The 57,671-nt window shown below is 63.4% G+C and carries 47 protein-coding genes and 3 tRNA genes (2 of these 50 only partly in view); 27 read left to right on the top strand and 23 right to left on the bottom strand.

The genetic code is table 11. The annotated features are described in order from the left end of the window. Positions 1-885 carry the 3' portion of an N-acetylmuramoyl-L-alanine amidase gene (locus tag G513_RS22760; RefSeq protein WP_084711500.1) on the top strand. 480 nt of this gene lie to the left of the window's left edge, so 885 of the gene's 1,365 nt are visible here — the last part of the coding sequence; its start codon lies off the left edge, out of view; the stop codon is at positions 883-885. An 88-nt stretch (positions 886-973) separates the two neighbouring features. Then, entirely contained in the window at positions 974-2,782 is a 1,809-nt protein-coding gene (mutL, locus tag G513_RS0112150) for a DNA mismatch repair endonuclease MutL (RefSeq protein ID WP_022977117.1), read from the top strand. 40 nt (positions 2,783-2,822) lie between these two features. Here mutL and G513_RS0112145 read toward each other — a convergent pair whose 3' ends face one another. Continuing rightward, the gene (locus tag G513_RS0112145; protein ID WP_022977116.1) at positions 2,823-5,222 is read right to left on the bottom strand and encodes a tetratricopeptide repeat-containing protein; all 2,400 of its coding nucleotides are present in this window, start codon (positions 5,220-5,222) and stop codon (positions 2,823-2,825) included. 5 nt (positions 5,223-5,227) lie between these two features. Beyond that, positions 5,228-5,809, bottom strand: a complete 582-nt coding sequence (locus tag G513_RS22755) for a Smr/MutS family protein (RefSeq protein WP_022977115.1) — start codon at positions 5,807-5,809, stop codon at positions 5,228-5,230. Between the two features lie 60 nt (positions 5,810-5,869). On the opposite strand from G513_RS22755, the gene surE reads away from it, so the two are divergent. The 4 genes from surE to G513_RS0112120 are packed head-to-tail and all read left to right on the top strand — an operon-like array spanning position 5,870 to position 8,637. Then, the gene (gene surE / locus G513_RS0112135; RefSeq protein WP_022977114.1) at positions 5,870-6,616 is read left to right on the top strand and encodes a 5'/3'-nucleotidase SurE; all 747 of its coding nucleotides are present in this window, start codon (positions 5,870-5,872) and stop codon (positions 6,614-6,616) included. Beyond that, positions 6,616-7,302, top strand: a complete 687-nt coding sequence (locus G513_RS0112130; protein ID WP_022977113.1) for a protein-L-isoaspartate(D-aspartate) O-methyltransferase — start codon at positions 6,616-6,618, stop codon at positions 7,300-7,302. Before surE ends, G513_RS0112130 begins: the two co-directional genes overlap by 1 nt. A gap of 7 nt (positions 7,303-7,309) precedes the next feature. Beyond that, complete coding sequence (locus tag G513_RS0112125) at positions 7,310-7,906, top strand: DedA family protein (protein ID WP_022977112.1); 597 nt, start codon at positions 7,310-7,312, stop codon at positions 7,904-7,906. After that, complete coding sequence (locus G513_RS0112120; RefSeq protein ID WP_156891627.1) at positions 7,903-8,637, top strand: peptidoglycan DD-metalloendopeptidase family protein; 735 nt, start codon at positions 7,903-7,905, stop codon at positions 8,635-8,637. Before G513_RS0112125 ends, G513_RS0112120 begins: the two co-directional genes overlap by 4 nt. Before the next feature lie 21 nt (positions 8,638-8,658). Here the strand turns inward: G513_RS0112120 and G513_RS0112115 are convergent, their stop codons facing one another. Continuing rightward, a complete protein-coding gene (locus G513_RS0112115; RefSeq protein WP_022977110.1) occupies positions 8,659-9,222 on the bottom strand; it encodes a peroxiredoxin in 564 nt (187 codons plus the stop codon). A gap of 135 nt (positions 9,223-9,357) precedes the next feature. On the opposite strand from G513_RS0112115, the gene G513_RS0112110 reads away from it, so the two are divergent. Next, positions 9,358-12,231 (top strand): serine/threonine-protein kinase, encoded by a 2,874-nt coding sequence (locus tag G513_RS0112110; RefSeq protein ID WP_022977109.1) that lies wholly within the window; start codon positions 9,358-9,360, stop codon positions 12,229-12,231. A gap of 101 nt (positions 12,232-12,332) precedes the next feature. On the opposite strand, the gene G513_RS25815 is transcribed toward G513_RS0112110, so the two are convergent. Both G513_RS25815 and G513_RS0112105 read right to left on the bottom strand, forming a co-directional pair. Then, positions 12,333-12,839 carry a hypothetical protein gene (locus G513_RS25815; protein ID WP_156891624.1) on the bottom strand — a complete coding sequence of 169 codons (507 nt, stop codon included), beginning with the start codon at positions 12,837-12,839 and terminating at the stop codon, positions 12,333-12,335. 116 nt (positions 12,840-12,955) lie between these two features. Beyond that, positions 12,956-13,954 carry an FHA domain-containing protein gene (locus G513_RS0112105; protein WP_156891621.1) on the bottom strand — a complete coding sequence of 333 codons (999 nt, stop codon included), beginning with the start codon at positions 13,952-13,954 and terminating at the stop codon, positions 12,956-12,958. A 161-nt stretch (positions 13,955-14,115) separates the two neighbouring features. Between G513_RS0112105 and alaC the strand changes: the two genes are divergently transcribed. The 5 genes from alaC (at position 14,116) to zwf (ending at position 21,207) form a co-directional block, all read left to right on the top strand. Then, positions 14,116-15,372 (top strand): alanine transaminase, encoded by a 1,257-nt coding sequence (alaC, locus tag G513_RS0112100; protein WP_028475463.1) that lies wholly within the window; start codon positions 14,116-14,118, stop codon positions 15,370-15,372. Then, the gene (locus G513_RS0112095) at positions 15,369-16,670 is read left to right on the top strand and encodes a homoserine dehydrogenase (RefSeq protein ID WP_022977106.1); all 1,302 of its coding nucleotides are present in this window, start codon (positions 15,369-15,371) and stop codon (positions 16,668-16,670) included. Before alaC ends, G513_RS0112095 begins: the two co-directional genes overlap by 4 nt. A 143-nt stretch (positions 16,671-16,813) precedes the next feature. Next, a complete protein-coding gene (thrC, locus tag G513_RS0112090; protein ID WP_022977105.1) occupies positions 16,814-17,932 on the top strand; it encodes a threonine synthase in 1,119 nt (372 codons plus the stop codon). Between the two features lie 36 nt (positions 17,933-17,968). Further along, positions 17,969-19,657, top strand: coding sequence for a single-stranded-DNA-specific exonuclease RecJ (recJ, locus tag G513_RS0112085; protein WP_028475461.1), 1,689 nt, complete (start codon positions 17,969-17,971; stop codon positions 19,655-19,657). An 86-nt stretch (positions 19,658-19,743) separates the two neighbouring features. Then, a complete protein-coding gene (zwf, locus tag G513_RS0112080; protein WP_022977103.1) occupies positions 19,744-21,207 on the top strand; it encodes a glucose-6-phosphate dehydrogenase in 1,464 nt (487 codons plus the stop codon). 24 nt (positions 21,208-21,231) lie between these two features. Here the strand turns inward: zwf and G513_RS0112075 are convergent, their stop codons facing one another. The 3 genes from G513_RS0112075 to G513_RS0112065 form a co-directional block, all read right to left on the bottom strand. Further along, the gene (locus G513_RS0112075; RefSeq protein WP_022977102.1) at positions 21,232-24,375 is read right to left on the bottom strand and encodes an EAL domain-containing protein; all 3,144 of its coding nucleotides are present in this window, start codon (positions 24,373-24,375) and stop codon (positions 21,232-21,234) included. A gap of 100 nt (positions 24,376-24,475) precedes the next feature. Next, a complete protein-coding gene (locus G513_RS0112070) occupies positions 24,476-25,279 on the bottom strand; it encodes a heme ABC transporter ATP-binding protein (protein ID WP_022977101.1) in 804 nt (267 codons plus the stop codon). Beyond that, entirely contained in the window at positions 25,276-26,244 is a 969-nt protein-coding gene (locus G513_RS0112065) for a FecCD family ABC transporter permease (RefSeq protein WP_245563117.1), read from the bottom strand. Before G513_RS0112065 ends, G513_RS0112070 begins: the two co-directional genes overlap by 4 nt. A 310-nt stretch (positions 26,245-26,554) precedes the next feature. Between G513_RS0112065 and G513_RS0112060 the strand changes: the two genes are divergently transcribed. From G513_RS0112060 to G513_RS0112015, 10 genes are all read left to right on the top strand, one after another. Continuing rightward, positions 26,555-26,639, top strand: a tRNA-Leu gene (locus G513_RS0112060). 160 nt (positions 26,640-26,799) lie between these two features. Further along, on the top strand, positions 26,800-28,143 hold the full coding sequence (gene tig, locus G513_RS0112055) for a trigger factor (protein WP_022977099.1): 1,344 nt from the start codon (positions 26,800-26,802) through the stop codon (positions 28,141-28,143). Between the two features lie 83 nt (positions 28,144-28,226). After that, entirely contained in the window at positions 28,227-28,850 is a 624-nt protein-coding gene (clpP, locus tag G513_RS0112050) for an ATP-dependent Clp endopeptidase proteolytic subunit ClpP (RefSeq protein WP_022977098.1), read from the top strand. 137 nt (positions 28,851-28,987) lie between these two features. Further along, a complete protein-coding gene (gene clpX, locus G513_RS0112045) occupies positions 28,988-30,265 on the top strand; it encodes an ATP-dependent Clp protease ATP-binding subunit ClpX (RefSeq protein WP_022977097.1) in 1,278 nt (425 codons plus the stop codon). A 243-nt stretch (positions 30,266-30,508) separates the two neighbouring features. Then, positions 30,509-32,839: an endopeptidase La gene (lon, locus tag G513_RS0112040; protein ID WP_084711499.1), complete on the top strand. Its 2,331-nt coding sequence runs from the start codon at positions 30,509-30,511 to the stop codon at positions 32,837-32,839. 229 nt (positions 32,840-33,068) lie between these two features. Continuing rightward, entirely contained in the window at positions 33,069-33,341 is a 273-nt protein-coding gene (locus tag G513_RS0112035; protein ID WP_022977095.1) for an HU family DNA-binding protein, read from the top strand. 44 nt (positions 33,342-33,385) lie between these two features. Beyond that, positions 33,386-33,461, top strand: a tRNA-Val gene (locus tag G513_RS0112030). A gap of 37 nt (positions 33,462-33,498) precedes the next feature. Beyond that, a tRNA-Asp gene (locus G513_RS0112025) sits at positions 33,499-33,575 on the top strand. A 57-nt stretch (positions 33,576-33,632) separates the two neighbouring features. Beyond that, on the top strand, positions 33,633-35,561 hold the full coding sequence (locus G513_RS0112020; RefSeq protein ID WP_022977094.1) for a SurA N-terminal domain-containing protein: 1,929 nt from the start codon (positions 33,633-33,635) through the stop codon (positions 35,559-35,561). 29 nt (positions 35,562-35,590) lie between these two features. Further along, positions 35,591-36,841 (top strand): dicarboxylate/amino acid:cation symporter, encoded by a 1,251-nt coding sequence (locus G513_RS0112015; RefSeq protein WP_022977093.1) that lies wholly within the window; start codon positions 35,591-35,593, stop codon positions 36,839-36,841. A gap of 72 nt (positions 36,842-36,913) precedes the next feature. Here G513_RS0112015 and G513_RS0112010 read toward each other — a convergent pair whose 3' ends face one another. The 11 genes from G513_RS0112010 to gloB are packed head-to-tail and all read right to left on the bottom strand — an operon-like array spanning position 36,914 to position 47,789. Then, positions 36,914-37,711, bottom strand: coding sequence for an enoyl-ACP reductase FabI (locus G513_RS0112010; RefSeq protein ID WP_022977092.1), 798 nt, complete (start codon positions 37,709-37,711; stop codon positions 36,914-36,916). 21 nt (positions 37,712-37,732) lie between these two features. Continuing rightward, positions 37,733-38,695, bottom strand: coding sequence for a TonB family protein (locus G513_RS0112005; RefSeq protein WP_022977091.1), 963 nt, complete (start codon positions 38,693-38,695; stop codon positions 37,733-37,735). Then, positions 38,692-39,243 (bottom strand): ExbD/TolR family protein, encoded by a 552-nt coding sequence (locus G513_RS22750; RefSeq protein ID WP_022977090.1) that lies wholly within the window; start codon positions 39,241-39,243, stop codon positions 38,692-38,694. The genes G513_RS0112005 and G513_RS22750 overlap by 4 nt, the downstream gene beginning before the upstream one ends. Beyond that, on the bottom strand, positions 39,240-39,755 hold the full coding sequence (locus tag G513_RS0111995; RefSeq protein WP_022977089.1) for an ExbD/TolR family protein: 516 nt from the start codon (positions 39,753-39,755) through the stop codon (positions 39,240-39,242). The genes G513_RS22750 and G513_RS0111995 overlap by 4 nt, the downstream gene beginning before the upstream one ends. Positions 39,756-39,786: 31 nt before the next feature. After that, positions 39,787-40,419 (bottom strand): MotA/TolQ/ExbB proton channel family protein, encoded by a 633-nt coding sequence (locus G513_RS0111990; protein WP_022977088.1) that lies wholly within the window; start codon positions 40,417-40,419, stop codon positions 39,787-39,789. 42 nt (positions 40,420-40,461) lie between these two features. Continuing rightward, a complete protein-coding gene (locus G513_RS25810) occupies positions 40,462-40,959 on the bottom strand; it encodes a hypothetical protein (protein WP_156891618.1) in 498 nt (165 codons plus the stop codon). Then, positions 40,956-41,627: a tetratricopeptide repeat protein gene (locus G513_RS0111980; protein WP_022977086.1), complete on the bottom strand. Its 672-nt coding sequence runs from the start codon at positions 41,625-41,627 to the stop codon at positions 40,956-40,958. Before G513_RS0111980 ends, G513_RS25810 begins: the two co-directional genes overlap by 4 nt. Before the next feature lie 4 nt (positions 41,628-41,631). Further along, entirely contained in the window at positions 41,632-44,469 is a 2,838-nt protein-coding gene (locus G513_RS0111975) for a tetratricopeptide repeat protein (RefSeq protein WP_022977085.1), read from the bottom strand. A 47-nt stretch (positions 44,470-44,516) separates the two neighbouring features. Further along, positions 44,517-46,340, bottom strand: a complete 1,824-nt coding sequence (locus G513_RS0111970; RefSeq protein ID WP_022977084.1) for a tetratricopeptide repeat protein — start codon at positions 46,338-46,340, stop codon at positions 44,517-44,519. Continuing rightward, complete coding sequence (locus tag G513_RS0111965; protein ID WP_156891616.1) at positions 46,337-46,924, bottom strand: hypothetical protein; 588 nt, start codon at positions 46,922-46,924, stop codon at positions 46,337-46,339. The genes G513_RS0111970 and G513_RS0111965 overlap by 4 nt, the downstream gene beginning before the upstream one ends. Before the next feature lie 55 nt (positions 46,925-46,979). Then, positions 46,980-47,789 (bottom strand): hydroxyacylglutathione hydrolase, encoded by an 810-nt coding sequence (gene gloB / locus G513_RS0111960; RefSeq protein WP_022977082.1) that lies wholly within the window; start codon positions 47,787-47,789, stop codon positions 46,980-46,982. Positions 47,790-47,809: 20 nt separating this feature from the next. On the opposite strand from gloB, the gene G513_RS0111955 reads away from it, so the two are divergent. Then, positions 47,810-48,595, top strand: a complete 786-nt coding sequence (locus tag G513_RS0111955) for a class I SAM-dependent methyltransferase (RefSeq protein WP_022977081.1) — start codon at positions 47,810-47,812, stop codon at positions 48,593-48,595. Continuing rightward, positions 48,592-49,038: a ribonuclease HI gene (gene rnhA / locus G513_RS0111950; protein ID WP_022977080.1), complete on the top strand. Its 447-nt coding sequence runs from the start codon at positions 48,592-48,594 to the stop codon at positions 49,036-49,038. Before G513_RS0111955 ends, rnhA begins: the two co-directional genes overlap by 4 nt. A 60-nt stretch (positions 49,039-49,098) precedes the next feature. Here the strand turns inward: rnhA and G513_RS22740 are convergent, their stop codons facing one another. Together G513_RS22740 and G513_RS24945 are read right to left on the bottom strand one after the other, a co-directional pair. Next, a complete protein-coding gene (locus G513_RS22740; protein ID WP_022977079.1) occupies positions 49,099-49,914 on the bottom strand; it encodes an OmpA family protein in 816 nt (271 codons plus the stop codon). Positions 49,915-49,982: 68 nt separating this feature from the next. Continuing rightward, the gene (locus tag G513_RS24945; RefSeq protein WP_084711496.1) at positions 49,983-52,157 is read right to left on the bottom strand and encodes an Ig-like domain-containing protein; all 2,175 of its coding nucleotides are present in this window, start codon (positions 52,155-52,157) and stop codon (positions 49,983-49,985) included. Positions 52,158-52,286: 129 nt separating this feature from the next. Between G513_RS24945 and dnaQ the strand changes: the two genes are divergently transcribed. Continuing rightward, entirely contained in the window at positions 52,287-53,024 is a 738-nt protein-coding gene (gene dnaQ, locus G513_RS0111935) for a DNA polymerase III subunit epsilon (RefSeq protein ID WP_022977077.1), read from the top strand. 22 nt (positions 53,025-53,046) lie between these two features. Here the strand turns inward: dnaQ and G513_RS0111930 are convergent, their stop codons facing one another. Together G513_RS0111930 and G513_RS22730 are read right to left on the bottom strand one after the other, a co-directional pair. After that, on the bottom strand, positions 53,047-53,982 hold the full coding sequence (locus tag G513_RS0111930; protein WP_051144413.1) for a metalloregulator ArsR/SmtB family transcription factor: 936 nt from the start codon (positions 53,980-53,982) through the stop codon (positions 53,047-53,049). A gap of 106 nt (positions 53,983-54,088) precedes the next feature. Further along, positions 54,089-54,985 (bottom strand): phasin family protein, encoded by an 897-nt coding sequence (locus G513_RS22730; protein WP_022977076.1) that lies wholly within the window; start codon positions 54,983-54,985, stop codon positions 54,089-54,091. Between the two features lie 240 nt (positions 54,986-55,225). Here G513_RS22730 and fadB point away from each other — a divergent pair, with 240 nt between their 5' ends. Both fadB and fadA read left to right on the top strand, forming a co-directional pair. Continuing rightward, positions 55,226-57,388, top strand: coding sequence for a fatty acid oxidation complex subunit alpha FadB (fadB, locus tag G513_RS0111920; protein WP_022977075.1), 2,163 nt, complete (start codon positions 55,226-55,228; stop codon positions 57,386-57,388). Positions 57,389-57,423: 35 nt separating this feature from the next. Continuing rightward, positions 57,424-57,671 carry the 5' portion of an acetyl-CoA C-acyltransferase FadA gene (gene fadA, locus G513_RS0111915; RefSeq protein ID WP_022977074.1) on the top strand. 913 nt of this gene lie beyond the right edge of the window, so the window shows 248 of its 1,161 coding nt (coding positions 1-248); the start codon lies at positions 57,424-57,426; its stop codon lies off the right edge, out of view.

Below are 57,671 nucleotides of genomic sequence, written 5' to 3'. Positions count from 1 at the left end.
CAGCCACCAGCACCGGCCGTTGCACCGATCCAGGTGCAGACCGTCGCTGCGTCGACGGCCGAATCCGCGCCGCTCGTTGCGCCCCGCGCCAATGGCCGCTTCCGGGTGTCGGAGAAGGAAATCGTCATCGCCGTCGATGCCGGGCACGGCGGTACCGATCCGGGAGCGATCGGCCTCGGCGGCCTGCGCGAAAAGGACGTGACCCTGGCGATCGCCCGCAAGCTGAAGAAGAAGATCGACGATCAGCCTGGCATGCGCGCGGTGCTGACCCGCGACAGCGATACCTTCATCGAACTGCGGACTCGCACGGTGAGAGCGCGTCAGGTCGATGCCGATCTGTTCGTGTCGATCCATGCCAATGCCACCGAAGATCGCGGCATGCAGGGTTCGGCGGTCTACGTGCTGTCCGAGCGCGGCGCGTCGAGCGAGCAGGCGCGCTGGATCGCCAATCACGAGAACGCGGCGGATCTGGTTGGCGGCGTCGCCTTGCAGAAGCAGGACGACAATGTCGCCGCGGTGCTGATCGACATCTCGCAGGGCGCGACGATGGAAGCCAGCTTCGATCTCGGCGGCCGCATGCTGAGTTCGATGGGCCGCATCAATCGCCTGCAGAAGGCGGAAGTGCAGCAGGCCGGCTTCATGGTGCTGAAGTCGCCGGATATCCCTTCGGTGTTGGTCGAAACCGCGTTCATCAGCAATCCGCGCGAGGAGAAACTGCTCGGCGACGCGGACTACCAGGACAAGATGGCGCAGTCGATCTTCGAAGGCGTGCGCAGCTATTTCGCTCGCTACCGGCCGCAGCAGATCGCGGTCAACGAACCGCCACAGGCCGCTGCTCCGGCGCAGGGCAAGGCGAAAGCGGTGCAGGTGCGTCTGAAGCGCTAGCCGCTTCCGTCCCTCTACGCTGCAAATCAACGGCCTCCTCGCGAGGCCGTTTTCATTAAGCTTGCCGCCTTCCCTCAAGGCCGTAGCCGTGACGATCCAGGTCCTCCCCGAGCAGCTCATCAATCAGATCGCCGCCGGCGAAGTGGTCGAGCGGCCGGCGACCGTGGTCAAGGAACTGGTCGAGAACAGTCTTGATGCCGGTGCTTGCGCAATCGAGGTCGAACTCGAAGCCGGTGGCTTGAACCTGATCCGGGTCCGTGACGATGGTGGCGGCATCGCTCGCGACCAGCTGGCGCTGGCACTGACGCGGCACGCGACCAGCAAGATCAGCCTGCTCGACGATCTCGAACGGGTCGCCAGCTTCGGCTTCCGCGGCGAAGCGCTGCCGAGCATCCTGTCGGTATCGCGACTGGCGCTGACCTCGCGCCGCGAGATCGATCAGCACGGCTGGAAAGTGGCCGGCAGTGGTCTGCTCGATGACGGCAGTCCGCAGCCGGCGGCACATCCGCCGGGCACCACCATCGAAGTGCGCGACCTGTTCTTCAACACGCCAGCGCGGCGCAAGTTCATGAAGGCGGAAGGCACCGAGTTCCGCCATGTCGATCAGGCGCTGCGACGGCTGGCGCTGACACGCTTCGATCTGCGTCTGCGCCTGAGCCACAACGGCCGGCGCAGCTTCGAACTGGCCCAGGCCGAAGGCGATACGGCACGCGCGGCGCGTATCGCTGCTGTCTGCGGCGACGAGTTTCTGGCCAATGCGGTGACCATCGATGAGCAGCGGCTGGGCCTGCGGCTCTGGGGCTGGGTGGCGTTGCCGAGCTTCGGCCGCGCCCAGGCCGATCTGCAGTTCCTCTACGTCAACGGCCGCAACGTGCGCGACAAGCTGCTCGCCCACGCGCTGCGCCGCGCCTATCACGACGTGATGCACTCGCAGCGTCATCCAGCCTTCGTGCTGTTCCTGGAACTCGATCCGGCGCGGGTCGATGTCAACGTTCATCCGCAGAAGACCGAAGTGCGCTTCCGCGATGCCTCGGTGGTCCACGATTTCCTGTTCGGCGCCGTGCACCAGCTACTGCGCCGCATCCGGCCAGAGCCGGGCCAGCATCATCGCGTCGAGTTCGAGGCGCCCGCGTTCAGCACGCCTGATCCCGTACAGAGCAGCGTGCCGCTGAGCTATGGGCGCAATGTATCGACGCCGTCATGGCCGGTGCGCGAAGCCTCCGGCGCGTCCGGCTCGGCCTGGCCGCTGTATCGCGCTGGGTTTGCCGAACCGGAAATGCCTGCCGCGCTGAACGCGACAGAAGACGCGCCGCTGGGCCGGGCGATCGCGCAGATCCGTGGCGTCTTCGTGCTGGCCGAGAACCGTCACGGCCTGGTGCTGGTCGACGCTCATGCCGCGCACGAGCGAGTGCTGTACGAACGCCTCAAGCTGCAGCTGGCAGCGGACGGCATCGCTTCGCAGCGGCTGTTGCTGCCGGAAGTCATCCGGGTCGGTGGCGCGGAGGCTGATCAGCTCGAAGCGCAGTTCGAATCGCTGCGCCGCTTTGGCCTGATCCTCGATCGCGCCGGCCCTGAATCGATCACAGTGCGCGCAGTGCCGGCGCTGCTGATCAAGGCCGATCTTGCCGCACTGCTACGCACGCTTTGCGGCGGTGCCGATGATGCCGAAAGTGCCGAGCACTTCAACGAGGCGCTCGATGCGCAGCACCGCATCCTCGCCGACATCGCCTGCCGCGCCGCGATCAAGGCCAATCGGCGGCTGACAGTGCCGGAAATGGACGCGCTGCTGCGCGACATGGAGCAGACGCCAAATGCCGGCCAGTGCAATCACGGCCGGCCGACCTGGGTGCAGATCGATGCCGATGCGCTGGATCGCTTGTTCCTGCGCGGCCGCTAGGCTGAACGCTCGGAATTAATCTGTATCTCACCCCAATTTTTTAGATCAGCAGGTCGCCGCGGCGCAGCGAATACAGGCGGTACTTGCCGTAGCGCTTGGCCAGTTCGATTTCGCCGGCGTATTCGGTGGCGAAGCGTTCCGGGGCTTCGAGTGCCAGGCGGGCGGCGAAGGCTTCGGTGACGAAGATCATGCCGGGCGGGGTGACCGGCTCGACTCTCGCCGCGAACGACAGCTGGGAGCCGAAGTAGGTGGTCGTGCCTTCGACGGCGTCCAGCCCCTCGTGCACCGGCGCGTAGTGAGCCGACAGCCGCAGTTCGAGCTTGCCGAGCATGCCGCCGAGGGTCGGGCGAACGCGGTCGACGATCGCATGGATATCGGCGGCCACGGTAGCGACGGTCGCGGCATCGTCGGTGACAATGTGTACGGCGTCGCCCCAGGTGTGCTGCAGCAGGATGTGTTCGGCATGCGGCCTCAGCACGTCGGCAATGCCCTTGATCATCAGCGACTGGAACGCCGTCAGCTCATGTTCGGCCAGGCGGCTGTAGCCAGCGAAATCGGCGAACAGGGTGCCGACGAAACGGCGTAGCACTGGGGTGCCGTCGGGCGCCGTCGAGGCCTGGCCGGGTTGATCGAGTTGCCGAACCCAGGCGGCTCCGACGGCATCGCCGCGATCTTCGTTTGCGTCATCGCCGAGCACTCGCCAGCGGCACCCGAGCCGCTGCGCCGCGAGCCGGGACAGGCCGCAGGCGGTGGCCGAGACGTAGGCCGCGCACCAGTCGGTCTCGTCGTCGAGAAAGCCCTGCGCCACGGAACACTCGGCGACGTCTTCCAGGCAGCGGATCAGGCGGGTGCTGATCGTGCTGCCGTGGTTGCGCTGCCAGCGTTCGATCAGCTGGGAGCGCGTGGTCGGCAAGACCAGATGAATGCGGATGCCGCGCTGCAGGAACTGCTCGGCGATGGCGAGATCGTCGGGATTCGACAGGCCGCCGTAGACCACCGAGGCCGCCGATGGAAAGGCATCCGCCGACAGGTTCGGCGGCAGCGGTCGAGGCACGTAGTAGACCGGTGCCAGGCTGAGCAGATGGGTCAGGCTGTCACTGCAACCGAGATGGCGGCAGAGCAGTTGGAGCTGGGTCACGGTGCGGCTGCGGACGTTGACGTTGCCGCGCAGCAAGGCGTCGGCGCTGGTCAGTGCCATTTGGGCGCGCACCATGTCGCCGAGCAGCAGTGAGGCTTCCGCTTCGGTCACCTGCTGGTAGTACGCCGAGGTTTCGGAATCCGGTGGTTTGCGCAGGCAGTCGAGCACCTTGGCCGCTAGCGCCACAGCTTCCTCGCGACAGCCACCGAGCATCAGCATCGAGGCGGCGTTGATGCCGGGAAAGAAGCCGCCGGTGCGATCGAAGGCCACCTGGTAGACGCGGCCGGCGCGTTCGAACAGTTCGCGCGCACGATCGCCGCGGGAAGCGAGCGCCAGGTCCTTGTACAGCCGGCCGCCGAGCGCCAGCCATTCCTCCAGGTCCGGCTCGTCGACGATCGCCAGCTCGCGATAGCGGCGCATCGCCAGCTGGGTGCTGCCGGCGTTGGCCAGCGATAGCAGGGCGATGTAGTCGAGCTGGCGATCGTGCAGGCCTTCGCCTTGCGCCTGCCGGGCCAGGTCGTGGCAGAGCAGATAGTTGCCGGCCTTGAAGGCGCGATGGCAGAGCGCCAGCGCGGCAGTCAGCGGGTCTTCCGGCAGGCCTTCGCCTGGCGTCGGATCGATGACCAGCAGCGCCCGCCCGCTGTCAGCGGGGCGGCGGTAGCGCAGCGTCGACCAGGGCAGCGGAATCCGCGACGGATGCTGGCGCCATTCGATGACTTCGGTGGTGCCGCCGGGCAGCGGCGCGTGCCCCGGCCGCTGGATCGCGACCAGCACATCGGACTGCTCGGCCAGGCAGGCGGCGAGACGACGGTACTGCTGCTGGCGAAAGGTCGGATCGGGCAGCCGCCGCGCGGCATCGGGATCAGGCAGCAGATCGACGATTACCGAGCAGCGTTCCAGCTGCTCCTGCAGCGCCTCGCGGACGTTGATGATGCTGTCGCGGGCCAGCACTTCGGGTTCGTCGTCGAGGCGGCGCATCCAGTCTTCGACCAGCACATCGAGCGGTACCGGCAGTGCGGCGACGGTCTCGAACGGCACGCCGGCCTTGCTCAGCCAGTCGGACGCGGCCCGCTTGAACAGCAGGTCGGCACCCGGAGCGAGGCCGGTCAGCAGGGTGACGCGGGTCGGCTGGCAGCGCGCCATCAAGCCGGGCAGCGCGTCCTCAGTCAGACGCTGTCTTGCAGCGGCGTGTTCGTCCACCGACAGCGACAGATGGCCGGTGGCGCCGATCAGCAGATGGCCTTGCTCGCGGCTCGGCAGTTCGGCCAGCCACTGGGCCAGGCTCAGGGTGCGCGGGCTCATGCGCTTCAGCCGCGCGAGCCGTTCGCTGGTGCGCTCGATGGCGCCGCGCGCATCAACACGTAGACCGCGCCGGTGCCGCCGTCATGTGGCCGCGCCGAGCAGAATGCGATCACGTCATTGCGCCGGCGCAGCCAGCCGTCGAGCAGGGTCTTGATCACCGGACCGGTGTTCGGCGAGCGATTGCCCTTGCCGTGGATGATCCGCACGCAGCGCACGTCCTTGCTCTGGCATTCGGCGAGGAACAGCGATACTTCTTCGCGGGCGACACTGCGATTCAGGCCGTGCAGATCGAGTTCGGCGCGGATCCGGTAACCGCCGCGCCGCAACCGCCGCCAGACGGTGTCCTGCAGGCCGTCGCCGCGATAGCTCAAGGTGTCGCCACTCTCCATCAGCTCCGGCTCGAACATGCCGTAGTCGAGCAGTTCGTCCATCACCGCGCGCTCGTCGGCCTCGGCTTGGATCGGCTTGGTCGGGGGCAGTTTTCGGGGCGGCGGCACGCGGTCCGAGGCTGGCCGCGGCTGCACGCCGGACATCGCGGAGCGGAAGGCGTCGTCGTCGTCCACAGCATCGAAATCCGGATTCTTCATGGCGTCGGCATCATAGCTTGCCGATCGGTAAACTAAGGCTCTACCGATCCACCCAAGACCATGCGGATTCTTCTGTCCAACGATGACGGCTGCACGGCCCCCGGATTGCTGGTTCTGGCCGAGCAGCTGAGGTCCGCGCACCACGTCGATATCGTCGCGCCGGACCGCAACCGCAGCGCTGCGTCTAATTCGCTGACCATCCTCCATCCGCTGCGCGTGCAGCGGCATGCCGATGGCACCGTCTGCGTCGATGGCACGCCGACCGATTGCGTCCACATCGCGCTGGCGAGCCTGCTGGATCAGACGCCGGACATGGTCGTGTCGGGCATCAACAACGGTCCGAATCTGGGTGACGACACCTTGTATTCCGGCACTGTCGCCGCGGCGATGGAAGGCCGACATCTGGGCATTGCGGCGGTGGCGGTGTCCTGCGCGGCCTACAACCCGAAGCACTACGACACTGCAGCAAAAGCGACCTTGCGCATCGTCGAGCGGCTGCGCGAGGAGCCGTTTCCGGGCAACACCATCCTCAACGTCAATGTGCCGGACCTGCCTTGGGACAAGCTCAAGGGCTTCGAGGTGACGCGGCTGGGTCATCGCCACAAGGCCGAACGCTTCCAGCAGACGCTTGATCCGCGCGGCCGGCCGATCTACTGGGTCGCTCCCGCTGGTGCCGGTGCCGACTGCGGGCCGGGTACCGATTTCCACGCGGTCGAGAACGGCTACGTGTCGATCACGCCGCTGGTCGTCGATCTGACGCGCCACAACGCGCTCGAAGGCCTGACCCGCTGGGCTCAGAAACTGTGATGACAGGCAGTCATCCGCATAGCCGCGGCCTCGGGCTGACCTCGCCGACCAGCCGCGCCCGGATGGTGGCTGAGCTGCGCAAGAACGGCGTCAGCGACGAGCGCGTGCTGGCGGCGATGCAGAAGATTCCCCGCCACGAGTTCGTCGAAGAAGCCTGGCGTGGCGAGGCTTACCGCAACAAGCCGTTGCCGATCGGGCTCGCCCAGACCTTGTCGCAGCCGGTGGTCGTCGGTTTGATGTCCCAGGCGCTGATCGCTGCCGTCGCGGGCGCACCAGCCGGGCCGCGCAAGCGGGTGCTGGAGATCGGCACCGGCAGCGGCTATCAGACCGCCGTGCTCGCCGAACTGATCGAGCGGGTCTACTCGGTGGAGCGGCTGAAGCTGTTGTCCGAGCTGGCCCGCAAGCGGCTTGGTGGCCTCGGCTATCGCAACATCCATTTCGGCTACGCCGATGGCACGCTGGGCTGGGATGCGCACGGGCCGTATGACGCGATCATCGTCACCGCGGCGGCGACCGAAGTGCCGAAGGCGCTGCTCGATCAGCTGGCGGCGGGCGGGCGGCTGGTGATTCCGGTCGGGCCGCCGAACAACCAGATGCTGCGCGCGGTCGATCGCATCGGCAGCCGCTACATCGCCACCGATCTGGCCACGGTCAGCTTTGTGCCGCTGCTCGAAGGCCGCGCCTGAGCCCGCGATGATCGATCTGTTCAAGCAGTGGATCACGAGCGTGATGGCCGAACTGGGCTATCTGGAAATCTTCTGCCTGATGGCGCTGGAATCGAGCCTGTTTCCGGTGCCGTCCGAGCTGGTGATGATCCCGGCCGGCTATCTCGCGAAGGGCGGCGCGCTCAATCCGTTCCTGGCGGCCCTGGCCGGCGGCAGCGGCTCGGTGTTCGGCGCTACTGCCAACTATCTGCTCGGCCGTCACGTCGGCCGCGCCTTCCTGCTGCGCTACGGCCGCTATCTGCTGATCAATGAAGCGAAGTATCACGAAGCCGAGGCGATGTTCCTCGGTAACGCGCGGTTGGCAACCTTCATCGGCCGCTTCATCCCGGTGGTACGGCATCTGATCTCGCTGCCGCCGGGCGTGTTTGGCATGAACTATCCGTCGTTCGCGGCGATCACCTTTGCCGGTGCCACGCTGTGGTGCGGTGTGCTGGTGGCGGCCGGCTACTTCTTCGGCGAAGCGGCCGTGCAGGTGATCACCCATTACACCCACGAACTGGCCTATGCCGCGCTGGCGCTGCTAGTGGGCGGTCTGCTGTGGTTCCTGTTCCACAAGCGCGCGTGAAACGGGCCGCCGCATTGGCGCTGGCTGCGCTGATGCTGCTGATGGCTGGCTGCGCCATCGAGTCGCCGCGCGCCAAGGTATCGCGCTCTTCGGTCAAGCCGTCGCAGCGCTCGGCGCCGACCGTCGGCGAGGTCTACGTCGTCACCAAGGGCGACACGCTGTATTCGATCGCCTTCCGCAACAACCTCGACTATCGCCAGCTTGCCGAGTGGAACGGCATCGGCAGCGATTACCGGATCAACATCGGCCAGCGCCTGCGCTTGACGCCTCCCGGTGCAGCCGCCACCGGCGACGTGGCGACCCAGGCGCCGCAGCGGGTCGCGCCAACCCAGTCAGCGCAGCCTGTGCTGCCGATGCTCGAAGGCGCTGGCACCTGGGAATGGCCGACGCGCGGCTCGGTGGCACGCGGCTTCGATGCCGGCGGCAACAAGGGTCTCGATATCGCCGGCGAACTCGGCCAGATCGTCGTCGCCAGCCGTGGCGGCCGGGTGGTCTACAGCGGCGCCGCGCTCAAGGGCTATGGCGAGCTGGTGATCATCAAGCACGACGAGCAGTATCTGTCGGCCTATGGCTACAACCGCAAGCGCCTGGTCAACGAAGGTGAGGAGGTTGGCCCTGGCCAGTCGATCGCCGAACTCGGTGAAGGTCCGGCACAGAAGCCGCTGCTGCACTTCGAGATTCGCGATCGCGGCCGGCCGCTCGATCCCAGGCGTCTGCTGCCAGCTCGTTGAACCGGCAGCAGTACGTTCGGCTTACTGCGGCTGCTTCGCCTTCCACTCCTTGACCGCGGCCAGCGTGTTGGCCACGTGCTTGTCCGGGCTCAACGCCGAATAGGCGTAGGAGACGGTGGAGTCCGGCAGGATCACGAACGAGGTGCGGTCCGAGTAGCCCACCAGCGGAATCTTCGCGTCGTAAGACTTCGAGATCTTCAGATCCGGATCGGCCGCCACCGCGAACTTGTTGCGGCATTCGCTGACCGAAAACTTGTTCAGCGTGTCGATATCGTCCTTCGAGACGCCGATCACCGTCGCGCCCAGCGCATTGAATTCCTCGGTCGCCTCGGCGAACAGATGCGCTTCCACTGTGCAGCCCTTGGTGAACGCTGCCGGGTAGAAGTACAGCACCACCGGTCCCTTCTTCAGTGCGTCGGCCAGCGCGAACTGGAACGGCTTGCCGGCCAAGGTTGCCTGGGTGGTGAAGTCCGGAGCCTTGCTGCCGATTTTCAACGCGGCCATCGCCGGCACCACGCAGCCCAGCGCAACAGCTGCAGCAAAAAACTTCAGGCGCTGCCGGGAAACGACGGGTTTCAAGGACATCGGGTGCCTCCGCAAGGGTTGTTGACTTTCTAGCTTACTCGCGGGGAGCTTGCGTGGATTCAATGCACGATTGTCAACGCGGCGCGGAGTCGTGACACTTGGCGGCGAAACGACCGGCTCGATCCAGCACCTTCGATGACAGACGACCGCGCCACCCGCCTGCAAGCCCTGTTCGATGAAGCTTCGCTGCTGCCGTGGGATCAGCGCGGCGAGTTCCTCGACCGTGTCTGCGCCGGCGATGTCGCCTTGCGTCTCGACCTGGAGCGGCAACTGCGCAATGTCGGCGATACCGTCGTCGTGCTTGATCGCTCGGCGGTGACGGGCGAAACCGAATTGCCGCCTGAGCCCCTGCAAGCGGGCACCTTGCTGGGACCCTGGGAAATCGAGCGCTTGGTCGGCCAGGGCGGCATGGGCGAGGTCTATCAGGCTCGGCGGGCGGATCGGGCCTTCGAGCTGCGAGTGGCGATCAAGCTGTTGAAACGCGGCCTGGATACGCATCAAGTGATCCGCCGCTTCCTGCTCGAACGTCGCATCCTCGCCCAGCTCACGCATCCGAACATCGCCCACGCGCTCGATGCAGGCGCGGCGCCGGACGGCCGCCCGTATCTGGTGATGGAGTACGTCGAAGGTCAGGCGATCACCGATTACGCGCGCACCGGCACCAACGGACAGGCGCTATCGATCACTGAAATGCTGCGGCTGATGATCGTCGTCTGCCAGGCGGTGCAGGAAGCGCACAAACGGCAGATCGTCCACCGCGATCTGAAACCATCCAACGTGCTTGTGACGGCGGAAGGGCAGGTCAAGCTGCTCGATTTCGGCATTGCCAAATCCCTGAGCGAAGAAGAGGTGGACGCGACAAGGATGGCCGGCGAAGCCACCGCGCTGACGCCGGCCTACGCTGCGCCCGAACAGATTCTCGGCCAGGCAATCACGCCGGCGACCGATGTCTACGCGCTCGGCGTGATGCTTTATGAACTGCTCACTGCGCGCCTGCCGCATCGGCGCGAAGGGCGATCGGCCAGCGTCATCGTCGTCGAGCTGGACAAAGAAACCGTGCTTCGGCCGAGTACCGTGCTGCGCCAGGAGCGCGGCCGGCTGCCGGAACCCGAGCGCGCGTCACGTCTGCGCGACGTGTCGAAGGATCTGGACCTGATCGCGATCAAGGCGCTGCATCCCGACACAGCAAGGCGTTATGCCGATGCCGAAGCGCTCGGTGACGACCTTCAACGCCTGCTCGATCAACGGCCGATTCAGGCGCGGCCGGATTCCCTGGCCTACAGCGCCAGCCGCTTCGTGGGGCGCAATCGGCTGGTCGTGGCGGCAGCAGCGGCGGTCATGCTGGCGTTGACGACGGGCTTGAGTATCGCCATCTGGCAAGCCGGCATCGCCCGCACCGAAGCGCGCAGCGCACTGCTGCAGAAACAGCGCGCTGAGCAGGTCAAGGAATTCATGCTCTCGGTGTTCAAGGAACAGGACCCTTACGAGCACACGCGTCAGCAGCAACGAACGCCGCTGCAGCTGATCGTCGAGGCGGCAAGAAGAGTCGATGCCGATCTGAGCGGCGACCCCGAAATCCATGCCGAAGTGCTGGTCGAACTGGCCGGCATCCGAGTCAACCTCGGCGACGTCGCCGGTGCTCGCGAGATGCTGGAACGCGCGCTCGCCCAGCAGAAATCGATCTACGGACCGGACAGCCTGCCGGTAGCGCGCAGCTTGATTGAACTCGCGCGCGCCGCCGACAAGGAAAAGGGCGATGGCTCGTCGGAGATCGAACCCAATGTCCGTGAGGCGCTGCGCATACTGGCGTTGCCGGGACAGGGCGATCGTCGCGCCGTAGCCGATGCCAAGTTGCTGCTCGGCCGCGCCCTCGGATTTTCTCAGTCCAGCACGGCCGAAGCCTTGAAAGTGCTCGAGGAAGCGCGGCAGATCGACGAAGCAGTTGATGGCAAGGACAGCCGCGCAGCAGTCAACGTATTGTTGGCGGAAATGGCAGTGTTGCGGCGAGCCAATAGAGTCGCCGAAACTGAAAAGGCAGCCCGTGAAGCTATCAGCCGGCTAGAGCGGCTCGTGGGGCCGGACAACATCAGTCTGGCTTATCCCTTGTACGAGCTCGGCTCGCTGCTAACAACTGAACAGAGCCGCTACGCAGAAGCTATTCCGCTGCTACAGCGCTCAATTGCTATTCGGCGCAAGGAACTTGGTAATAAAGATCCCAGCTTGCCGGTCAACTTGGCGCAGCTCGGAGACGCGTATGCGAGTCTCAACCAGTACGAGGAAGCACGAACCGCCTTTGCAGAAGGCGAACGAGCAGTACCTGAAAACGACGACGCAACCTTGTACTACTTTCTATTCCGAAGATTGATCTTCGAGCAAACCGCTGAGCAGTGGAAAGAGGCAGAAGTTGACGCACGCCGTGTAGTCGCCTTATCTCGGAAGCTTTATGGTGATCTGTATCCGTTCACATGGCAGGCAGCTGCGGTGCTGGGCCATGCATTGGCTTCTCAAGGTCGCTTCGAAGATGCTGAGAAGACATTAATTGAAGCTAGGACAAAGATGCTTCTGGCCGCAGGTCCCGGCGCCTATGACAATGCTTCTCCAGCCGCAATGCTCGGGATTGCGCGGCTTCTCGGCGGCAGGCCTCTTGAAGCGTTGGAACCCTTGCGAGCTGCACTGCTCTTGACCGAGGCGGTTTTTGATCGAACCACATCTGTATGGGCCACGAATGCACTCAATCTTGCTGAAGCACTGCTGCAGATTGACAACATTGGCGCTAACGCGGAAGCCAAATCTTTGATCGATCAAGCCTTGAGTGTCTACGAGCCCGGAACGGAGCCAATCTTTCTAGCCAAAGCTCTAGTTGATAGAGGCATTTGGCGGTTCAAAGTCGGTGATGATGTCGGAGGTAGAGCTGATATGGATCAGGCAACCAAACTGTTCATTAGCAACTCCGGGAATCACGACATCGATATGGCCCGGATCAAAAAAGCTTTAAGCAAGAAAAACTAAAAGACCACCGCCCAAAGAGCTTGGGCGATAGTCTTCTCTGCTGGATTCATTCCTGTTGAGTTCAGGGATTACAGCGGTCAATCGTTGAATTGCAGCCGCTATTAGCGGGTCGGCGGATCGTTTCTTGGTGGAACAGGAGGTCCTATGACTTTCACTGCACCGACGATCACGTTGTTGCCTTTGGTCAAAATGCTGGCAACGCTGCTGACTACAAGTCGGGGAATATTGAAGTCATCCCTCGGTGGCACCGGCGGCCCGATAACTTTAACGGCGCCAACGATGACGTTGTTACCTTTGGTCAGTACACCGGCAATACCGTTAACTACAAGTACTGGAACACTGGGGGCATCAGGATTAGGTGACAGCAACCCGACGAGCCCAGCCAGCGGTGCCGGACGATCACCTCTCGGGTTCAAGATGGTCAGCAAATTGGCCGCCGGCAGACCGGGCAGCGGTCGCGCACTGGCCAACGGCAGAGTCGGTAGCGAAGTCAACGCGGCCGGCGAAGCAGAACTGGTCAGCAAGGGCAAGCGCGCCAACGTAGCTGCCTGCGCAACATTCGACAGCATTCCCAGTGCTGCCAAGGCAAGTAACAGAGTTTTCTTCATGGATCCCCTCCAAGCACAACAACGGTTAACGAACGTCAACTGACGAATCGATCACATCATGTACACATAGAAACGGTCAATGGACTTTTTGTCGGGTAGCCAACAAAAAATGCCCATTAATGATTGGAGATCTCGAAAGTCAGCGTGAACAGGCCTGCTGGGTCGTCTGCAAACGATCTGCCGATCGACAGACTGCCGCTCGTCGGCAAGGTCATCTTCTGGCAGTAAGGCAGCAAGATTTCCTTGCCGTCGGGGCCTTCCCTGAGCCAGGTGCCGTTGCGGCTGATGTCCTGCAGGAACCAGCAGTCGTCGATGCATTCGATCGTGGCGTGCGTCGACGACACCTTCAGTTCCGGGTCCGGCACGACGATATCGCAGGTATTGCCTCGGCCGATGAGTTTCTTTCGGTCGTGGCTGAGGCAGGTTAGGGTGTTGTCCCCATGCCTGAGATGCAGCGTGGTGGACGAGATAGCCGTCTCTCTTTCGGCAGCAAAGACGGTAGCCGTCGGCGCGTTCTGCGATTGCCAGCCCAGCGTCCAGACATTGAACTTGCCCAAGCCTTTGAGCGATCGGTTGCCGAACGGCATCGCCTGTGTGCGCAGGGCGTGTGGCAGCTGACTCAGGCTTTCTTCGAGCAGGAAGATCTGCCCCGGCGCGTCCTCGGCCATCTTGTGCAGGCGGGCGACGAAATTGATCGTCTGGCCGACAGCATCCGGGTGACCGTCGGTCAGCCGGAACTGCACCGGGCCGAAGTGGAAGCCGGCGTACAGACGCAGGCCGACCTCCGACGCCAGCCGTTGCGCCTTGATCGCGATTTCGGCGGTGGCGGCAACCTGATCCTGCTCGAAGACCGCCAGCACGTCGTCGCCATAGGCCTTGATGAAGGTGGCGCCGCGGTCGCGCGCGGTGGCGATAATGCCGTCGAGCAGGTGATGGATCTGCCGGCCAGCTGCCAGTTCACCAATCTCGCTGCGCAGTTTTGTCGATCCGGCGATATCGACGATCAGCACGCCGCAATGACGAACATCTTCTGACACCCTGATCCCCGGTGATTCGCGTGACGCTGATGTCACGTCGATATTCTGAACTTCATTGGCCGCTGCCGGCAGCAGCAAATTCGCACGTCCGGGGCAGGGCCTGCAGGCCGGTCCGAGCGCGGCCAACCCAAGTGAACGCTAGCCGTGACTGGCCGCGCATGCTGTAATTAGCGGCTATTTCATCGCTGTTGTTGCGCAATCGTGCCGATCCGGCACCCGACCCGTCATCCGAGGATCCCTTGAACACCGTCTTCCCGCGCATCGAGCGCCTGCCGCCCTACGTCTTCAATATCGTCGGTGACATGAAGAAGGCGGCCCGAGCTCGTGGCGAGGACGTCATCGATTTCAGCATGGGCAACCCGGATCAGCCGACGCCGAAGCACATCGTCGACAAGCTGGTCGAGGCGTCCGTCCGAGGCACCGAGAGCGACTACGTGCGTCCTGAAGTCCATGACGAGGACGGCACCCACACCCATCGTTACTCGGTTTCGAAGGGCATTCCGCGCCTGCGCCGCGCGATGGCGACCTGGTACAAGCGCCGCTACGACGTCGACCTGAACGCCGAGACCGAGGTCATCGCGACCATCGGCTCGAAGGAAGGCCTGGCCCATCTGGCTTTCGCGACGCTCGCTCCCGGCGACACCGTGCTGGTGCCGAACCCTGCGTATCCCATCCACCCGTTCGGCGTGGTGCTGGCCGGTGCCGACGTGCGCCACGTGCGTTTCCCGCAGGACGATCCGAATCACGACATCTTTTTCGAGGAACTTCGCAAGGCGATCAAGGAATCGACACCGACGCCGAAGATGCTGATCCTGAATTTCCCGTCGAATCCGACTGCGGAATGCGTGGAGCTGGATTTCTTCGAGCGCGCCGTGGCGATCTGCCGCGAGCACGAGATCTGGCTGATCCACGATCTGGCCTATGCCGACATCGTCTTCGACGGCTACAAGGCGCCGAGCGTGCTGCAGGTGGCGGGCGCCAAGGACGTGGCGGTGGAGTTCTTCACCTTGTCGAAGAGCTACAACATGCCGGGCTGGCGGGTCGGCTTCATGGTCGGCAACCCGGTCCTGGTCGCAGCGCTCGCGCGGATCAAGAGCTATCTCGACTACGGCATGTTCACGCCGATCCAGGTTGCCTCGATCGCCGCCCTCGAAGGCCCGCAGGAATGCGTGGCCGAAATCTGCGAGATGTACCGCAAGCGCCGCGATGTGCTGGTCGAGGGCCTGCTGGCTGCCGGCTGGCCAGTGACCAAGCCGAAGGCGACCATGTTCATCTGGGCGCAGATTCCCGAATCGCACCGGCATCTCGGCTCGCTGGAATTCTCCAAGCAGTTGATGGAGCAGGCGCATGTCGCGGTGTCGCCCGGCATCGGCTTCGGCGAATACGGCGACGATTACGTGCGCTTCGCGCTGATCGAGAACGAGCACCGCACGCGCCAGGCGACGCGCTCGATCAAGAAGTTCCTGAAAGCGAGCCTCAAGGCCGCGAAGCCATGAGCGCGCCGCTGAAAGTCGGCATCGTCGGCCTCGGCACGGTCGGTCAGGGTGTCGTCCGCGTGCTGCAGAAGAACGCGGCGGCAATTGCCGCGCGTGCGGGCCGGGCAATCGTGGTCACCGACGTGTCGGTTCGCAACGCGGCGGCCAGCCGTGACTGCTCGCTGGCTGGCATCCGCGTGCACGCAACCCCGGAAGCCGTGGTAGCGGCCGATGTCGATGTGGTCTGCGAACTGATCGGTGGCACTGAGCTCGCGAACGATCTGATCCTGGCGGCGCTGGCCGGCGGCAAGTCCGTGGTCACGGCGAACAAGGCGCTGATCGCCGAGAAGGGCAATGCCCTGATTGCCGACGCCCAGGCCCGTGGCTTGAGCCTGGCGTTCGAAGCGGCAGTGGCCGGCGGCATCCCGATCATCAAGGTGCTGCGCGAAGGCCTGACAGCGAACGACATCGACAGCCTCGCCGGCATCATCAACGGCACCTCGAATTACATCCTGACCCAGATGACGGTGAAGGGGCAGAGCTTTGCCGATGCGCTGAAGGATGCGCAGAAGCTTGGCTACGCCGAAGCCGATCCGACTTTCGATGTCGAAGGCATAGACGCCGCCCACAAGCTGACCATCCTCGCCTCGATCGCGTTCGGCACGCCGCTGAACTTCGCGGCGGTGTCGACCGAAGGTCTGTCCAAGGTGCAGGCGCAGGACATCCAGCTGGCTCGCGAACTCGGCTATCGGATCAAGTCTCTCGGCATCGCCAAGCGCAGCGAGCACGGCGTCGAACTGCGCGTCCATCCGACCCTGGTGCCGGACGATCATCTGCTGGCCAAGACCGATGGCGCGCTGAACGCCGTCCGCGTCCATGGCAATGCCGTCGGCCAGACCGTCTACGTCGGCCGTGGCGCCGGCGGTGAACCGACCGCGTCGGCAGTGATCGCCGATCTGGTCGACATCGCTCGCCTGAACGGTGCTGCGCCGGTAGTCCCCGCGCTGGGTTTCACCGCTGCTGCGCTGTCGGCCAAGCCGACCTTGGGCATCGAAGCGATCGAATCGGCGTATTACCTGCGCCTGACCGTTGCCGACGAACCCGGCGTGCTGCGCGCGCTGACCACGATCCTGGCGGATGCCGACATCTCGGTGGAAGCGATCCTCCAGAAAGAACCGGAAGACCATGAAGACGCGCGCATCGCGATCATCACCTCAGTGATCAGCGGCAGCCGCTTCGACGCCGCGCTGGAGCGCATTCGGGCGCTGCCGTTCGTGCGCCCGGACATGAGCCGTCTCAGAGTCGAGCATTTCGAATAAGTAATGCCTTTCTCCCTCTCCCACCGGGAGAGGGCCGGGGTGAGGGAGCGCCGCTCGATTCAGAGTGGCTATGCCGGAAATGGCGGCACTCACCCCAACCTCTCTCCCGGTAGGAGAGGGGCTACAAAAATCGGAGCAACCCCGTGACTCGTTACACCGGAATCATCGACGCCTACCGCAGCCGTCTCCCGTTGCCCCCGGAAGCCAAGGCCATCAGCCTCGGCGAAGGCCGCACGCCGCTGATCAAGCTCGACAACCTCGTTCGCCATGAAGGCGTCGAGGCCGACATCTACGTCAAGTTCGAAGGTACCAACCCGACCGGTTCGTTCAAGGATCGTGGCATGACCATGGCCGTGACCGAGGCCGTGCATCGGGGTGCCAAGGCGATCTTGTGCGCGTCGACCGGTAACACCTCCGCTGCTGCCGCTGCCTACGCCGCGCGTGCTGGCATCAAGTCTTTCGTGCTGATTCCGGAAGGCAAGATCGCGATGGGCAAGCTGGCCCAGGCCGTCGTTCACGGCGCCACGATCGTGCAGGTGCGCGGCAACTTCGACGACGGCATGCGCCTGGTCAAGGAAGTTTCGGAAACCTCCCCGGTGGTGCTGGTCAACTCGGTCAACCCGTATCGCCTGCAGGGCCAGAAGACCGCCGCTTTCGAGATTGTCGAAGCGCTCGGTGAGGCCCCGGACTACCACTGCCTGCCGGTCGGCAATGCCGGCAACATCACCGCACACTGGATCGGCTACTCGGAATGTGCCGGCACCGGCACCCAGGCTTGCTTGCTGTGCAAGGGCAATTGCACGTTCTGCCAGACTGGCAGCACGCCCAAGCGGCCGAAGATGATCGGCTATCAGGCCGCCGGCAGCGCGCCGTTCATGCGTGGTGCGGCCGTCAAGAACCCGGAAACGGTCGCCACCGCGATCCGCATCGGCGACCCGCAGAGCTGGGATCCGGCCTGGATCGTCCAGAAAGAGTCGGGCGGCTGGTTCGATGAATGCACGGATGCCGAGATCCTCGCCTGCCAGCGTTTGCTGGCCGAGCAGGAAGGCGTGTTCTGCGAACCGGCGTCGGCAACCTCGCTGGCCGGTGCGTTGCGCGACTTGAAGAGCGGCAAGATTCCGGCCGGCTCGACGGTCGTCTGCACCCTGACCGGCAACGGCATGAAGGACCCGGACATCATCCTCAAGGGTGGTTTCCCGGCGATGATCGAAGTCGATGCCGTTAAGAGTGCGGTCGAACGAGTGCTGGTCGATCGGCTGTAATCAGGCCCTGAACCAACGGTGAGCCGCGCGCCGACCATCCGACGTCGTCCGCCCGGCGAGCCGCAGGCGCTGCCGGCTTCGCTGCCGATGGTGCTGCGTCGCGTCTACGCAGCGCGCGGCCTGAGCGATCCGGCGCAGCTGGCGCTCGATCTGAAGCATCTGCTGCCGCCGGATCAGTTGCTGGGTATCGGCAGCGCTGCCGACTTGCTGGCGCAAGCGATCCGTGAACAGAAGCGCATCGTCATTGCCGGCGACTACGACGCCGATGGCGCCACAGCAACGGCCGTCGCCGTGCTCGGTTTGAAGGCGCTCGGTGCGGCCAACGTCGGCTACCTGGTTCCCAACCGCTTCACGATGGGCTACGGCCTGTCTCCGCCGCTGGTCGAGCTGGCGCGCGGGCAGGGTGCCGAACTGCTGGTGACGGTCGACAACGGCATCGCCAGCCTCGCCGGCATCGAAGCCGCGAACGCGATCGGTCTGCCGGTCGTGGTCACCGATCACCATCTCGCCGGCCCGGAATTGCCGGCGGCGGCGGCGATCGTCAATCCGAACCAGCCCGGCTGCCCGTTTGCGAGCAAGCATCTGGCCGGTGTCGGCGTGATGTTCTACGTGCTGCTGGCGCTGCGTGCGCGGCTGCGGACCGACGGCGCGTTTGGTGCCGCCAGCGGCCCGAACCTCGCCGAACTGCTCGATCTGGTGGCGCTCGGCACCGTCGCCGATGTCGTCAGGCTCGATTACAACAACCGCATCCTCGTGCAGCAGGGGCTGGCGCGCATCCGCGCCGGACGTGCGCGGCCGGGTCTGATGGCGCTGCTCGAAGCGGCAGGGCGCACGCCGGAACGGATCAATGCCGGCGATCTCGGTTTCGTGCTCGGTCCGCGCCTGAACGCTGCCGGCCGGCTCGACGACATGGCGCGCGGCATCGAATGCCTGCTGGCACCGGATCGCGAAACGGCACTGCCGATCGCTCAGGAACTCGACAAGCTCAATCGCGAACGCCGCGGCATCGAAGCGCAGATGCGCGACGACGCGCTGGCGCTGGTTGCGGAAAGCGACGATGTCGGCGTCGTGCTGCATGAGCCGGATTGGCATGAAGGCGTCGTCGGCCTGGTTGCTTCACGAGTCAAGGATGCGCTGCATCGTCCGGTGATCGCCTTCGCCTGCGCCCACGAGCGCGGCATGCTGAAAGGCTCGGGCCGCTCGATTCCGGGTCTGCATCTGCGCGATGCGCTGGCGGCGGTCGATGCGAAATATCCTGGCCTGATCACCCGTTTTGGCGGTCATGCCATGGCGGCAGGCCTGACCATGCCGGAAGAAGGGCTCGCCGCGTTTCGCACCGTGTTCGACGTTCAGTGTCGCGCGCTGCTCGATGCCGATGCGCTGGCCCAGGTCATCGACAGCGATGGCGAACTCGGCCCGCAGGAGTTCGTGCTCGACACCGCGCATCTGATCGAATCCGCCGGGCCTTGGGGACAGGGCTTTCCGGAGCCGCGTTTCGATGGCGAATTCGAGGTCATCGATCTGCGCCCGATCGGCAAGGATGGCAACCACGTGCGCTATCGCTTGCGCGGGCCGCAGGGCCTGATCAACGCCGTGCATTTCAATGGCGCTGAAATCGCTGTCGACGGTGGCCGGGTTCGCGCGGTCTATCAGCTGGCGATCAACCGCTGGCAGGATCGCGAAACGCTGGAGCTGAAGATCGAGCAGATCGAAGCGGCAAGCTGAGCTTCATCTGCGGCAGTTGGCTTCCGTTTTGCGTGTCCGCCTTGCCCGGCGCTCGCCGGTTTCACAGATGATCAGAGGCTTCGACGATGGCCAAGGTTCCACCCGGCGTAGGGCCGCGATTTCCGCAGGTGGTGATCCTGTTCGGTGCCACCGGCGATCTGGCGCGGCGCAAGCTGCTGCCCGGGCTGTTCCATCTCGCCAATGCCGGCTTCATGCCCGATTGCCGGATCATCGGCGTGTCTCTTGACGATATCGATGTCGACGCTTTCCGGAGCATCGCCCGGAAGGCGCTCGATGATTTCGGCAGCCGCAAGCCGAAGGACGATGCCTGGAATGAGTTCGCGGCGAAGCTGGACTACGTGCCGCTATCGGCGGGTGCTGCAGCGCTCAGAGCGGCCGCCGATACTGCGGAAGCTTCGTTCAAAGGAGAAAGCCGCCGGCTGCACTACCTCAGCGTGCCGCCGAACGCGGCTTTGTCGGCAGTCGGCATGCTCAACGAGGCGGGGCTGGTCGAGCGCTCGCGGATCATCATGGAAAAGCCGTTCGGTACCGATCTGGCCAGCGCGGTCACCTTGAACGGCAAGCTGCACCAGGTGTTCAGCGAGGAGCAGATCTTCCGCATCGATCATTTTCTCGGCAAGGAACCGGCGCAGAACATCCTTGCCTTCCGGTTTGCCAACGGCCTGTTCGAGCCGATCTGGAACCGCAACTTCATCGACCACGTGCAGATCGACGTGCCGGAGACTTTGGGCCTCGGTACGCGTGCCGGCTTCTACGAGCAGACCGGCGCGTTCCGCGACATGGTGGTCACCCATCTGTTCCAGATTCTCGCGTTCATGGCGATGGAGCCGCCGACGGCGCTGGAGCCGCGTCCGATCAGCGAGGAGAAGAACAAGGTGTTCCGCAGCATGCTGGCTATCGATCCGATCAACGTCGTGCGTGGTCAGTACGCGGGCTATCGCGCCGAGACCGGCGTCGATCCGGAATCGGACACCGAAACCTTCATTGCGCTGAAGTGCGCGATCGACAACTGGCGCTGGGCCGGCGTGCCGTTCTACCTGCGCACCGGCAAGCGCCTGGCCGAAGGGCAGCGGATCATTTCGATCGCGTTCCGCGAGCCGCCGAAAAGCATGTTCCCGGTTGGGTCCGGCGTTGGTGCGCAAGGCCCGGATCATCTGACTTTCGATCTGGCCGATGCCTCGAAGATGAGTTTGAGTTTCTACGGCAAGCGCCCGGGCCCAGGCATGCGGCTGGACAAGTTGAGCCTGCAGTTCGCGATGCATGACACCGGGCTGATCGGCGATGTGCTCGAAGCCTACGAGCGCCTGATCCTCGACGCGATGCGTGGTGACCACACCTTGTTCACTACCGCCGAAGGCATCGAGCGGCTCTGGGAAGTGTCAGCAGAGCTGCTGGAATCACCGCCGCCGGTGCGCTTCTACGAGCCGGGTTCCTGGGGACCGAAAGCGATCCATCAGCTGGTCGCCCCGCATGCCTGGCGTCTGCCGTTCGAGCGTGCCTGGCGCGATCCGAACAAGACGAAAAGCTGAGCTTTTCGCTGCAGCTGCAGCGCCTCAGCTTCTGAACGGCACCGGGCTCGGCTTGGCGATCGCCTGGCCTTGCAGGTAGTCGGCACCAAGCCTGCGCCAGACCGTTGCCTGCGCGTCGCTGTCGATCGCGCCGATGATGGTTCTGCCGCCGATGAGTCTGGCGAGTTTCAGTGCTGATTCGGCCAGCGCCTGCTCGATATCGTCTTCGGCAATGCGCGGGAACTGCGAGGCATCGAGCTTCACGAAATCCACCGGCATGCCGCGCAACTGCTCGACGTAACCGATCTGCCGGCCAGTGCGGTGATCGATCGCGATCTTCGCGCCGAGCCGTCGCAGCGCTTCGCAGCAGCGCTTGGCCTGCTGCGGATTGCCGGTCAGCGTGTCGTCGCGCAGTTCGAAGCACAGCTTGCCGATCGGCACTTCGGGATGGCTGTTGATCTGCTCGGCGATGAACGCGATCAGCGTGGCGTCGTGCAGCGAATCCTCGGAGAGATGCACGCCGCAGCTCGCCATCCGGCCGCATAGCGCGCTGTCGGCGGCCAGCCGCTCGAACAGCGCCTGGATCACCCAGCGATCCAGTTGCGAACCGAGCAAGTGTCGCTCGGCGATCGGCAGGAACAGCGACGATGGCGCCCAGAAGCCTTCCTCGTCTTCCAGGGCGAGGAGCACTTCGAAGACTTCGCCTTCCGATGCCAGCGTGCGCGAAGGCTGCAGGCGCTGGGTGGTGACGTGGAACAGGCGCTCCTCCAGGCCGCGCTCGATGCGCCGCACCCAGAGTGTCTCCTGATCGATGCCATTGCCGACTTCGAGTTCGGCGCCGTGCAGCACCACCGCCTGGCTCTTGTGGGCGTGGTCGCAGGCGATGCCGGCGCGGCGCATGACTTCAGCTGCCGAGCCGACGTCTGCGGAGATCAGGCACAGGCCGATCACGGCATGCACCTCGATCCATTCATCGCCGCTCAACAGGCGTTGTCCGGAGATCTGCGCCCGTAGCGCTTCGGCATCGAGCCGCGCCTGTTCGCCGGTCCGGGCTTCGATCAGCACGGCGAAGCGGTCCGGCGTCAGCCTGAACACGTGGTCCGAACCGCCGCTGAGTGCAGCCAGACGTTCCCCGCAGCGTGCGGCGAGGGCATCGGCATCGCTGTGACTGCGGGTTTCGCGAACCCGCCGCAGCTCCGGGAAATCCAGCTTCGCCAGCGCCCGAAGCGGCTCATCGCTACCTGCTTTCTGGGCCTGCGCATGCAGTTCGCGTATGCGCCGTTCACAGGCCTTGCGACCGCCAAGCCCGGTGACCGGATCGACGAACTCCTGGGCCACGCTGCCCGACAAGGGGCCGGCCACTCGCTGCCCACCTGCGCGGCGCAGCACGACCAGGCCGCCGGTGATGCGGTCGACGCGGCTGCGGATCGGCACGGCGCTCAGGCCCAGTTCGCGGCCCAGCTCCTGGCCCTCGACGCCATTGCCGCCGAGCATCACGCCATCGGGAAAATCGACGCGCGCCCCGGTATCCCGGATCTGCTGCATCAGGTCCGGCAGCGCCGGGCCTTCGAGACTGCCGAGCCGCGCCTGCAGCACGGAGCCGAACGGCGCGCCACGAGCGCTGCGCTGGGTGGTCGACAGCCATTGCTCGGCGACGGCATTCAACTCAACGATCGCGCCCTGTTCGTCGAGCACGGCGATGCCTTCATCGAGGTTGCTCATCAGCAACTGATTGCGCTCGCCGAGACGCAGCGACTGGTCTTGAGCGCGAACCCGCTCCGCCGTCTCGCTGTGCAACTGGCTGATCGCGACGCTGGCGCGGTCCTGCAGGTCGCGCAGCTTTCCACTGCGTTCGTTGTGCCAGTGCGCGAGCAGGCGCAGTTCGCCGGCGCCGGATTCGTCGAGAGTCACGTCCCGCTCTGTCCCTTGGTCGTCCTGTTCGGCGCGCGCGATGGCCTGGGTCATCCTCCGCAGCGGCCGGATCACGGTGCCGCGCAGCAGCACAAACGCCACCACCAGAACCAGCACGGCGGTGCCCAGGGTCACGATCAGCGCCTGAGTGACCAGATAGATCATGGTGTCGTTGCCTTCGCGCGTCGGCGACACGCTGAGCAGCTGCCAGCCCGCGCCGGGCACCGTCGACAAAACGGCGTAGCTGCTTTCGCCGAGCACCGGATCAAGGTCAAGCTTCAGGCGCTCTGGCGGATCGGACGCGCGGCCATCGTTGGCGTTCCAGACGGCGGCGAGGGCGTCTTCGGCGGCGACTCTCGACAGCTCGCGGCTGTTGTCCTTCAGCGACGACACCAGTCGGGCGTCATAGCTCGCCGAGCGCAGCGCATCGGCCCGGAACGCTTCGTTGCGACGATGGATCGCCAACGCCACCGGGTTGTAGCGGGTTTCGCGCTGGGCCAGTTCGGGCAGGTTGCGGCTGCTGCCGACGGCGGCACCAAGCTGGTCGCGGGCCAGCGCCGATACCGCCAGCATCTGGCCGCCGCGATCACTGAGCACGGCGTAACTGCGGAGCGCTTCGCCGCCGGTCATGAAACGACGGCTCAGATTGGCGACATCGACGCTGACGGTGGCCACGCCCTCGAAGCCGCGTGCGCCGATGATCGCCACGCTGCAGGTCTCCACATCGCGGGCCAGCAGCGGATCGCGATAGACCGGCGACCACAGGCAGCGGCTGCCGCCAGCGATGCGCGACGGCGTGTACCAGGGCTCGCGCCAGTAGGCGATGGCGTCTGGCGCGTTGTAATCGTCGCGGGCTTCGGCCTTGCCGTTGTCGGTGACGCGCCAGAACTGGCTGTTGCGTCGCGCGCCGGCGGCGGTGTTCAAGGGCTCTGGCCACAGGCCGTAGCTGGCAATCGGTAAATCCTGCAGCAGACGTTCGCCGAGCCGTGCTCGAAGTGTCGCATCGGGGTTGCTGGCGGTCAGCGCCAGCAGCTGGGCGAACTGTTCGGTGCTGCGGATGATCTGGCCGGTTTCGGCGAGCAGCCGCTGGTTGATCGCCGTTTCGAAGCGAAAGGTGGCTTGTTCCAGACCGCGGCCGATCAGGCGATCCGCGGCGAAGAACGCGACGCCGCCCAACACCGCCAGCAACAGCGCAAACAACAGACCGAGGCGGAACTGCAGTCCCTGGTGCCAGCGCAGGCCCGATTGGATGGATGAGGAAGGGCGGGCAGAACTCATCGGCAAGGCACGGAATGCGACGGAGGAACGGGGCCGGTCATCAGGCGGGAACGAGCAGGACGATGACACGGACGGCCGCCTCGAACCAGTGGGCTGCGATTCATGTCGCGGGCATCGCTGCGCCGGTGGCAAACAGCTGGCAGATCGCGCCAGTGGGGCCGCGTACTGCGTCGATGGTCAGGCCGTAGAGCGCCGACAGCTGTTCCGGTGCCAACACCTCGTTCGGCATGCCGTGAGCGATGATCCTGCCGCGCTCGATCAGCGATACGGTGTCGGCGTGGCGGAGCGCCAGATTCGGGTCCTGCAGGATCGCCAGCACGCCGACACCGCGCGCAGCGAGGCGGCGCATGGTCAGCAGGCAGTGGTGCTGAAACGCGAAATCGAGGCTGGCGGTGGGTTCGTCGAGCAGCAGATAGCGCGCTTCGCGGTCGTCCGGCGCGCTGATCTGGACCAGCGCCCGAGCCAGCTGAACGCGCGCGCGCTCGCCGCCGGATAGTTCGTTGTAGCGGCGGCCGGCAAGCCCGGCGGCGCCGGCTTCGGCCAACGCGGTAGCGATGATCGCTTGCTCGCCCGGTGCTTCAGCGCTGCGCCGCCATGGAAGGCGGCCCAGGGTGACGACGTCATCGACCCAGAACGGAAACGGCAGATCCTCGCGCTGCATCATCACCGAGCGACGCCGCGCCAGCGCCACGCTGGACCAGGCCGAGAGTGGTCGGTCATCGAGCAGAACCTGGCCGCCATCCGGCTTCAGATCGCCAGCCAGCAGGCGCAGCAAGGTCGACTTGCCGGCGCCGTTCGGGCCGAGCAACACGTGCAGCTGGCCGGGCTTCAGTACCAGGCTGGCGTCGTCGATCAGGCGTCGGCCGCGCACGCCGTAGCCGGCACCAATTGCTGCCAGGCTCATGTCAGCCCCGCGCGGTCGCGTAGCCGCAGCAGCAGAAACAGGAAGAACGGCGCACCGATCGCCGAGGTCAGCGCGCCCACCGGCCATTCCGCCGGTATGGCCAGGGTGCGTGCTGCGGTGTCAGCCAGCACCAGCAGCAGCGCCCCGGCCAGCGCCGAAGCCGGCAGCAGCAGTCGATGGCCAGGACCGACGATCAGGCGCAGCGCATGCGGCACGATCAGGCCAACGAAACCGATGATGCCGGCCAGCGACACCGCCGCCGCCGTCGCCAGCACGACGGCGATCAGGATGCGCCGCTTCAGACGCTCCACCGGCACGCCCAGATGCAGCGCTTCGGCATCCCCGAGCAGCAGGGCATCAAGCGCTCGTGCTTCGCGCGGCAGCCAGAGCAGCAGGATCAGCAGCACCGGGCCGACGATGGCGATCTCGTTCCAGCCGGCGCGGCCGAGGTTGCCGTACATCCACAAGGTGAAGCCGCGCAGGCCGGAGTCGTCCGCGGTGGTGGAGAGCAGGCCGACGATCGCGGCGACGAAAGCATTGATGGCGGTGCCGGCGAGCAGCATCGTCGTCATCCGGGTGACGCCATCGCGTTGCGACAGACGCAGCACGGTGACGGCGGCAAGCAAGCCGCCACCAAACGCGGCGACCGGCAGCATCACGCCCTGCCAGGCAGCCAGCCCGCCGAGTCGCCCGTCCAGCCGCGTGAAGACGATGGCCGCTGCCAGTGCGGCGCCGGCGGAAACGCCGATCAAGCCAGGTTCGGCCAGCGGATTGCGGAACAGCGCCTGGGTGACGGCGCCGGCCTGGGCGAGCACGGCGCCGATCAGCAGCGCCAGCAGCACTCTCGGCAGACGCAGTTCGAGCAGGGCGGTGGTCTGCATGGCCTGATCGGTACCGGGGACGAACAGCGTCGTCCAGTCAATCGCGATAGTGCCGCGGCTGATCGCGAACACCGTTGCAGCCACCAGCAACAGAGTCAGACCGCCGAACAAAGGCAGCCGCAGAGACGCGGAAGGGTTGGATGACCTGAACTGGGACAAAACGGTACGGGCTCTGGCGATCGAATGCTGCGCCGCGACAAGGTCAGGCTGACCGGGCGGGGCAGGGCGCTAGTGTCCCAGTTCGGACGCAGGCTTTGTAGCGGCTTGATCGTCTGGTTGCGCGTTCGCCCGTCCGGCGCCCGGGTCACCGGGGTCTGTGGGCCGGCAGCCGCTGATATACTCCGGGCTTGTGTCGAATGCCGCTGCAGATGCGGTTCCGAGGCAGGCAGCACCGGCGAGAGTGGCGGAATTGGTAGACGCACTGGATTTAGGTTCCAGCGCCGCAAGGCGTGCGAGTTCGAGTCTCGCCTTTCGCACCATTTTTTCGGGGCTGTCTGGAAGGTCCAGTGGACCTTTCAGCCGAAAAATCCGGAGCAAAGCGGAGGCAGCTGTTCTGCCTTTCGCAAAAAAATACAGAGCGCCCGCCCAGAGCGAAGCGGTCGGAAAGATCATCACCACCTTTACAAGAGTCTTTGAACGATGGAAGTCCAAGTCGAAACCGCCGGCGGTCTGACGCGCCGGCTGCATGTCACGATCCCGGCCGATCGCTTTGAGCGCGAGGTTGGCGAGCGCCTCAAGCGTCTCGCGGGCCGCGCTCGCGTGCCGGGCTTCCGTCCGGGCAAGGCACCGCTGAAGGTCATCCAGCAGCAGTACGGCGCCGACGCGCGCAATGACGCGGTCGGCGAACTGGTACGCCAGACCTGGCCGGAAGCGCTGACCCAGTCGACGCTGCAGCCGGCCAGCTCGCCGAATTTCAATGTCACCGCCGAAGCGGTTGGGCAGCCGCTGGTCTACACCGCCAGCTTCGACGTGTTCCCGGAAATCACGCTTGGCGATCTGAGCCAGATCAAGATCAGCCGTCCGGTCGTCGAAGTGACCGAGGCGGATGTCGATCGTCTGGTCGACAACCTGCGCAAGGCGCGTCGTACGCTCGCCGTTGCCGAACGCGCTGCCCAGGCTGGCGACGTGGTGACTGTCGATTTCGAAGGCAAGCTCGATGGCGAAGCCTTCCAGGGCGGCAAGAGCGACAACGCCTCGATCGAGATCGGCGAAGCGCGCTTCCTGCCGGATCTGGAAAATGGCCTGATCGGCCATTCTGCTGGCGAAACCTTCGATGTGGCGGTCAATTTCCCGGCCGACTATCGCAATGAAGCTCTGGCCGGCAAGGCCACGGTGTTCACCATCGTCATGAAGGAAGTGCGCGAGCCGAAGCTGCCGGAACTCGATGAAGAGTTCCTCAAGGTTCACGGCATCGACGAAGGCGGCGCCGAAGCGCTGCGCAGCAAGTGCCGCGAAGCGCTGGAAGCCGAACGCACTAAGGCGGTCACTGCGCGCGTCAAGCGTGAAGTGATGGACCAGTTGCACGCGATGCATCCGATCGACGTGCCGGCCGGCCTGGTCGGCGAAGAAGTCGATCGCATGCGCACCGAGACGATCAACCGCATCGGTGCCAATCGCGGCAACGACATGAGCAAGATGAAGCCGGAGCAGCTGAAGGCGATGCTGCCGGGCGAGATGTTCGAGCCGGGTGCCAAGGGCCGCGTTGCGCTGGGCCTGCTGGTCGGTGAAGTGATCACCTCGCGCCAGATCAGCATCGATCCGGCCCGCGTCGATCTGGCGCTCGACAACATCGCCGGCGATTTCGAGGATCCGGAAGAAGTGCGCCAGCTTTATCGCTCGCGCGAAGACCTGATGCAGCGCCTGCGCAGCGTCGTGCTCGAAGAGCAGGTTGTCGAGACGCTGGCCGCCGGCGCCCAGGTGACCGATGAGCCGATGTCGCTCGAAGACCTGTTGAAATCACAGCAGCAGGCCCAACCTGCGTAATGGTGCAGAGCAATCTGCACGCGACCGTTCCGACGCTGAGCGTCGGAACGGTCGCCCGACTTGACCCTTAACCTGGAAATCCGATGACTGACCTCCGCAACCGCTCGCAGCTGGTCCCGATGGTGGTCGAGCAGACCGCCCGCGGAGAACGTGCGTACGACATCTACTCGCGCCTGCTGAAGGAGCGCGTCGTGTTCATCGTTGGCCCGATCGATGACTACATGGCGAACCTCGTCGTCGCCCAGCTGCTGTTCCTTGAATCGGAAAATCCGGACAAGGACATTCACCTCTACATCAACTCGCCGGGCGGTGTGATCACTTCGGGCCTGTCGATCTACGACACCATGAAGTTCATCAAGCCGGACGTGTCGACGATGTGCATCGGCCAGGCGGCCAGCATGGGCGCCTTCCTGCTGTCGGCCGGTACCAAGGGCAAGCGCTTCGCGCTGCCGAATTCGCGAGTGATGATCCACCAGCCGTCCGGTGGGGCCCAGGGCCAGGCGACGGACATCGAAATCCAGGCGCGGGAGATTCTCTATCTGCGGGAGCGGCTGAATCGTCTGATGGCGGAGCACTGCGGCCAGCCGATCGAAAAGATCGCGCTCGATGTCGAGCGCGACTATTTCATGAACTCCGAACAGGCCAAAGCGTACGGTCTGATCGACAACATCATCGACAAGCGGGCTCAGGCTCCCGTCGCGAACTGAGTGCAGGTCTGCAGCAATTAGGGCCCGCGCCGACTAGTTGACGCTGCGCGGGCCTGGTTGCGAACAGAACTTGCAGTCATTTTGCTGTCATACGACATGATGCTATAAGGATTCAAGAACCTTGATTGAGGTTGGAAATGCCTGACAACGTACGCAGCGGCACCCAGGGTGGTCGCGTGCTGTATTGCTCGTTCTGTGGCAAGAGCGAGCACGAGGTTCGCAAGCTGATCGCAGGTCCTTCGGTCTACATCTGCGACGAATGCGTCGACCTGTGCAACGACATCATCCGCGAGGAAGTCCACGCCAAGCCACAGGTCAAAGGCTTGCCGAAACCGCAGGAAATCCGTGCGGTGCTGGACGAGTACGTCATTGGCCAGGATCAGGCCAAGAAGGTGCTGTCGGTCGCCGTCTACAACCATTACAAGCGTTTGAGCCAGAAGGGTTCCAGCGATGGCGTGGAACTGTCGAAATCGAACATCCTGCTGATCGGTCCGACCGGTTCTGGAAAGACGCTGCTCGCCGAAACGCTGGCTCGCCTGCTCGATGTGCCGTTCGCGATCGCTGATGCCACGACCTTGACCGAAGCCGGTTATGTCGGTGAGGACGTCGAGAACATCATCCAGCGCTTGCTGCAGAAGTGCGATTACGACGTCGAGAAGGCGCAGCGAGGCATCGTCTACATCGATGAGATCGACAAGATTTCGCGCAAGAGCGAAAACCCGTCGATCACCCGTGACGTGTCCGGCGAAGGCGTGCAGCAGGCGCTGCTGAAGCTGATCGAAGGCACCATCGCCAGCGTGCCGCCGCAGGGTGGCCGCAAGCATCCTCAGCAGGAATTCCTGCAGGTCAACACCGCCGGTATCCTGTTCATCTGCGGTGGCGCGTTCGCGGGCCTCGACAAGGTGATCCAGAATCGTACCGAGAAGACCGGCATTGGTTTCGGCGCCGACGTGAAGTCGCAGAAGGACAGCCATCAGGTCAGCCGCATGCTGCTCGGTGTCGAGCCGGAAGATCTGATTCGTTACGGCCTGATTCCGGAATTCGTCGGTCGTCTGCCGGTGCTCGCCGTGCTCGAAGAACTGGACGAAGCAGCGTTGATCTCGATCCTCAAGGAACCGAAGAACGCGCTGGTCAAGCAGTTCGCCAAGCTGTTCCAGATGGAAGGCTGCACCCTGGAGTTCCGCGAGGACGCACTCAACGCGATTGCCCGCAAGGCGCGTGATCGCAAGACCGGTGCGCGCGGCCTGCGCACCATTCTCGAGAACATCCTGCTCGACGTGATGTACGACCTGCCGTCGATGACCAATGTGTCGAAGGTCGTCGTCGATGAGTCGGTCGCCAAGGGCGAGGCAAAGCCATTCATCGTCTACGAGAACCTCGAAGCGCCGCGTCGCGACGTCAAGAACAGCGCCTGATCGGGCTGATGTCGATCCAGGCGCGCCGCGATTGATCGCGGCGCGCCTTTTTTCTGGCCGGCGTTTATTCGAAGCGATCGTCATCTCGCGCTTGAAAAATACGGCTGGCGGACGCATCACTGGCTAGGCGCATAATTCCAATATCGAAGCATTCCACGATGACCCGAGGTTCGAGCCGTGTCCGGAACCCATGAAGCTGTGACCCCTGTGCTACCTCTGCGCGATGTGGTGGTGTATCCCCACATGGCGATTCCGCTTTTCGTCGGCCGGGAAAAATCGGTCAAGGCGCTGACTGCTGCCATGCAGGACGGCAAGCGCATTCTGCTGGTCGCCCAGAAACACGCTGATACCGACGAGCCCGGTGTCGACGATCTCTATGACACCGGCACGCTGGCCTCGATTCTCCAGTTGCTGAAGCTGCCCGATGGCACCGTCAAGGTGCTGGTCGAAGGCGCTCAGCGTGCGCGCGTGACCAAGCTCGAGATGACCGGCGATTATCTGACCGCCGAGTTCACGATGATTCCGCCGGACGAGAGTGGTTCCAGCGGCAGCGAAGCCGATGCAGTGATGCGCGCGGCGGTCGCCACTTTCGAGCAGTACGTCAAGCTCAACAAGAAGGTGCCGGCAGAACTGCTGCCGAGCCTGACCAGCATGGATTCGCCCGGTCGCCTGGCGGATGCCATCGCCGCCCATCTGTCACTGAAGCTCGAGGACAAGCAGAAAGTGCTCGAGATCGGTGATCCGAAGCCGCGCCTGGAATACGTGCTGGCGCAGCTGGAAGGCGAGATCGACATCCTGCAGATCGAGAAGAAGATTCGCGGTCGGGTCAAGCAGCAGATGGAGAAGAACCAGCGCGAGTACTACCTCAACGAGCAGATGAAGGCGATCCAGAAGGAGCTCGGTGAGCTCGAGGACGCCCCGAACGAACAGGAAGAGCTGGCGCGCAAGATCGCCAAGGCCGGCATGCCCAAGGCTGCCAAGACCAAGGCTACTGCCGAGCTGAACAAGCTGAAGATGATGCCGGCCATGTCGGCCGAAGCGACCGTCGTACGCAACTATCTCGACGTGATGACGCAGGTGCCGTGGAAGAAGGCAACCAAGGCCAACATCGATCTGCCGAAGGCGCAGGATCAGCTTGATTCCGATCACTACGGTCTTGAGAAGGTCAAGGAACGCATCCTTGAATATCTCGCTGTCCAGAGTCGCGTGAAGAAGCTCAAGGGCCCGATCCTGTGCCTGGTGGGCCCGCCGGGTGTCGGCAAGACTTCGCTCGGCCGTTCGATCGCCCAGGCGACCAACCGCAAGTTCGCGCGCATGAGCCTCGGTGGCGTGCGTGACGAAGCCGAGATTCGTGGTCATCGGCGGACCTACATCGGTTCGCTGCCCGGCAAGATCGTGCAGAACCTGACCAAGGTCGGCGTCAAGAATCCGCTGTTCCTGCTCGATGAAATCGACAAGATGAGCATGGATTTCCGCGGCGATCCGTCATCGGCGCTGCTGGAAGTACTCGACCCGGAGCAGAACAACACCTTCCAGGATCATTATCTGGAAGTGGATCTCGATCTGTCCGATGTGATGTTCATCTGCACGGCGAATACGCTGAACATTCCCGGGCCGCTGCTCGACCGCATGGAAGTGATCCGCATCCCGGGCTACACCGAGGACGAGAAGCTCAATATCGCCCGACGTTATCTGATTCCGAAGCAGATCAAGGAAAACGGCCTGAGCGAAACGGAACTCGACATCAGCGAATCCGCCGTTCGCGCCGTGATCCGCACTTACACGCGGGAAGCTGGCGTGCGCAACCTCGAGCGCGAGATGTCGAAGATCGCGCGCAAGGTGGTCAAGCAGGTCTTGCTGAAGCCGACTGACAAGACCGTGAAGGTCACCGACAAGAATCTCGACAAGTATCTGGGCGTGCCGCGCTTCCGTTATGGCCGCGCCGAAGAGGCGAATCAGGTCGGGCAGGTCACCGGTCTGGCCTGGACCGAGGTTGGCGGCGAACTGCTGACCATCGAATCAGCGCTGACGCCGGGCAAGGGCAAGCTCACGCAGACTGGCAGCCTCGGTACCGTCATGCAGGAATCTATTCAGGCGGCGCTCACCGTGGTGCGCTCGCGTGCCAAGCAGCTCGGCATCGATCCGGATTTCTATCAGAAGCACGATCTGCACATTCATGTGCCGGAAGGTGCGACGCCGAAGGATGGACCGTCCGCAGGTGTCGGCATGTGCACGGCGCTGGTGTCTGCGCTGACGTCGATTCCAGTCCGTGCCGATGTCGCGATGACTGGCGAAATCACCTTGCGTGGCGAGGTGTTGCCGATCGGGGGTTTGAAGGAAAAACTGCTGGCTGCGCAGCGCGGTGGCATTCGCACCGTGATCATCCCGCAGGAGAACGTCAAGGACCTCGCCGAGATCCCAGACAACATCAAGGGCAAGCTTGATATCGAACCCGTGCGCTGGGTGGAGGAAGTGCTGCGCATCGCGCTCGAGCGGATGCCGGAAGCCAAGCCAGTCCCTGAAGGCGCAGCGGCGCCGACGCCTGCCAGCACCGAAGGTGTGAGACCTCACTGACCGGCCTGAAATCGGGATTGCAGTGACGCAAATCACTGCAATCCCGAATCTGCCGAGAGTTTAATTGACGCTCTGAAACCCGCTTGATATAAGGATTCTCCAACGCCTGACGACGATTTTCATTATTGAAAGTCGATCTGAAACCACCAAGGGATCCAAGGCTTGGGCGGGACAGAATCCAAGTCATACCGGCGCATGCCGATCCAATAATCCGAGGGGAAAAACCTACATGAACAAATCCGAACTGATCGCGGCCGTCGCCGACCAATCTGGCCTGACCAAGGCTGATGCCGGCAATGCGATCGATGCGCTCGTCGAAGTCATCGGCAAGGCGCTCAAGGAGAACGACAAGGTGTCGCTCGTCGGCTTCGGTACGTTCGCGATTCGCGAGCGTGCAGCACGTACCGGACGCAACCCGAAGACCGGCGCAACCTTGAACATCACGGCCAGCAAAAATCCTTCATTCAAGGCTGGCAAAGCCCTTAAAGACGCTGTAAAGTAGCGGACTCGGTGGGGGGACAGCTTCACCGGATGTAACGGTCGATAGGGTGCTTAGCTCAGCTGGTAGAGCATCGCCTTTACACGGCGGGAGTCGGGGGTTCGAGCCCCTCAGCACCCACCAGTTACAGAAATTATGTAAGCGGAATCAGTAGTTCTGCGGAGCGGTAGCTCAGTCGGTTAGAGTATCGGCCTGTCACGCCGAGGGTCGCGGGTTCGAGTCCCGTCCGCTCCGCCATATATGCAACACGAGGGCGCTCAAAGAGCGCCCTCTTCATTTGCGAGACCCGAAAACATGATGCAGCAAATCCGTGACAGCCTTAACGGTCCTGTCATCGTCGGTGTTCTACTGCTCATCATTGGTATTCCATTCGCATTCAGTGGCATTGAAGGCTACTTCCAGAGCAATGCCAATCCGCCGATAGCGAAAGTCGGCGATAGCAAGATCACTGCTGATCAACTGAACCGTGCGTATGAGCAGCGCTATCGCCGGTTGCAGCAGTTGCTTGGCGAGAACTTCCGCGCTGATCAGATCAACTCCCAGCGCATGCGCGAAAGTGTGCTTCAGGAGATGGTGCAGACGTCCTTGTTGCAGCAGCAGGCCAAGAGCAGCGGCTATCGTGCTGGTGATGCCGCACTGCGTGACTACCTGACTGCAGTGCCAGCGTTTCAGGAGAACGGCAAGTTCTCGACGCAGCGCTACAAGGAACTGCTGGCCCAGAACAGCTACACCACCGACAGCTTCGAAGCCCAGCAACGCGATACGCTGATGGTCGAGCAGTTGCGTGACGTCGTGCTCGGCAGCGCTGTCGTGACGCCGGACGATGCCAAGCTTGCTCTGCGGCTGTCCAAGCAGGAACGCAACTTCCAGTACCTGCAATTCGAACCCGCAAAGTACCTGGCTGATGTCACGGTAACGCCTGAGCAGATCGCGGCACGTTACGAAGAAAGGAAGGCCAGCCTGCAGGCACCTGAGCGGATCAAGCTGGCGTTCGTCGAACTGGCACAGAGCAAGCTGGCCAAGGCTGCCGCGCCAAGCGCAGATATTCTCAAGACGCTTTATGAAGCCGAGAAAGCCACGCGTTTCTCGACCCCGGAAACGCGCAAGGCCAGCCATATCCTGATCAACTTCGGTGCCGACAAGGAAGCGGCGCGCAAGAAGGCTGACGATCTGTATGCGCAGCTAAAGGGCGGCGCGAATTTCGCCGAGCTGGCGAAGACTGCTTCCGATGATCCCGGCAGCAAGAACAAGGGCGGCGACCTCGGCATCATCAAGCGCGGCGATGGCTTGCTGCCGCCGAAGTTCGAGTCCGCGCTTTATGGATTGAGCAAGGCCGGTGACACCAGCGAGCCCGTGGAAACCGAGTTCGGTTTCCACATCATCAAGCTGACCGAGTTGAGCGATGCGCGCACGCAGGCGTTCGAGGAAGCTGACGTGCAGAAGGCCTTGACCGATCTGTACATCAACAAGGAACTGCAGTTGCAGATCCAGGAAAAGAGCAAGCAGCTCGAGCAGCTTGCGTTCGAGAGCGATGCCTCGCTGGAGCCGGTTGCCAAGGAACTCGGCCTGACCATCGAGACCACCGACTGGTTCACGCGTGCCGGCGGTGCGGGCATTGCCGCGAACCCTGCGGTGATCGAGGCCGCGTTCTCGCAGGCGGTGCTCACCGATGGCGTCAACTCCAAGCCGATCTCGGTAGACGCCGATCGTCTGGTCGTGGTGCGCAAGGCCGAGTACGAAGCGCCGCGTCAGCGCCAGCTTGCCGAGGTTGAAGCAACACTCCGCGATGAACTGCGCAACGAGCAGGCGCGTGCCAAGGCGGTTGCCGATGCCAAGGCGGCGCTCGAAGCATTGAAGTCGGGCAAGACGATCGAAGAAGTGGCTGCCTCCCTGAATCTCACCGCGCAGTCGCCAGGGCCGAGCACGCGGAGCCGCAGCGGCCTGGGTCTGGCCTTGCTGGATGCGGTGTTCAAGCTGCCACGTCCTGCTGCGACGACCTCAAGCTATGGCGAAGCCAGCATCGAAGGCGGCGCAACGGCCGTCATAGAGCTCAAGACCGTGGTCGATGGCAGCCTCAAGCCCGGAACAGAACCGGCCGGTGAACTGGCCAGCATTCGTGAAGCGCGTGCCGGTGCCGAGTTCAACGCCTACCACGAGGCCTTGAAGAAGCTCATCAAGGTCGAGTTGAAGGAGTTGCCGGCGCAAGAGCCGGTCGCTCCTTGATCCGCCGCTAGCCAGCACGGCCCCGCGCGATGAAGCTTCATTGGCAAATCGCGATCGCGCTGGCTCTGGCGGTACTGACCGGCGCGCTGGCGTCGGCAGACAGCAGTCTGATCCGCTTCTGCGGCTTCATCGGCGGCCTGTTTCTCAATGGCCTGAAGATGGTTGTCGTGCCGCTGATCGTGTCGTCGATCATCGTCGCCATGTCGACGTTCAGCGAGCCGGCGGCGCTGTCGCGCATCGGTTTCCGCACGATGGCGTTCTACACGCTGACCACATTCCTCGCCGTGGTCGTCGGCTTGGCGATGGTCAATATCGTGCAGCCCGGCATCATCGATGGCCAGCCTGCCAAGGACATCCTCGGTCTCGCCACCGGCAGCGCCAAGGTCAGCGAGCAGGTATCGAGCGCGAAGCTGTCCGACGTCAGCGATGTCTTCTATCGCATGATCACCTCGAACCCGATCAAGGCGGCCGCCGACGGCGATCTGCTCGGTCTGGTGTTCTTCAGCATGATGTTCGGCATCTTCGCGGCGCGCCTGCCGGGCAGCGTCGGCGACGTGCAGCGCGACTTCTGGAACGGTGTCCGCGAAACGATGATGGGCATCACCGGTGTGGTGATGCGCTTTGCCCCGATCGGCGTTTATGCGCTGGTCGCAAAAGCGTTTTCATCGACCGGCGTCGAAGCGATCCGGCCGCTGGCGCTGTTCTTCTTCGCCACGCTCGGCGGGCTTGCCTTCCACATGTTGGTGACGATGTCGGTGCTGCTGGCAGTGATCGGACGGGTCTCTCCGATTCGAATGCTGAAAGCGATGACGCCGGCGCTGCTGACCGGTTTCTCGACGTCCAGCTCGGCCGGCACCTTGCCGGTGACCCTGGAATGCCTGCGCAGCCGCGCTGGCGTCTCCGAGCGTGTGTCCGGATTCACCTTGCCGCTTGGTGCGGCGATCAATCTTGATGGCACCGCGCTCTACGAGTGCGCCGCCGCGATGTTCCTGGCCCAGGCTTACGGCCTGCATCTCGACTTCACGACCCAGTTCGTGATCGTCTCGATGGCAGTCGTCACTTCAATGGGCGTCACCGGTATTCCCTCGGCTAGCCTGGTCGCGATTGCGGTGATTCTCGGCACCATTGGTCTGCCGCTCGAAGGTCTCGGCGTGTTGTTGGCGGTCGATCGGGCGCTGGACATGTGCCGCACGGCGGTCAATGTCTATGGCGATGGCTGCGGTGCGGTGGTCATTGGTCGCCTCGAAGGCGAGCACGACATCCTGAAGCCGCCGCAGTAAGCATCGCGGCTCAACAAAAAGCCCGAAGCGGGTAGTCCGCTTCGGGCTTCTGCTTTGCAATCAGCTGGAGAATCAGCCCGGCGTGCCGGCGTCCAGCGAGAAACCCATGATGCTGAAACCGGCGTCGACGTAGATGATCTGGCCGGTGATGCCCGACGACAGATCGGACGCCAGAAAGGCCGCCGCGTTGCCGACTTCATCGATCGAGATGTTGCGCTTCAGCGCCGAGCCTTTCTCGGCATGCGACAACATGCCGCGGAAGCCCTTGATGCCAGCGGCAGCCAGCGTCTTGATCGGGCCAGCCGAAATGCCATTGACGCGAATACCTTCCGGGCCCAGTTCCGCCGCCATGTAGCGCACATTGGCTTCGAGACTGGCTTTGGCCGGTCCCATGACGTTGTACATCGGCACGGCTTTCTCGGCGCCGAGATAGCTGAGGGTCAGCAAGCTGCCAGCACGGCCCTGCATCAGCGGACGTGCCGCCTTGCCGAGTGCCGCGAACGAGTAGGCGCTGATGTCATGGGCAAGGGCATAGCCTTCGCGGGTCACGGTTTCCAGATAGCCGCCAGCCAGCAGTTCGCGCGGCGCGAAGCCGATCGAATGAATGACGATGTCGATGCCATCCCACTTCGATTTCAACGTATCGAACACCGCCGAGATCTCGGCATCGCGGGTCACATCGAGCGGCAGCACGATATCCGAACCCTGTTCGTGGGCGAATTCCTCGACTCGGCTCTTGAGCTTGTCACCCTGATAGGTGAAGGCCAGTTCGGCACCTTCGCGACGCATGGCCTCGGCGATGCCGGTGGCGATTGATCGCTCGCTGGCAACGCCAGTCACCAATGCTTTTTTACCCTGAAGAAATCCCATGTTTCTCGTTCGTTGTTTGAGTTATTGAGGAATGTAGTGGAGCGGGTAGTCCAGCGTGAAATTCGGACCGGCCTTGGCGCCGAAGTTCATCAGCTTGACGCGTTCGACGATCTTGCGCTCCAGCTCGGGGTCACCATAGCTGCTCGACAGCATCGTGCACGAAACCACCGAGCCGTTCGGTGCAATCGTCAGACGTACCACGATCTTGCCGGCGCCGATGTCGGCATTGTCACGCGCTGCGCGATTGAAGATGGCGTAGAACGGACCCTGGTTCCTGGCGAAAACAGCCTGCACTTCGCTGGCATTGCGACCGCCGTCCGGTCCTGGTGGACCACCCTTGGCCGGACCGTTGCCGCTGCCGAGTGGGCTACTGACCTTGCCGGTGCTGCGCGAGCCAACACCGACGCCGTCCTGCGACGAAGTAACGCCATTGCCGTTCCGGATGCCGCCGCTGTTGGCGGTTGCCGATGCGGCGATGGCATCCGCCGATGCGGCAGAACCGATGCCGCTCTTCGAGGTGATCGTCGACGAGCTCAGCGGCTGATCGCTGGTCGCGCTGGCCAGATTCTGGTCGCGCAGGCTGCTCAGGGCATCCTTCATGGCCAGCAGGCCGGACTTCTCGGCCACTTCCTTCGCCGTCGGCTCAGGCTTGGCCTGGACAACGGTCGGCGGTTTTTCGATCGGCTTCGGCTTTACCTGTTCGATCGGCTTGACCGGCTTCGGCGCTTCCTTGACGGGCTCGACAACCTTTTCCGGCTCCGGCTTTTTGACTTCCGGTTCCGGGAGCAGTTCGACGTATTGGGAGCTGTCGAACTCGGGCAGCGGCTTGGGCTCGGGTGCGACGTAGAAGAAGTGGGTCAGCAGCACCAGCACCAGGGCCGGAATGGCGACGCTGATGAAGATGCGCCGGAATCTGCGATCGGCTTCCTCGATCAGCTGCCAGGCATCCCAGCGAATGGTCCGCGACATGGTCGGCGCGTTCATGGGGTGGCTCCGAGACCGGCGCTACCCACCGCGTTGATCGAACGACGGTTCACCGACAGCGAGATACGCGCGAACTGCGCGTCACCACAGGTCGCCATGATCTTCTTCAGCAGGGCGTAGGGGATGGCCTTGTCGGCCAGGATGTTGACCTCGCCACGGGTCTGCGTGCCGGCCGCTGTCTCGGCGCCTTGCATCGCGACCAGCGGCGAGAGCATCAGCTGCGCCTTGAGCGGCTCCAGGATGTTGCCGGGCGTCGCCTGAGCGTCTTCGAGACTCATGACCAAGGTTCCTTGCCAGGTGACGCCGTCGGTCGACACCGTCAGCACGCCGGTATCGTTCGGCGGCTGCACTGTGGCGGCCAGCGGCAGGGTCAGCGACTTCGGCGTGCGGATCTGCTGCACCGCCGTGGAGCTGAGCAGCAGGAAGATCAGCAGCGACGTGAAGATGTCGATCATCGGCACCAGATTCAGGCCGACCGCACCTGGGGTCTCGGTGCGCTGGGCCTTGCGCAGGATGCGTTTGCGCTTTGCGGAAGTGCGCAGGCTCATGGCTTCTTGGCTCCGGCAACGACCGGGGCATCGCCCAGCGAAATCTGCGGGAACAGTTCGACAGTGTCCGGCCCGGTGGCGGTGAGATCGACGCGGACGGCGTCCATCACCGACACCAGCACTTCGTAGGCAATACCTGGCTCCAGCAGCAAGGTCACCTTGGATTCAGCCGGCAGCCGCTTCTTGGTCTCGCGCATCAGTACCGACAGCGCTTCGAAGTCATAGCCGTCTGCCTTCGATGGCACCGCACGCACGATGTAGCCGTTATCGCTGAGCGCCAGATCGTTCTTGCGGATCAGCACGGAGAGATTGTGCGGCGGCGGTTCCGAGGCCGAGGCGTTGTCGTTCGGCAGATTGATGCCCAGGATCGACAGGCCGATCGAGTTCACCAACAGGAAGAACATGAGCACGGTCAGGATGTCGATCATCGACACCAGATTCAGCTCGGTGCTGCGCTTGCGCCTGACCCGGCGCAGTGCGCGTCGGGTGTCGCGGGAAATACCCTGCATCATCGGCGGATCGTCCCTTTGGTACCGCGGACCATTACTTCTTGAGGCCGAGGCTGTTCAGGAACTTCACCGACGCGATCTCGAGGCTGTCGATCATCTCGTCGGTCTTGGTCACCAGCCAGGCGTGGATCAGCAGCAGCGGAATCGCCGTGATCAGGCCGAAGGCGGTGCAGTTCATGGCGACGGCGACGGCGGCCGACAGCTGATCCTGCTTCTGTGCCGGGTTGACGCCGGAGACCGCCGTGAAGCCGGCGATCAGGCCCACGATGGTGCCGAGCAGGCCGAACAGGGTCGCCACGTTCGCGAAGGTAGCGAGGTAGTGGGTGCGACGCTCGAGCTGTGGCGTTACTTCCATCAGGCTCTCTTCCATCGCCAGCTCGACTTCCTCGCGGCTGGTCGCACCGCGCGAGCGTGCGAGGCCGTAGCCGAGGACGCGGCCGATCGCTGTCGTGGAGGAGGCCGCAATCGCTTCGGCTTCTTCATGACGGCCGGCGTTGACCAGCGGCATCAGCTTGGCCCAAACCTCGCGGTTTTCGACGGAGGCGCGGCGCAGGTAGATCAGACGTTCGATGGTGATCGCGAGCCCGATGACGAGCACGACCAGGATCGGGTACATGAACTCACCGCCGGCTGTGAAGTAGCGAATGACGGTGGAAAAAAACTCCATGGGAATTCCTCGGTTTCGGGTTGCTTGAGAGAAGTGAGAGTGTTACTTCGCAGCGCCTTGACGCTTGCGGAATGCAGTGATCGTTTCGTAATACTCGATCTGGCGACGGAAAGTTGCCGGATCGATCGGTTCCAAGGCTTCATCTACCAGACGAGCGGGGCGATCAAGTCCGCGCTCGGCGTAATCATCCTTCCATGGCGTGATGTAGAGGCCGATCGGAGATTCCTGATCGCCAATGATCGTGGTGCCCGAGGTTGCATCGGCCGGAATCGGTGCATCAGCAGAACCGGGCACGGGAGCCGTCGACGCAGCAGCGGGCGCTCGCGTAGGAGCAGCAGGAGCAGGAGCAGGCGGCGCGGGAGCCGGTGCCGGATTATTGGATCGTTGGATCTCGATGATCGGCCCTGCCGTGCTGCGGTTCGATGGAATCCGGACCTGCGGTGTGGCGACCGGCTGTTCTTCCTGTGCCTGCGCCGGGATCGAGGCAGCCAATAGCAGCGTCGCCGAGCAGGCGGTGGTCAGAAGTCGGGAAAGGTTCATGGCTTGCTGGCTCCAGCAGGTGCGGGCGCAGCCACTGCAGCCGGAGCCGGCGGCAACTGCGCTTCGATTTCGCGAATCCAGGCGGTGACGATCAGCTTGTCGCCACCGGCAAGACGCTGGTACTCGCGGTAGTGGTTCAGCGCCTCCTGCGGACGGCGCAGATAGAGATCATTCAGCAAACCGAGATTCAGATGTGATGCGGCGAGGCCCGGTTTGAGGCTCAGCGCTTTCTGATAAGCCGTTTCGGCTTTCTGATAGTCCTTGTTCTCGCGGTACAGCGTTCCCAGCCAGTTCCAGGCGGTTGCGTTGTCCGGGTTCAGACGGGTGGCCTTCTCGAAGTTGTCGAGCGCGAGCGTCGGCTGGTTGGACTTGGCCTGCAGGATCGCCAGATCAGTGAATGGTCCTGAGAAACTCGGGAAGTCACGGGCCAGGAGCAGGAAAGCGTCACGCGCTTCCTTGGTCTTGCGTCCCTTCATCAACTTCAGGGCTTCGTCGAAACGCACCTGAGGATCACCCTTGTCGGCGGTCTTCTTGGCATCCACCGGGGCTTCCGGCTCTGGCTTGGTTACGACTGCGGGTGCGGTCCGCTTCGGTTGGGAGCCGCAACCGGCCGCCAGCAGGGCGACCATTGCAAGACCGAGCCAGCGGGAAGCGCGCGGCATGCTCATGGGCTCAGCGCAGGGTGTCATAGGAGTCCTCGCGAATTTCGCGCTTGCCGTACTTCGCTGGAGCCAGCTCGCCGAGTGCCTTGACGCTCTTGGCGATCGACGCATTCCACAGGTTCTGGCTGATACGTTTCAAATTGGCTTCGTGGGCTTCGATGGCTTTCTGAACGAACGGATCAGCCTGCTCTTCCAGCAGCAGGCTGTACTGTTCGAGCTCGTCTGCCTTCAGATTCTTCGGCCGTTCGGATTCAAGCAGGGCACGGCTGAAATCCTGATAGACCACGCCCAACTCGTAGGTGGCTGCAGTCGTCGTATCGGCAAAGCCATAGGCCGCCGAGCGATTCAGCGCCTGAACAGCGGCTTCGGTCGCGTTCTTGCGGACCAGCAGGCTCTTCTCGACCGGCAGGGTCAGCTTGATGTTGCGAGCATCCTGCGCGGCCGACATCGCCAGTTCCAGGCTGGCCTGGGCGGCCACCAGCTTGCTGGCATCGGTACGTCCGGCGCCGGCACCGGCATCGGCCTTGACCAGTTCGTTGAGCCAGTAAAGGTAACGGCCCTTGTCATTCGCTGCCAGGGACAGATCGGCGAGGCGGCGACGGCCGATGGAGCTGCGCTCGACGGGCTGTGTGAAGTTGCTGACGTAGTACTCGTAAGCCTTGCCGGCCGGCGCCGCCATCTTCGCTTCGTCGTACAGGGTTGCCGCCAGCCATGCCGATTCGCGACGGGTCTCCGGCGTTTCAGTCGTGCGCTGTGAAATGCGCGCGAAGGTGGCGGCAGCTGCAGCCGGCTTGCCGTCCTTCTGGTACGTCGCTGCGAGCTTCTTGTCGACGTCTGAAACCAGCGGATTGGTCGGATAGCGGGTGCGGAAACCTTCGAGGGTCGTCGCCGCTTTCTGCCAATCTTCAAGCGACAGGTAGGCGCTGGCGGCGTCGTAATCGGCATTCGGGCGAATGGCGGCATCCGGCACCGTTGCGCCGACTCTCAGGAAGGCATCGGCTGCTGCACGCAGATTGCCGGCGGTGCGCGCTGCTTCGCCCTGCTTGTAGATCGATGCGGCGAGCTGGTCGGCGACGACCCTGCGCTCTGGTGCGCTCGGTGCCAGCAAGGTCAGCAGGTTGCCGTACGCAGCTTCGGCTTCCGGATAACGAGCCTGGGCGAAGCGGGCATCCGCAACCACACCGAGCACGATACGGCGTTGATCAGGCGTGGCTGCCGGCGTGTGTGCAATCAGCCGTTCGGCAAGCTTCACTGCCTCGTCGAGCGCCTTGATTTCGAAAAGATCCTGCGTGGCGCGAGTCACGACAACCGTCCACTGCGGATGTGCAGGGAAGGTGTCTGCCAGCTTCAGGCTGGCGTCGATCGACTGCCGCAGCGCGGCTGGCCTTTCAGCGGCAGGCACTTCCTTGACCAGACGCTGCCAGGCCTGCACGGCCGCATACGCAGCTTCGGAAGCCTTGGGATGGTTGCCGTAGCTGTAAGCAGTCTTCAGATACTGATTTGCGGCATCTGCCGTACGGCCGCCATCGAACAGGGAATCGGCGTAGAGCAGATTCACTTCGGGAATCTTCGGATCGGACGGGAAGTTGCTCAGGATCTTCTGATACCAACCGGCAGCAGCGAGAAAGTCCTTCGTGGCTTCGGCGGTGCGACCTGCCTGCTGGCCAGCCTGCGCACGAGCCTGATAGTGACGACCCAGATCCTCGAAGCTTGCGCGGACCGTGGTCAGCACTTCAGGGCTCGGCTGACGGCCGGTCCAGTAAGGCGCGCCAGGCGCGTAGGCGGTGACGTAACGCTCCTTTTCACGGACGACGAGATCGTTGAAGCCACCATCCTGATAGGCGGTGATCACGCGGCTCTGGAACTTCGGCGCGCTGGGGTGGCTCGGGTAGCGGCTGATGAACGCGGCGTAGCTGACGGCAGCATCGCTGTAGCGGCGCTTCTCGATGAACAGATCGCCGAGCGCGTTATAGACCAGCGGATAGAAACGCGGCTCGCCGCCGCCAGGCACCTTGGCGCTGCGCGTGAAGTAATCGTTGATCGCGTTACCACCGCCGAGGGCGGCAAAGGCGAGGCTCGATACGCGCAGGCTCGACGATGCGAATTCGGCCTTGTCCTTGCCGACAGCCTTCAATGCAGCGTCTGGATCTTCCAGCTCACCCGCTGGCAGTTCGCGATTGAGAATCGTGAAGAAGATCGGCAGGCAGGCGTCGTACTTGCTCTGCTTGAACAGCGTCCAGCCGTATTTGTACTGGGCCGATTCGAAGAAGGTGGTCGTGGTGCCGAGGCCGAGCACGAACTGATAGTCCTTCTCGGCTTCGTCGTAGCGGCCGAGACCGTAAAGGATTTCCGCACTGCGGAAACGTGCGTCGCCGATCAGGTTCGAAGTGGGATACAGCTCGCCGAGTCGGCGCAGTGTCGCGATCGCCTCTTCGATCTGGTTGTTGTTCTGGTAGGCACGTGACAGCTGATAGAGCAGCCGATCGTTGTTGCGATCGTTCGGACGCTCGGCCAGCAGCATCTTGTAGACGGTGATCGATTTGCCGATGGCAACCGGATCCGAATTGCCCTTGCTGTCCTCGACCTGAAGCTGCAGATCCGCAAGGCGGCGCATCGCCTCGACGCGAGTATCGTCATCCGGCTTCAGCTTCAGCAGTTCGCGATAGTTCTCCAGTGCCTTTTCCGGATCGGTGGTCACCGCTTCGGAACGGATCACCGGCAGCTTGTCTTCGGCCGGCGTTGACTGCTTGGTCAGCGTGCGAATCGGCGGAGAGATGTCCTTCGGCTGCGACGCTGCGCAACTGGCCAGGAACAGGGCAGCCACCGACATCGCCAGTGGTGACCGCATGCCGCTAGCCAGCTTCAAGCGGGGATTGGGGGGCAGATTGGAGCGCATCAGGGCGACACTCCCTTGAGCTGCCGGTCATAGACACGGGCCATGGCAAAGCGGGCTTCGATCAGATACTTCTCGGTGTAACGGCGCTGATCGGCGAGGTTATCGAGTGCCAGCTTCTCGATCAGTTTGCCCTGTGCCTTCGCGGTGGTATCGACGCGCGGCAACAGTTCGTCGATGCGTCCCTTCAGTGCGTTCATGCGTTCGTAGACACCGCTGTAAGCGGCCGAGGGCGGAGCTTGGGCAGCCAGCAGGATGATCGGCGAATCGATCAACGGCGGCGTTGCCGAGACCGTTGCGAAATCGGCGGCGCTCAGTGTTTCGCTGAGGCGCAGACTTACCGGCGCTGGCGGTACACCGGGAGTGATCACCTTCGGCGCTTCCTTCTGCTTGCTGATCTGCAGGCTCAGCAACTGTTCGGTCGACACTGCCGGTCCCTTCCGGGCCAGCCAGCCGGCCTGGGCATCGGCCATGCGATCTTTCCACGCTTCGAGATTGCGCTTCAGCAGCAAGGCATCACGATAGTTCTTCAGCGGCTCCTGAAAGCGATTCTCGGCGATCAGGCGCTGCAGGTAATAGGTTTCCTGGGCGTCCGGCAGATCCTTCAGCTCCCAGTCCCAACCGGATTCGACATTCTGCGTGCGCCGGACCATCGTCGAAATCATGCGGCCGCTGCGAACGTAAGCAGCGCTCAGATCAAGGTTCTTGCGCGCTGCAGTGAGCGCATCGATCGCACGCTGGTAGAACGCTTCCGACTGCAGATGGGCGCCGAGCTTGTCGAGCGTGAACGGGATCGCCAGCAGCACTTCCTGCACGGCAGGGTCGATCGTGTCGCGCGTGGCGAGTTCCACCCAAGGCACCAGCGCGCGCTTCAGCGCAGCCTCTTCGTCAGCCGATGCCTTGGTCAGCCGGAAGCTCTGGAGACCGGCACGCTTGTAGACGTCGTCACCGAGAAAGCCGGGGCGCAGCAACACGCCGATGGTCGACAGGCTCTTGGAGATGCTTGACTCCTCTTCACCTGACTTTTTCTGCCCCTTGCCGCCAGGTGCCAGATAAGCCCAGCCGAGACCGAGCAGGGCGCGATTCGACAATGGACCATCGCTGCGCACCCGCTGCAGCACGCCGATTGCCGAGCCACCCTGCTGGTTGCGCAGGAAGTAGTAACCAAGTGCCAGATTGGCCTTGTCGCGGACCGCCAGTTCGTCCGGATCGTCTGCATCGATCTGCCCGACCTTGTCGAGCACGGTCAGGCCTTGAGTGACGCGGCCGTCCTTGATCAGTGCGACACCGTAGTTGTAGCGCGTGAAGGCACGCTGCAGACCGGCATCCTTGAGTTCGGCGAGCACCGCGGCCGCTTCCTTGTAGCGGCCTTGGCCCAGCAGAGCGCGGCCGAGCAGATCCTGCCATTCCAGCGTGGCCTGCTTCGGAAGCTGCGGCTTCATCGCTTCAAGTTCAGCGATCGCTTCCGCGAGCTTGCCGCGCTGGTAGTCGAATTCCGCCAGCTTGAGGCGTGCGCGTGCCAGCGACAGCGCCGTGCTCGGCTCCGGCACCAGTTCCCGGTAGATCGTGCTCGCGCGCTGTTCGACGCCGAAGTTCAGCGTGGCGTCGGCAAGACGCCGGAAGTAGACCTTCGACAGCTGGCGATCCGGCTTCTCGCCGAGCAGCTGCAGCAGTTCGGTCGACGCGCTGAAATAGCGCTGGTCGCCCATCAGGAACTCGGCGGCGCGAACGTGTGGATCGTTGGCGCTGCCCGGTTCGTAGCGATCGATGGCCAGCGCTGGAATCGACGCCGTCAGCAAGGCGGTGCAAAGAATGCTGCGGATCATCGCGACGGTCTCCAGTCGCGCAGCGCCATGGTCGGCTGCATACCAAGGCCCGGCGTTGAAATCAGAATTTCGAGATCGGATGCCCGATCAGTCTTGTCGAACACCGCTTCATACCGGCCGCGCATGCGCTGGCCATCAGCGCCGGTGTCGGCGTAGCGACCGGTGAATTCGGCCCACATGCGGTGCGCACCCGGCGTGATGTTCAAGCGTAGTGCCCGATACAGGCCGCGACGCTGCAAGGCCACGGCTTCGGTGACCTCGAGCTTTCGGCGAACCGGCTCGTTGCCATCGACGGTGACCACGACTTCGTCGAGCAGCAGACCCGGCGCGTCGACGCCGACATAGATCGTCACCCGGGTTTGCTCCGGATAGAGGAAGGCGTCCTCCGTGCGTATCGCTTGTTGATTGATGTCGAAAACTTCCGACTTCAGCACCTGGAGCGTCCGGTCTATTTCGAGCACCGCCGGGTCGGCGGGCTGAGGCGGAGCCGCATGCACTGCAGCAGGCAGGCAGGCGATCAAGGTGCACAAAAACAAGCGGCTCGGCGAGCGGAAAGCCATGTTCGTTTTCTGGGCAGGGAGCATTGAAGAGGCGCGAGTCTAGCAAATGGTTCGCGGCCTACGGAAACAGACTGTGCGTTCAGCGGATGCGCGGTACGTGTCCGTCTTTCAAGCGGCGCAAAGCCGCAAAAACTTCCACGGAATCAGCCATCGCTTGCCCGGTCCGCGCAGTCATTGCGGCGGCCAGTTCGGGCGCGCTGCTGCGGAGGAAAGGGTTGCGCGCGCGTTCGCCGGCGATGGTGCCCGGCACCGTCGCCCGGCCAGCTGCGCGCAAGGCCTGCAGACGAGTGAATTCGTGGGCAACAGAGGCATTGTCCGGCTCGACTGTCGCGATGAAATCGTAGTTCGACAAGGTGTACTCGTGCGCGCAGTAGACCGCCGTATCTCCCGGCAGATCGGCGAGACGGGCGAGCGAATGCTGCATCTGTGCAGGCGTGCCCTCGAACAGCCGGCCGCAGCCGCCGATGAACAAGGTATCTCCGCAGAACAGCAGACGCTGCGTCGGCTCGAAGTAGGCGATGTGACCCAGTGTGTGTCCCGGCACGGCGAGCACGTTCAAGCTGACGCCGAGACTGCGAAGGCTGACCTGATCGCCGTCGTCGAGCAGCACCGTCAAGCCCTTGATCTTTGCGCTCTCGGCGCGCGGGCCATAGACCACGGCGCCGGTTTCGGCCGCCAATGCTGCGAGTCCACCGATATGGTCGGGATGATGATGGGTGATCAGAATCGCGTCGAGCACGAGGCCGCGAGACGCGAGCGCCTGGCTGACGACGGAGGCATCACCCGGGTCGACGATGGCCGCGTGGCCGTCGCGTTCGAGCAGCCAGAGGTAGTTGTCGGTGAACGCGGGCAGGGCAGTGACGGTTATCATGGGCGCCATCGTCTTCATAGCGCGTCGGTACGTCAACCATGCCTAACCGTCTAGCGGTCAGCGGCGGCCAGCCGTTCAACCGTCAAGCCCTGAAAACCTGGCTCGCCAGCCCGCGCGGCAAGCGTCTGTTGGGGCTCGAGGAGCGTGAACTGGCGCGCGTGCTGCCGAATCTTTTCGGCCGGCATTGCCTGCAGATCGGCAACTGGGGCGATGGTGAGCTGCTCGCTTCCGCAGACATGCTGCATCGCGCCGTGCTCGGCACGCTGATCGACAGTCTGGGTGATGCCCAGGCCGTGACCCAGCCCGATGCCTTGCCGATCATGGAGCGCAGCGTCGACGCCGTGCTGCTGCCGCACACGCTGGAATTCACGCCGTCACCACATAACCTGCTGCGCGAGGTTAATCGCATCCTCAGCGATCGTGGCCGCCTGCTGATTCTCGGCTTCAATCCTTGGAGTCTCTGGGGCCTGCGACGCGTGCTCGGCATGGGTGCCCGGGCCTTTCCGCCGGGCGCTCGTTTCCACAGCGCCGGCCGGCTTGCTGACTGGCTGGAACTGCTGGATTTCGAAATCACCGAGCTGCGTCGTTTCGGAGTCGGCTTTCCGTGGACCGATGCGCGCACTGCAGGTGAGCCGTTCACGGTGGCCAGTCTGGCGACGCCGCTCGCCGAGGGTTACCTGATCGTCGCCAAGAAGCGGGTAATCCCGATGTCGATGATCACCCGTCTGCCGCGTGCCCAGGTCAAGCAGTTAGTCGGCCGCGCGCTCGGTGGTATTGCCGCTACGCCTGCTGCCGCACCGGATCTCAATACTCCCGCTGAATGAAAGCAGTCATTGCTTACACCGACGGCGCTTGCCGCGGTAACCCTGGCCCGGGCGGCTGGGGCGTCTCTCTTCAATATGGGGAGCATCTGAAGGAGCTCTGTGGCGGCGAAGCGCCGACCACCAATAACCGCATGGAGTTGATGGCAGCGATCAGCGCGCTGGAGTCTCTGCGGGAGGCGTGCACGGTGACGCTGCACACGGACTCCAAGTACGTGCTGCAGGGATTGACAGAGTGGCTGCCTAGCTGGAAGAAACGCGGTTGGAAGACGGCCGACAAGAAGCCCGTCAAGAACCAGGATTTATGGCAACGGCTTGATGTTGCGGCTGCCCGACACCAGATCGACTGGCGTTGGGTCAAGGGCCATTCTGGCGACGCCGGCAACGAGAACGCTGACCGTCTCGCCAACAAGGGCCTCGAACTGGCTCAGTCCGCGAAAGCCTGAGCACTGACCGATAAACGTTCCCGGGCCATGCCGATCGGCATGGCCCGGGAACGTACCTGCTTACTTCTTGGTCTTCTTGCCCGACTTCTTGGCGGCGTTCTTCGAAGCCCGCGACGATTCTTCGTTGTAGACCTTCACGAACGAAGGCTTGTCGAGCAGCTTGAACTCGACACGACGATTGTCGGCTCGGCCTTCCGGAGACTCATTGCTGCTGATCGGCTCGCTTTCGCCATAGCCCTTGGCGATCACGCGTGAAGCATCGACGTTCTTGCTGATCAGGTAAGTCCGCACGGAGTCCGCACGACGCTGCGACAGCTTCTGGTTGTACTGATCCGAGCCGGTGGAATCGGTATGGCCACTGACCTGGAGCGACAGCGTCGGCTGGGCTACCAGGATCGACGACACCTCATCGAGCGTTGCCTTTGCCGGAGCCGTCAGTTCGTAACCGTCGAGAACGAAGTTGACCGCACGGAGCACGACGGTCTGCTCAATGACGCAACCCGTGGAGTCGACTCTGAATCCCTTTGGCGTATTCGGGCACTTGTCGAGCGCATCTTCGACACCATCGCCGTCGCTGTCGACCCGAGGCGGCGGCGGCGCGCAGGATTCGCAAACCTGCGGCACCACTTCCTTGACCGGGAGAACTGCCGGCCTCACGCCACCGATTTCCCAAGTCACGCCGAAGCTGTACTCGAAGTTGCCGATCGACGGGCTGAAGCCGAGTACGTGGCGAATGTCGGCACGCAGCGCGAAGTCTGGGCCGACGAAATACTTGAGGCCGCCACCGTATTCGGCCAGCGTCTTGTTGGTCTTCGGCCGATTGAGATCGGGGACGTCGATGTTGTAGCGGCCGGCGCCGATCGCGATGAATGGCACCAGCTTCTTGGGCTGACGGTCATTTTCTTGTTCATGAATATTCCCTGTGTCTTTGGGCGTCGGAAGGCTTATGGCGCGGAGGTGTTGATCGTTGCGCGACGCACGATCAGATCGCCGAAGGACAAGGCCCTTCCGAAGATCCGCGTGCCGTTTCCGAGATTGATCGAGTTGGTTGCCATCAGCGTGCCGCCGGTGACAGCACCGCTACCAGTGGTGATAGCGCCATCGACGACCCAGAACACGTTCGTCGCAACCGCACCGTTGGCCAGAACGATCTGCGAGCGTGCTCCGAAAGTCAGATCGGTACCGACCTGGAAGACCCAGACCGCGTTGCTGTCACCCAATGCGTCGAGCGTCAGCGTGGCGTCATCAGCGATGGCCATGGTCGTTGCCGAGCTGTAAACGCCCGGGGTCAGAGTCAGCCCGCCGAGTGCCGGGGTGGCGGGGCCGGTGGGGCGACCATGAGCGTCGTCAAAGGCCAGCTGAAGATCTGCCTTCGCCTGAGTTGCGGTAGCCGTGTTGGAGTAAAGCGTACCGTTCAACACGAGATCAGGCGCTGCGCACATCGTGCAGGTGGTGATCGGTGCCAAACCAATATCACCGGTGACGGTGGTCGGCCCAGCGGTATTGTTGAGGCCATTTCCCGACACCAACGCGAAGCTCACCAGCGAACGCAGCGGTACAGGTAGCTGGCACACGGTGTTCGTCGGCCCAACCCTGAACGTCCAAGGGTTCGGCACCGTACCGGCTACCAGCGCATTCCCGGCCCTGTCGGTGACTGCATTGGTGACCGTCACCGTGTAAACCGTATCGGCGATGAAGTTCTCGGACTGACGGAATGTCGCAACACGTGTGGTGGCGTTGTAGGTCACGGCTCCCGGTACCTGGGCTCCGCTCGGCGCCTTCACTATGAAGCTGGCCGCATTGATCGTGTTGGCATCAATCGTCTCGTTGAAGCGAGCGTTTATCGTCGAGTTGATGCACACGTCCGTGGCCGCCGCAGGAGGCGACGTCAGGTTGACGAACGGCGGCGTCACGTCCGGCGCGAGACCGGTCGTGAACTGGTACGGGTTCTGGATGGCCGAACCGATCAGCGCGTTGCCAGCGAGATCCGTCACTGCATTGGACACCGTCACCGTGAACAGCGTCGAGGCCGCCAGTGGTGCGCTAGGCGTGAAGGTTGCCGAATTGCCGGAATACGTGATCGTGCCTGGGACCGCGGCGTTGCTAGGGTCGGTGACCGTGAAGCTGGTAGCCGTCAGGGTGGCCGTATTGATCACTTCGCTGAAGGTCACAGTGACCTGGGCGTTGACCGGGGTACCGACTTCGCCAGCAAACGGGTCGGTCAGTACGATCGTTGGCGACGTGGTGTCGTCGATCACACCCGTTCTGAACTTCCAGGTAAACGCGGTTGCCAGCGGATTGCCGGAGAGATCCGTGATTCCGGCTGCCAGAGTGGCCGTGTATTCAACGTTGTTCTGCAGTTGGGCAGTGGTTGTGCCATTGCCCGGCGTGAAGGTCAGCACCGAGCCGGAAACCCCGGCCGTGCCCGCTACAGGCGTGCCGCCCGGGCCGGTCAGCGTGAAGCTGTTGACGTCGAGCGAAGCAGGATCGATGGCTTCGCTGAACGTCGCCACTATACGGCGGTTGCTCGGCACATCGGTCGACGCGTCGGCAGGATCAACCGCATTGACCTGCGGCGGAGTCGTATCGGGAAGTGCACCGGTGGTGAACTGCCAGGTGAAATTGCTGGCCAGCGCGTTCTCCGCAAGATCGAGGACGGCGGTGGTGATGGTCGCCGTATACGTCGTATTCGGCGCGAGCGGCGCGGCGAGCGTGTAGCTCGCGACGACGCCAGCGTAGGAAACCGTGCCGGCTACAGCGCCGCCTTCTCCAGCGGTCAGCAGGAAGCTGGCGCCATTGATCGTTGCGGGGTTGATCGACTCGCTGAACGTTGCCGTTACGGCGGTGGTCGACACCGGCACGCCGGTCTGGGTATTGATTGGCGAAGTAGCGATAACTGTCGGCGGTGTGACGTCGCCGGTCTGGTTCTCGCCGCAGGCGGACACCAAGGTCGCCAGCAGCATAAGCGCCAGCCAGTTGCCGATGGTTCTAAAATGAAGTTTACGATCGCGCATTGGGCAGATCTCGATCTGGTTGTTGATTTGTGAAAACGGTTGGTTTGATGACGATGTCATCGCGACCAACCTGAGCGTGACGGGGTTAAATTGCAGCGGCTCCATGACCTTGGCAGCTGTCAATGTACGGAGTGTACTGTCGTACGCCTGTGAATGTACCTAATTTAAACGGTCTGTTTAACGCCCCGATGTCGTTTATATGATCTTCGTTCGCTTTCGAAAAGAGCAGAAACCATGAGCCGTCAGATCCTGCTCGATACTGAAACCACCGGACTCGAGGCACGCGAACACCGAGTCATCGAGATCGGTTGCATCGAGTTGCGTGACCGCAAGGTCACCGCTGAACAACGCTGGTACTTGAACCCGGAACGGGATAGCGACCCGGGCGCGCTGGCCGTGCATGGATTGACCACGGAGTTCCTTGCCGACAAGCCGCGCTTTCATCAGATCGCCGACGAGGTCATCGAATTTCTGCGCGGTGCCGAGTTGCTGATTCATAACGCCGCGTTCGACGTCGGCTTCATGGACAAGGAACTCGAGCGAGCCGGACGTCCCGAACGGATCGCGAGCCTGTGCACGGTGACCGATACCGTGCGAATGGCCAAGCGACTGCACCCGGGGCAGAAGGCCAGTCTCGATGCCTTGTGCAGGCGCTATGGCATCGACAACTCGCATCGCGAACTGCACGGCGCGCTGCTCGATGCCCGCTTGCTGGCCGAGGTCTATCTGGCGATGACCGGCGGCCAGGCGGCTCTGGGCCTGATCAGCGAGCCGACCGGAGGCCGGCGCGATCCCACGGCGGCCGAGACTGCTGCAGCCTTCACCACCGATCTGAGCCGGCCGCTTCGGGTGATCCGCGCCAGTGATGAAGAACTTGTCGCTCACGTCGAACGCCTGCAGTACATCGTCAAGAAGAGTGGCAAGCGCTTGTGGGACGGAGAACTCGCTCAGGCGTCGCTGCCCTCGGGCTGAAGGTTTTCGTTACGGCACATGCTCAGGCCAAAGCGCGTCGAGCCAGCGCGCTCACCACTTCGAAGTACGGAGGACGTGGATCGCGCGAGGTGATCCGGCATAGTTCGACGTCGAGTCCTACCTTGCCCAGCCACTTGCCGAGCATCTCGGCGGTCACGCCGAGATTGACGTGGTCGTAGGCCTGCATCGCCGCTTCATGTTGATGCGCGCTCAGGGTCGCGATGATCAGACGTCCACCCGGACGCAGGCAGCGCGCGGCTTCGGCGAGCACTGCCTCAGGCTTGCGCGCGTAAGTCAGCGCATGCATCAGAAAGACATGGTCGAAGCTGGCGTCGCGGTAGGGCAGCTGGCTCATGTCGGCCTGGGTGAAAGCTACGTTGCGCGGATCGCCGAGGCGTCGTCTGGCGGCGCCGAGCACCTTGGCGCTGATGTCGGCACAGGCGACGCTGCGCGCGCGCTCGGCGATCAATTCGGCCAGTACGCCGTCGCCGGAAGCGACATCGAGCACGTCGCCAAGATCGAGCAGGCCGATCAATGCGCGCGCCGTCGCTTCCCAAGTCCGGCCGGGGGAATAGTGCAGCTCCATGCGGCCGGCGACCGATTCCGCCCAGGTCTGGCCGTGCTTGCGAACCCGAACCACTTCGCTGGCACGTTCGCGATCAAGCTGAGCCTGCGGGTCTTCAAGCCGTTCACGCATCACCGCCCACAGTTCGGAGGCGCGACCGCAATCCGGACTCAAGGAATAGAGCGCACCGCCACCGCTGCGCCCAGCTTGGACAAGACCGGCACGCTTCAGGCGCCCAAGGTGGGTCGACACCCGGCTTTGCGCCAGCCCGGTGATTTCGGTCAGCTCGGCAACCGATAGCTGATGCGCCTCCAGCAGCAGGAGCAGGCGTAGCCGGCTGGCATCGGCAAGCAGACGCCACAGTTCGGTACTTTGCGCGATGCTCAGTTTCATTCGGCGATGGTGATGCGACAGCAATAAAAAAGCCTGCCGACGACCTGTCGGCAGGCTTGGCGTAGGGACAGGCTAACGCCGCAATCAACCGCGGCACAGCTCCGGATCAACCCTGCGACTTGACCGCATCGACGGCCGAGTTCACCGCGGCACTGACTTTCGCGGAAGCAGATTCGGCACCGGCCTTGGCCGCGTCGACTGCTTTCTCGGCGCTGGCGGTGACTTTGGTGACGACCTTCTTCGCGGCGCTGGTCGCGCGGCTGGCGCGCGAATTCGGCGACGGCGTCGGTACTGCGCGGCTGACAATCTTCTTGGCTTCGGCAACACCGGCCTTGGCGGCGTCTTCGACGGTCTTCTCGACGGACTTGGCAGTCTTGACCACCTTCGTCTCGACTGCCTTGACGACTTTCTTGACCGCCTTGACGTCGGCCTTGACGGTTTTCTCGATCTTGCTGGCCTCAGCCTTGACCGTCTTCTTGGCGGCTTTCACGTCAGCCTTCAAAGTTTTTTCGACCTTGCCGACTTCGGTCTTGATGTCCTTCTTGGCGCTCTTGACCGTGTCGCTGGCGCTCTTGCCGGCCTTCTGGGCGTCGGCCTTGATCTTGGCGAGCGCTTTCTGCGCCGGTTTGATGGCTTTTTCGAGACGGGCAATCGACAGCGGCGCGCCGCCCTTGCCACCCTTCACCAGCTTCGCGAGTTCGGCGCGAGCATCGGAGACCACGACCAGCGACGCGCGGGCGTTGTCGATCAGCTTGCTCACCGCGTCCTGTAGCAGGGTCGCCTGCTTCTGGGCAGCGGATTTGATGTTCTTGTCGCCCTGCGCCTTCTTCAACGAGGCAACGGCGGCCTTGTAATAGTCGTTCAGCGCCTTCAATTCGGCATCGGCCAGCTTCTGCACGCCGCCGTAAACGATCTGGTTGGCGTTGCTGAGCGTGTCCAGCGACTGCCGGACGATCTCGAGCAGATCGTTGATGGGCTTGGTGAAAGTCTTCTTGTCAGCCATGTCGCGTTACCCCCTGTACGGTGAACGAGGGTTCGATTCTAGGTGGGCGTTGACAACAGCGTCAAAACAAGTAGTTGCAAGAACATTGCCGGATGCACTGATCGCTGCTTTCAGTGTCCGGACATCGTTGGCAATCCGGCAGGGCAAGACGCGTATAATGCGTCTTCCATACGGTACCGCATGGCCTTTCAAACTGGCCGAGCCGAAGCTTTCGTACAACCCCAAGAGGACTCACGCCCCATGTATCAAGGCAAATCGATCCAGGTCACGCGGTTTGACGGCCCGAACAATACGGTCTGCGCCGAGTTGAAGTTCGACCGCCAGAACGAGTCGGTCAACAAGTTCGACGCTGCGACCATCGCTGAACTGAAGGAAGCGGGTAGCCTGCTCACTGCTGACGCGAGCTTGAAGGGCCTGATCGTCACCAGCGGCAAGGACGTCTTCATCGTCGGTGCCGACATCACCGAATTCGGCAAGAGTTTCCAGCTGCCGGAAGAAGAGATCGCCAAGTGGGCGATCGAGACCAATAAGGTGTTCTCCACGATCGAGGATCTGCCGTTCCCGAGCGTCACAGCGATCAATGGCATCGCACTCGGCGGCGGTTTCGAGATGGCGCTGACCACCGACTACCGCGTGATCTCGGCCAAGGCCAGCATCGGTTTCCCGGAAGTGAAGCTCGGCATCATCCCGGGCTTCGCCGGCACGGTGCGCTTCCCGCGCCTGGTTGGAGCCGACAACGCGATCGAATGGATTGCCGGCGGTGAAGCGGCGAAGCCGGATGCGGCACTGAAGATCAAGGCCGTCGATGCCGTCGTGCCACCCGAAAAAACCCGCGAAGCCGCGCTCAAGCTGCTGGCACTGGCCCAGAGCGGCGCTTTCGACTGGAAGGCGCGCCGCGCCCAGAAGACCGGCAAGCTGAAGCTCGGCCCGATCGAAGCGGCAATGGTCTTCGAGACCGCCAAGGGGTTCATCGCCGGCAAGGCCGGCAAGCATTTCCCGGCGCCGGTTGCGGCCGTGACAGCGATCCAGAAGGGCGCCGGCAAGACTCGTGATGATGCGATCGCGATCGAATCCGCCACCTTCGCCAAGCTGGCCAAGACCCAGGCGGCCGATTCGCTGATCGGCCTGTTCCTGAATGACCAGTTGCTGAAGAAGAAGGGCAAGGCCTATTCGAAGATCGCCCGCCCGGTGAAGCAGGGCGCGGTGCTCGGTGCCGGCATCATGGGCGGCGGCATCGCTTACCAGAGCGCTTCGCGCGGTACGCCGGTGATCATGAAGGACATCGCCGACAAGGCGCTGGACCTCGGCATGAACGAAGCGAACAAGCTGCTTTCGGCCCAGGTCGGCCGCAAGAAGATGACGCCTGAGAAGGCTGGTGCGGTGCTGTCGACGATTCGTCCGACCCTGAACTACGGCGATTTCGGTGCCGTTGACGTAGTTGTCGAAGCGGTCGTCGAGAACCCGAAGGTCAAGAAGGCGGTACTGGCCGACGTCGAGAACATCGTCCGCGCCGATACAGTGATCGCCTCGAACACCTCGTCGATCTCGATCGACCTATTAGCCGCCGATCTGAAGCGCCCCGAGAATTTCCTCGGCATGCACTTCTTCAACCCGGTGCACAAGATGCCGCTGGTCGAGGTCATCAAGGGTGCCAAGACTTCGCCAGAAGCGGTCGCGACCATCGTTGCTTACGCCAGCGCGATGGGCAAGACGCCGATCGTGGTCAACAACTGCCCGGGCTTCCTGGTCAATCGCATCCTGTTCCCGTACTTCGGTGGCTGGAGCCTGCTGCTCCGCGACGGTGCCGACTACCAGAAGATGGACAAGGCAGCGGAAGCTTTTGGCTGGCCGATGGGCCCGAGCTACCTGCAGGACGTGGTCGGCATCGACACTTCGCATCACGTTGGTGACGTGCTCGCCGAAGGCTATCCAGACCGCATGGGCCGCGAGTTCAAGACTGCACTGGACGTGATGTACGAGGCCAAGCGCTACGGCCAGAAGAACGGCATCGGCTTCTACAAGTACGAGACCGATCCGAAGGGCAAGCCGAAGAAGGTCGTCGTTGCCGACACCTACGAGCTGATCGCTCAGGTCCAGCCGAACGGCACCAAGGATTTCGGCGACGAGGAAATCATGGAGCGCCTGATGATCCCGATGATCATCGAAACCGCTCGCTGCCTCGAGGAAAAGATCGTCGACACCGCGAACGAGGCCGACATGGGTCTGATCATGGGCGTCGGCTTCCCGCCGCATCTGGGGGGCGCGCTGAAGTACGCCGATTCCATCGGCCTCGCCAACCTGATCGAGAAGTGCGCGAAGTACGCCCCGCTCGGCAAGCTCTACGAACCGACCGCAACGATGAAGGCCATGGCCGCCGCCGGCCAGCGGTACTACCCGCTCTAAGCGCGCCGCCCCGAACTGAATCCAGGAGACTTGAAATGACTGATGTCGTCATCGTTGATGCCGTCCGCACCCCGATGGGCCGCTCGAAAGCCGGCGTGTTTCGCAATGTCCGCGCCGAGAACCTGTCGGCCGAACTGATCAAGGCGCTGATGAAGCGCAATCCGGCCGTCAACCCGAAGGAAATCGAAGACGTGATCTGGGGCTGCGTGCAGCAGACCAAAGAGCAGGGCTTCAACATCGCCCGCCAGGCTTCGCTGCTCGCCGGCCTGCCGATCGAAGTGTC

The organism is Nevskia ramosa DSM 11499 (assembly GCF_000420645.1).
GTDB classification, from domain to species: Bacteria; Pseudomonadota; Gammaproteobacteria; order Nevskiales; family Nevskiaceae; genus Nevskia; species Nevskia ramosa.
Note: the sequence above shows the minus strand (reverse complement) of the source record. Positions and strands in the feature narration are given on the sequence as shown.

Excerpts from the sequence above, each read along its gene's own strand:
- zwf (WP_022977103.1), top strand. The coding sequence starts at position 19,744 with ATGGCCAAGGTTCCACCCGGCGTAGGGCCGCGATTTCCGCAGGTGGTG.
- G513_RS0111980 (WP_022977086.1), bottom strand. The coding sequence starts at position 41,627 with ATGAGCATGCCGCGCGCTTCCCGCTGGCTCGGTCTTGCAATGGTCGCC.
- G513_RS0112035 (WP_022977095.1), top strand. The coding sequence starts at position 33,069 with ATGAACAAATCCGAACTGATCGCGGCCGTCGCCGACCAATCTGGCCTG.
- gloB (WP_022977082.1), bottom strand. The coding sequence starts at position 47,789 with ATGAAGACGATGGCGCCCATGATAACCGTCACTGCCCTGCCCGCGTTC.
- G513_RS0112115 (WP_022977110.1), bottom strand. The coding sequence starts at position 9,222 with ATGTCCTTGAAACCCGTCGTTTCCCGGCAGCGCCTGAAGTTTTTTGCT.
- surE (WP_022977114.1), top strand. The coding sequence starts at position 5,870 with ATGCGGATTCTTCTGTCCAACGATGACGGCTGCACGGCCCCCGGATTG.
- G513_RS24945 (WP_084711496.1), bottom strand. The coding sequence starts at position 52,157 with ATGGAGCCGCTGCAATTTAACCCCGTCACGCTCAGGTTGGTCGCGATG.
- G513_RS0112010 (WP_022977092.1), bottom strand. The coding sequence starts at position 37,711 with ATGGGATTTCTTCAGGGTAAAAAAGCATTGGTGACTGGCGTTGCCAGC.
- G513_RS0111990 (WP_022977088.1), bottom strand. The coding sequence starts at position 40,419 with ATGGAGTTTTTTTCCACCGTCATTCGCTACTTCACAGCCGGCGGTGAG.
- G513_RS25815 (WP_156891624.1), bottom strand. The coding sequence starts at position 12,839 with ATGAAGAAAACTCTGTTACTTGCCTTGGCAGCACTGGGAATGCTGTCG.
- G513_RS0112130 (WP_022977113.1), top strand. The coding sequence starts at position 6,616 with ATGACAGGCAGTCATCCGCATAGCCGCGGCCTCGGGCTGACCTCGCCG.
- G513_RS22755 (WP_022977115.1), bottom strand. The coding sequence starts at position 5,809 with ATGAAGAATCCGGATTTCGATGCTGTGGACGACGACGACGCCTTCCGC.
- G513_RS22730 (WP_022977076.1), bottom strand. The coding sequence starts at position 54,985 with ATGGCTGACAAGAAGACTTTCACCAAGCCCATCAACGATCTGCTCGAG.
- G513_RS25810 (WP_156891618.1), bottom strand. The coding sequence starts at position 40,959 with ATGAACCTTTCCCGACTTCTGACCACCGCCTGCTCGGCGACGCTGCTA.
- G513_RS22750 (WP_022977090.1), bottom strand. The coding sequence starts at position 39,243 with ATGAGCCTGCGCACTTCCGCAAAGCGCAAACGCATCCTGCGCAAGGCC.
- G513_RS0111970 (WP_022977084.1), bottom strand. The coding sequence starts at position 46,340 with ATGATCCGCAGCATTCTTTGCACCGCCTTGCTGACGGCGTCGATTCCA.
- clpX (WP_022977097.1), top strand. The coding sequence starts at position 28,988 with ATGCCTGACAACGTACGCAGCGGCACCCAGGGTGGTCGCGTGCTGTAT.
- G513_RS0111965 (WP_156891616.1), bottom strand. The coding sequence starts at position 46,924 with ATGCTCCCTGCCCAGAAAACGAACATGGCTTTCCGCTCGCCGAGCCGC.
- fadB (WP_022977075.1), top strand. The coding sequence starts at position 55,226 with ATGTATCAAGGCAAATCGATCCAGGTCACGCGGTTTGACGGCCCGAAC.
- rnhA (WP_022977080.1), top strand. The coding sequence starts at position 48,592 with ATGAAAGCAGTCATTGCTTACACCGACGGCGCTTGCCGCGGTAACCCT.
- G513_RS0111930 (WP_051144413.1), bottom strand. The coding sequence starts at position 53,982 with ATGAAACTGAGCATCGCGCAAAGTACCGAACTGTGGCGTCTGCTTGCC.
- G513_RS0112070 (WP_022977101.1), bottom strand. The coding sequence starts at position 25,279 with ATGAGCCTGGCAGCAATTGGTGCCGGCTACGGCGTGCGCGGCCGACGC.
- G513_RS0112015 (WP_022977093.1), top strand. The coding sequence starts at position 35,591 with ATGAAGCTTCATTGGCAAATCGCGATCGCGCTGGCTCTGGCGGTACTG.
- G513_RS0112110 (WP_022977109.1), top strand. The coding sequence starts at position 9,358 with ATGACAGACGACCGCGCCACCCGCCTGCAAGCCCTGTTCGATGAAGCT.
- tig (WP_022977099.1), top strand. The coding sequence starts at position 26,800 with ATGGAAGTCCAAGTCGAAACCGCCGGCGGTCTGACGCGCCGGCTGCAT.
- G513_RS0112095 (WP_022977106.1), top strand. The coding sequence starts at position 15,369 with ATGAGCGCGCCGCTGAAAGTCGGCATCGTCGGCCTCGGCACGGTCGGT.
- dnaQ (WP_022977077.1), top strand. The coding sequence starts at position 52,287 with ATGAGCCGTCAGATCCTGCTCGATACTGAAACCACCGGACTCGAGGCA.
- clpP (WP_022977098.1), top strand. The coding sequence starts at position 28,227 with ATGACTGACCTCCGCAACCGCTCGCAGCTGGTCCCGATGGTGGTCGAG.
- lon (WP_084711499.1), top strand. The coding sequence starts at position 30,509 with ATGGCGATTCCGCTTTTCGTCGGCCGGGAAAAATCGGTCAAGGCGCTG.
- G513_RS0111975 (WP_022977085.1), bottom strand. The coding sequence starts at position 44,469 with ATGCGGTCACCACTGGCGATGTCGGTGGCTGCCCTGTTCCTGGCCAGT.
- G513_RS0111955 (WP_022977081.1), top strand. The coding sequence starts at position 47,810 with ATGCCTAACCGTCTAGCGGTCAGCGGCGGCCAGCCGTTCAACCGTCAA.
- G513_RS0112125 (WP_022977112.1), top strand. The coding sequence starts at position 7,310 with ATGATCGATCTGTTCAAGCAGTGGATCACGAGCGTGATGGCCGAACTG.
- G513_RS0111995 (WP_022977089.1), bottom strand. The coding sequence starts at position 39,755 with ATGATGCAGGGTATTTCCCGCGACACCCGACGCGCACTGCGCCGGGTC.
- G513_RS0112075 (WP_022977102.1), bottom strand. The coding sequence starts at position 24,375 with ATGAGTTCTGCCCGCCCTTCCTCATCCATCCAATCGGGCCTGCGCTGG.
- G513_RS0112145 (WP_022977116.1), bottom strand. The coding sequence starts at position 5,222 with ATGAGCCCGCGCACCCTGAGCCTGGCCCAGTGGCTGGCCGAACTGCCG.
- G513_RS0112005 (WP_022977091.1), bottom strand. The coding sequence starts at position 38,695 with ATGAACGCGCCGACCATGTCGCGGACCATTCGCTGGGATGCCTGGCAG.
- G513_RS0112020 (WP_022977094.1), top strand. The coding sequence starts at position 33,633 with ATGATGCAGCAAATCCGTGACAGCCTTAACGGTCCTGTCATCGTCGGT.